The sequence below is a fragment of the Kitasatospora saccharophila genome (assembly GCF_039529925.1).
GTDB classification, from domain to species: Bacteria; Actinomycetota; Actinomycetes; order Streptomycetales; family Streptomycetaceae; genus Kitasatospora; species Kitasatospora saccharophila.
Map to the genome: position 1 here is coordinate 1 of NZ_BAAANS010000030.1, position 55,702 is coordinate 55,702.

The following is a 55,702-nucleotide window of genomic DNA, read 5'->3' on the forward strand; positions in this document are numbered from 1 at the left end:
CGCCCGCGCAGGAGCCCGCCGGGGCGCCGCAGCACCCGCCGGGCCCACCACGCCACGGCCGCGCCCCGCCCCGTCCGCGCCCGGACCGGCCCCGACCCGCACCGGCCCCGGGCCCGCGCCCGTTCCCGCCCACCGGCCCGTACGGCCGGACGCACCGCCCCGACCTGCGCTTTCTCCCCTGGCCCCGGTCTCCCCGGCGGTCGGCCGTCCCGATCCGGGAAACCACCCCCGCCCGGGAGCCTCCGGCTGCGAAACTTTCACGGCCCGCCGCCCTCCGGGGCCGCCCTCCCGCCCCGGACGGTGTCCGCCCGTCGCCTCCGGGGCCGGGACGGGCCCCCGTGGCAGGCTGTCACCGACCCCGCAGGAGGTACGCATGCCCGTCCGCCCCACGCTCGACGACGACCAGCGCCGCGCCCGGCTGGCCCGGCGGCACCGGCTCGCCCCCGGCACCGCCGCCGACCGCGCCGAGCAGGTGGTGGACGACCTGGTCGCCGTGCACGGCACCGACCCCGCCACGGTGTTCCTCGCCGTGGCGGCCCGGCTCACCGCCCCGGGCACCGCCGACACCGAACGCGCCCTGTACGCCGACGGGACGGTGTTGCGCCGCCACGGCATGCGCAAGACCCTCTTCGTCGTCCCCGCCGACCTCGCGCCCGCGCTGTACGCCTCCACCACCGCGAAGGCGGCCGCCGCCGAACGCACCCGCCTGCTCAAGGACTTCGCCGCCTCCGGCCGCGACGCCGCCTGGACGGCCGCCGCGGAAGCCGCCGTACTGGACGCCCTCTCCGGCGCGCCGGACGGCCTGACGGGCAGTCAACTCGGCGAACTCGTCCCGCAGTTGCGCGAAAGCATCGACTACGGCGTCGGCACCTCCTACCAGGCCGCCCAGCCCGTCGGAATGCGACTGCTGCGCCTGCTCGGTATGGAGGGCGCCATGGTCCGCCGCCGCCCGCTGGGCGGCTGGACCAGCAGCCGGCACCGCTGGGTGCCCGGGCCGCCCGTCCCCGCCGCCCCCAGTGCCGCCGAACGGGCCGCCGCCCAGGCCGAGTTGGCCGCCCGCTGGCTCGCCTCCTACGGCCCGGCCACCGAGGACGACCTGGCCTGGTGGACGGGCTGGGGCCGGCGCGAGGTGCGCGCCGCGCTGGCCGCGTGTGCGGTAACCGAGGTCGAACTCGCCGACGGCGGCACCGGGTTCGCCCTCCCTGACGACCTCGACCCGCTCCCCACCCCCGCACCCTGGGCGGCCCTGCTCCCCGCCCTCGACCCCACCGCGATGGGCTGGAAGCACCGCGACTGGTACCTCTCCCCCGAACACCGCCCCGAACTGGTCGACCGCTCCGGCAACCTCGGCCCCACCGTCTGGTGGAACGGCCGCGTCATCGGCGGCTGGGCCCAACGCCCCGACGGCGAGGTCGTCTTCGACCTGCTCGCCGACCCCGGCCACGAAGCCCGCCGAGCCGTCACCGCCAAGGCCGAAACCCTCCGAACCACCCTCGACGACACCCGCGTGACCCCCCGCTTCCGCACCCCGCTCGAACGCCGCCTGGCGGCCTGACGGGCCGACCGGGAAACCAGGGGGTCGGCAGGGCGGCCACCAGGGGCTCGGCAGGGCGCGCACCTGCTCCTGGCTCCGTTGCCGGCACGCAGCGGCACGAACCCCCGGCGGGCTCCGGCCACCGGCCACCGGCCACCGGCCACCGGCAGCATCGCGCCAGGGCGGTGACCTGCGCGGACGGTCGGGCCAATCGGGTGAAGCGGGGCGGGCGGGCGCTCCGGCGGCGGCTAGGATCACCGAGTCTGACGGGCCGTCAGATTCCTGCGGGTGCGGTGTCCGCCGCTCCCGCCGCCGCGCCGCCGGGCTGCGCCCTTCCCCCATGCGGGCGCATCCCCACCGGGCGGCGCGCGCGCTTCCTTTCCGGGCCCCTCCAGAAACGTTTCGCCCACGCATCACCTGCCTATCCTCAAGGACGTCCCCAGCATGAGCACCACCACGACCGTCACGGCTCCGACCGACGCGGAGTTGTTGCGGGCGGCGGCCGACCACGCCCGCCACCAGGACACCGCCGCCCTGCTGAGCGCCCTGCTGCCGGGCCTGGACGGCGTCGAGCTGCGCGCGCTCACCGACCGCTGCCGCTTCGCGCACACCGCGCTGCTGGTCTTCCCGCCGGACGCCGGGGCGCTGCGGGCGATGCTCGCCGGGGCCGGGCTGGCGCCGGAGGCGGCGGCGCGGCCGAGCACGGTGGTGCGGGAGCGGCTGGCCGTGCGGCACGGCCGGGACGCGGCGGAGCTGGAGGTGGGCATCCTGCGCCCGGCGGTGACCGGCGCGGACGGGGAGCAGCGGGTGGTGGAGGTGTTCGCGCTGACCGTCCCGCCGGGTTCGGGGCTGGCCGGGCTCGCCGCCCGCGAACGGGCGGCGCAGCACGAGGCGCACCTCGGCTTCGAGGTGCGGCAGCCGGATCCACTGCTGCTGCGCGGCCTGTGCGCGCTGCTGGCCCGGCACGGCGCCCGGCCGGACGGGGGCGGCTACAACCCGCACGAGGACGGGACGGTGCTGTACTTCACGGCGCCGGACGACTCGAAGGCGGGCTGTCCGCGGATCGAGCTGTACGCGCCGGGCGACCACCGGGAGTTGCTGGCCGAGCACCTGGCCCGGCACCGTACCGAGCAGCCCGCCGAGGTGCTGCTGCGGCAGTTGACCGGTGCGTGGACGACCCAGGCGCTGGGCGCCTTCGCCGAGTTGGGCGTCCCGGAGGCGATGGACGCGCGGGTGCCGCGCAGCGCCGAGCAGGTGGCGGCGGCGGTGGGCGCGGACCCGGAGACGCTGCGGTCGCTGCTGCGCTACCTGGCGATGCTGGGCACGGTGGTGCCGGACGGCGGCGGCTTCCGGCTGTCCCCGGCCGGGGAGTTGCTGCGGGCCGACGCGGCGGGTTCGCTGCGGCCGCTGTCGCTGCTCTACGCGGGGCCGTTCTACCGCTCGTTCGGCGGGCTGGCGGGGACGGTGCGGACCGGGGAGGCGGCCTTCGACCGGCTGTTCGGCGAGAACCACTTCGACCACTTCGCCCGCGATCCCGACCTGGCCGAGCTGTTCGACCGTTCGATGGCGGCGAGCACCCGGATGTTCGACCCGCTGCCGGGGCACCCGGTGGTCCGGGCGGCGGCGTCGGCGGGCGGGCCGCGTACGGTGGTCGATCTCGCGGGCGGCACCGGCGAGTTGCTGTCCCGGCTGCTGGCCGCGCACCCCGCGCTGCGCGGCGTCCTGCTGGAGCGCCCGCACGTCGTGGACGCGGCCCGGGAGTTCCTGGACGCGGCGGGCTGCGGCGACCGGGCGCGCTGCCTGGCGGGGACCTTCGCGGACGTGCCGCCGGGCGGGGACGTGTACCTGCTGTCGCGGGTGCTGCACGACTGGGACGACGCGCACTGCCGGGGGATCCTGCGCCACCTCGCCGCCGCGATGCCCCCGCACGCGGACCTGCTGGTGGTCGAGCGCCTGCTGCCGGAGGACGGCTCCCCGTCCCTGGCCACCGCCTGGGACCTGCACATGCGCTGCAACGTGGGCGGCCGCGAGCGCACCGCCGGGCAGTACGCGCGGCTGTTCGCGGACGCCGGGCTGGAGCTGCTGCGGCACGACCCGCTGCCGCTGGACGCCCGGGTGCTGCACGTGCGCAAGTCGCCCGCCGACCGGACCGGTTGACGCCCCGCCGCGCCCCGGGCCACGCCGTTCGGGCGGCCTGCCGGACGGCGCCGGTGCGGGGGGAGGCCGTCTCGGCCGGTCCGGCGCCGGCGGCGCAGGTGGATGGCGGTGGCGTTCTTCGGCCCGGGGTCCTGACCGGGCGGGTCCGGCCTCCCGCGGTTCGGCCGCGCGTGCGCCGGGTGCGTCCGGTCCGCGCAGCGTCGGACGACGTTGTCCGGGGGTCCGGTTCCGGGTCGCTCGCCCCGCCCGGGCCCGGCTCGGCCTAGCGTGAGTGGGAACGGCGTCGGAGGGAGCGGACGGTGTTCGAACGGTTCTCGCGGGCGGGGACGGGCAGTGCGAAGTGGGCGCGGGCGGGAGCGGGGCGGATCGCCATGGGGGTGGCCGACATGGACCTGCCGGGGCCCCCGGCGGTGGGGGCGGCGCTGCGGGTGCGGGCCGGGCACCCGGCGTTCGGCTACCCGGTGGCGGAGGACGCGGACCGGGTGCTGGTGGCCGACTGGTACCGGCGGCGGCACGGGGTGGAGGTGGACCCGCGCTGGGTGATGCTGCTGCCGTTCGCCCCGGGCACGGCGGTGCGGCTGCTGCTGGAGGCGGTGCGCCCGCTGCCCGGCCCGGCGGTGTGCGTGACCCCGGAGTGGGGCGGCTTCGCCCGGGTCTGCCGGGCGGCGGGGGTGGAGCTGCGGGAGCTGCCGCTGCTGCCCACCGGCGATCCGGCCGACCCGTACCGGCTGCCGCTGGCCGGCGTCGCCGCGTCCCGGCCGGGCCTGGTCATGCTGAGCAGCCCGCACAACCCGACCGGGCGGATCTGGTCGGCCGCCGACGTCCGGGCGCTGGCCGCGGCCGCCGCCCCGGGTCTGCTGGTCTCGGACGAGGTGCACGGCGACCTGCGGCACCCGGACGCGGAGGTGCCGCAGCCGGTCGCGGTGGCGGTGACCGGCGGGGCGGCGAACGTGGTGACGCTGGGTTCGGTCGGCAAGACCTTCAACGTCTCCGGGCTGCCCAGCTGCTTCGCCCTGGTGCCGGACGCGGGGCTGCGCGAGCGGCTGACGGCGGCGATGGCGGGCTTCGGGCTGTGGGAGGGGGGCCTGCTGGGCGCGGTCGCGCAGCGGGCGGCGCTGGCGGAGGGCGGCCCGTGGCTGGACGCCGTGCTGGCCCACCTGGTGCGGGCCCGGGAGCTGGCGGTGGCCGCGCTGGGCGGTGCGGTGCTGGCCCGTCCGCAGGCTTCGTACCTGCTGTGGCTGGACGGCGCGGGGCTCGGCACCCGGGCCGAGCTGCTCACCCGCCGTGACGTCGAGCTGGCGGACGGATCCGATTTCGGACCGGCCGGTTCCGGCTGCCTGCGGCTGAATTTCGCCCTGCCACTGGACCGGCTGCGCACCGCACTCACCCGCCTGACCTGCGAAATGTCGATCCGGGCGGCACCGAGGTTTGTCCCGGAGCAGACTGAGCAGGAACAACCGGGCTCAAGTCGCGAACCGAGGGATGGTGAAACCCGGTGACATCCGTACGTCCACAGCAGGCCGCCCCGGCCGCCGATCCGATACACAGCGTGACACTTCAGGCGGAGTTGACCGAGGCGACGGCCGAACGGCACCTGGGCGCCATCTGCTTCAAGATCGGCCCGCCCGCGCTGGTCGGGGTGGAGACGGAGTGGTTCGTCCACGACGTCCGATGTCCCGGCGCCCCGGTGGCTCCCGACCGGGTGGCGGCCGCACTGGCGGCGCTCCCCGACTCGGCCGACGGCCCGGTGCTCCCGGCCGGCTCGCGGCTGACGCGCGAACCCGGCGGGCAGGTCGAGCTCAGCTCCCCGCCCGCCGCCGACCCGACCGACTGCGCGGCCGGACTGAGCACCGACCAGGCGGTGCTGCGGGCGGCCCTGGCCGCCGAGGGCCTGCGGCTGACCGGCAGCGGCACCGACCCGATGGACCGCGAGCGGCGGATGCAGGCCACCCACCCGCGCTACCGGGCGATGGGGCGCTACTTCGACCGCGGCGGCCCCTGGGGCCGGATCATGATGACCGGCACCGCCTCCGTCCAGGTCTGCGTGGACGCCGGGACCGAGGCCGAGCACGCCGCGCGCTGGCGGCTCGCCCACGACCTGGGTCCGGTCCTGGTCGGCGCGTTCGCCAACTCCCCGCTGCTGGAAGGCCGTCCGACCGGCTGGAAGTCGACCCGGCAGCTGGTCTGGTCCCGGATGGACCCCTCCCGCACGCTGGCCCCGCCGCCGACCGCAGACCCGCGCACCGCCTGGACGCGGTACGTGCTGGACGCCGCGCTGCTGTGCGTGCGCCGCCCCGACGGGCTGCCCTGGGACGCCCCGGCCGGGCTGACCTTCCGCGAGTGGCTGCGCGGCGCGGGCGAGCGGCCCGCCGAGCTGGCCGACCTGGACTACCACCGCACCACGCTGTTCCCGCCGGTGCGCCCGCGCGGCCACCTGGAACTGCGGATGATCGACGCCCAGCCCGGCGAGGGCTGGCGGGTGCCGCTCGCCCTGGTCAGCGCGCTGATGGACGACCCGCGGGCCGCCGACGAGGCCCGCGCCGCCCTGGAGCGGCTCGGCCACGCGGGCAGCCGCGCCCCCCGCTCCGGCCTGTGGCGGCGCGCCGCCGCGCTCGGCATGGCCGATCCGGACCTGCGCCGCGCCGCGCTGCTGTGCTTCGCCGCCGCCGAACGCGCGCTGTCCCGCCAGGGGAGCCAACTGCACACCGCGCTGGTCGAGTTCGCCGAACGCTACCCGGCCCGTGGCCGCTGCCCGGCCGACGACCAGCTGGCCGCCCTGCGCACCGGTCCCGCCGCCGCTCTCCAGGAGGACGTCCCGTGCTGACCGCCGAACTCACCTTCCCCCGGCCGGAGGAGACCGCGTGCTGAACGCCGACCGCACCGACCCGGCCGTGCTGCGCGAGCTGATCGCCGGCGAACTGCTGGCCGCCCGGGAGCGCACCGCGCAGCTCACCGGGGCCGTGGACGACGCCGAACTGGTCGCCCAGCACTCCCCGTTGATGTCACCGCTGGTGTGGGACCTGGCGCACATCGGCAACCAGGAGGAGCTGTGGCTGCTGCGCAACGTCGGCGGCCGCGACCCGATGCACCCGGAGATCGACCCGCTGTACGACGCGTTCGAGCACCCACGGGCCGAGCGCCCCCGGCTGCCGCTGCTGCCGCCCGCCGAGGCCCGCGCCTACGCGCACGAGGTGCGCGGCCGGGTGCTGGACCTGCTGGCCGCCTCCCCGCTGGAGGGCGCGCCGCTGCTGGACGCCGGGTTCGCGTTCGGGATGATCGTCCAGCACGAGCAGCAGCACGACGAGACCATGCTGATCACCCACCAGCTGCGCACCGGACCGGCCGTGCTGGACGCCCCGCCGCCGCCCGCCGCCACCGGGGCCCCGCTCGCACCCGAAGTCCTGGTGCCCGCCGGGCCGTTCACCATGGGCACCGACACCGAGCCGTGGGCGCTGGACAACGAGCGCCCCGCCCACCGGGTCGAACTGCCCGCCTTCTGGCTGGACACCACGCCGGTCTCCAACGGCGCCTACCGCCGCTTCGTCGCCGACGGCGGCTACGACGAGCCGCGCTGGTGGACGCCCGCCGGCTGGGCGCACCGGACGTCCGCCGGCCTGGAGGCGCCGCTGTTCTGGCAGCGGGACGGCGAGCAGTGGCTGCGCCGCCGCTTCGGCCACCTGGAGCCGGTGCCGGACGAGGAGCCGGTGCTGCACGTGAGCTGGTACGAGGCCGACGCGTACGCCCGCTGGGCCGGGCGGCGGCTGCCGACCGAGGCCGAGTGGGAGAAGGCCGCCCGGCACGACCCGGTCTCCGGCCGCTCCCGGCGCTTCCCGTGGGGCGACGCCGCCCCCGGCCCCGAGCACGCCAACCTCGGCCAGCGGCACCTGCGACCGGCCCCGGTCGGCGCCTACCCCGAGGGCGAAGCACCCTGCGGCGCGCGGCAGTTGATCGGCGACGTGTGGGAGTGGACGTCCAGCGACTTCACCGGCTACCCGGGCTTCACGGCCTGGCCGTACCGGGAGTACTCGGAGGTGTTCTTCGGCCCCGAGTACAAGGTGCTGCGCGGCGGCTCCTTCGCGGTCGCCCCGGTCGTCTGCCGGGGCACCTTCCGCAACTGGGACTACCCGGTGCGGCGGCAGATCTTCTCCGGCTTCCGCACCGCCCGCGACGCCGAACCCAGGACGGGGGCCCGGGGCTGATGTGCCGCCACTTCGCCTACCTGGGGGGGCCGGTGCCGATCCGCTCGGTCCTGCTCGACCCGCCGTACGGGCTGCTGCGCCAGTCCTGGGCGCCCCGGCTGCAGCGCTACGGCACCGTCAACGCCGACGGCTACGGCGTCGGCTGGTACGCGGCCGGGGACGAACGCCCGGCCCGCTACCGGCGGGAGGGCCCGATCTGGGCCGACGGCGACCTGGTCGACCTGGCCCGGGTGGTCGGCTCGCACGCGGTGCTCGGCGCCGTCCGCTCCGCCACTCCCGGCTGCGCGGCCGGGGCGCAGGCCGCCGCCCCGTTCGCCGCCGGGCGCTGGCTGTTCAGCCACAACGGCGCACTGCCCGGCTGGCCGCGCGCCTTCGCCCCGCTGGCCGAACTGCTGCCCGCCACCGAGCTGTTGGAGCTGGAGACGCGCACCGACTCGGCCCTGCTGTGGGCGCTGGTGCTGAACCGGCTGCGGGCCGGCGCCGAACTCGGCCAGGCGCTCGCCGACGTCTGCCTGCTCGCCTCGGAGATCGCCGACGCCCGGATCAACCTGCTGGCCACCGACGGCAGTTCGGTCGCCGCCACCGCCTGGGGCGACACCCTGTTCCAGCGCCGGGACGCGGACGGCTCGCTGCTGGTCGCCTCCGAACCCTTCGACGACGGACCCGGCTGGTCCGAAGTCCCGGACCGCACCCTGCTGGTGGCCGACGCGGCCGGCAGCGCACTCACCCCGCTGGCCCCCGTCGGCCCGCGCATCCGAGAGGACGCCCCGCGATGACCGGATACCGGCTCACCCGCCTGCTGCCCCCCGACCACCTGCACCACGCGCTGCGCGCCGACGTCCGCGAAGGGCTGAGCGGCGAACCCAAACGGCTGCCGCCGAAGTGGTTCTACGACGCCCGCGGCTCCGAACTGTTCGAGGAGATCACCCGGCTGCCCGAGTACTACCCCACCCGGGCCGAACGCGAGATCCTCACCGCCCGCGCCGCCGACATCGCCACCACCACCCGGGCCCGCACCCTGGTCGAACTCGGCTCCGGCTCCTCGGAGAAGACCCGCCTGCTGCTGGACGCGCTGCGCGCCGCCGGCACCCTGGAGCGGTACGTCCCGGTGGACGTCAGCGAGAGCGCGCTCGAAGCCGCCGCGAAGGCCCTGACCGACGAGTACCCCGGCCTCGAAGTCTCCGCCGTGCTCTCCGACTTCACCAAGAGCCTCGGCCTGCCCGACGGCGGCGGCCCCCGCCTGGTGGTGTTCCTCGGCGGCACCCTCGGCAACCTGCTGCCCGCCGAACGCACCGCCTTCCTGACCGGCCTGCGCTCCCAACTCCTGCCCGGGGACTGGCTGCTGCTCGGCACCGACCTGGTCAAGGACCCCGCGGTGCTGGTCGCCGCGTACGACGACGCCGCGGGCGTCACCGCCGCCTTCAACCGCAACCTGCTGTCGGTGCTGAACCGGGAGCTGAACGCCGACTTCGAACCCGAGCAGTTCGAGCACGTCGCACTCTGGGACGCCGAGAACGAGTGGATCGAGATGCGACTGCGCTCCCTGCGCGCCCAGACCGTCAAGGTCGCCGAACTCGGCCTGCCCGTCCACTTCGAGGCCGGCGAGGAGCTGTACACCGAGGTCTCCGCGAAGTTCCGCCGCGAACGCGTCGAACGCGAACTCTTCGCGGCCGACCTGCGCCTGACCGACTGGTGGACGGACGACGGGGGCCGCTTCGGGCTCTCGCTCTCCCGCCCCTTCGAGGACGGCTCCGACTAGGAAGACGAGAACGGCGGGGCGCGAAATCAGGGGCCCGGGGAACGGCGGGTCGATGCTGCTGACGGCCGGAGCCCATCGAAGTGTCCGTGCTGCCGCGTGTGGTGAACAGAACCGGAAGCGGATGCGCTGGGCGGCAGTGAACCTCTCGCAGCACGGACTCGCCGTTCCCCGAGCCCCTGTCGGGCCTCTCTCTTCGCCGATTATTCGTTGGCGTGGTCGCTGCCACCGTCCGGAGAATGCCCGGGTGCAGACGAATGAGCAGCGGACGGCGACCGTCGTGGTCGAGTGGCGGGGCGGGATCCTGGGAGCGGTGGGCCCGTTCGTGACGGGGTCGCCGTACTGGGCGCAGGTCGGCGAGGTGGCGGAGGCCGCCTCGCGGGCGGCGGGGGTGCCGCTCGCGGTGCTGCGGCTGCTGTCGGTGGCGGGTGGCGAGGGCGGCCGGGGCGGCGAGGTGGTGTACCTGGCGGTGGCGTCCGAGCGTCCGACCGGTGTGCTGGCCCCGGCGGACGTCGAGGAGGCCGGGCACCCGCTGCGGCTGGGCTGGGCGTCGGCGGACGGGCTGGCGGCGGAATGGGCTTGGGCGGACGGCGAGTTGGCTTCGCTGGGTCGGGTCAGGACCGGCCCGGTGGAGCAGGTGCGGAGCTGGAACCTGTCGGCGCTGTCGCGGTTCCCGACGGCCGACGGCCCGGCCTGGTTGAAGAGCACGCCCCCGTTCGCGGTGCCGGAGGCGGCGGTGATCGCCCGGGCGGGGAAGGCCGATCCGGGGCTGGTGCCGCGGGTGCTGGCGGCGGACGGGCGGCGGGTGCTGCTCGCGGACGTGCCGGGCGCGGACTGCTGGGGCGTGCCCGAGGACGGCATGCTGAGCGCCGTCGACCGCTGGGCTGCCGTGCAGGCGGCGGTGGCGGCGGACGGCCCGGACGGGCTGGCGGACTGCTCGCCGGCCGCGCTGGCGGAGCGCTTCCCGGCGCTGCTGGAGCGGCTGCGCCCGGAGCTGTCGGAGCCGGAGTACGCGCAGGCCCGGGAGCTGGCCGCGTGGCTGCCCGAGCTGGCGGCCGGTCTCGACCGCTGCGGGCTGCCGTCGACGCTGGTGCACGGCGATTTCCACCCCGGCAACTGGCGCTACGACGGCGAGCGGCCGACCGTGCTGGACTTCTCGGACGCGGCCTGGGGCCACCCGGCCCTGGACGGACTGCGGCCGCAGCCGTTCCTCTCCCCCGAACGCTGGGCGGACGTGCGGGCCCGCTGGGTCGCGGCCTGGCGCGAACTCGCCCCGGACAGCCGGCCGGAGGAGGCCCTGGAGCTGGCCGCGCCACTGGTGCACGTGCACTTCGCGCTGCGCTACCAGGAGTTCCTGGACGGCATCGAACCCAGCGAGCACCCGTACCACGCGGGCGACCCGGCCGCCGAGGTGCGGCGGGCGCTGGGCGCGGCGCTGTTCCCGACCTGCGGGTCCGAGCCGCTGGGCGCGGGGCGGGAGTTGTACCAGGCACTGATGTGGATGGGTGGCGAGGGAACGACCCCGGCGCTGCTGGAGTCGTGGGCGCAGCGGGCACTGCCCGGGTACCCGGAGCGACTGGTGGCGGCGTCCGCGTTGGCGTCGTTCACGGAGCTGCCGCGGGAGGAGCAACGGGAGCTGGAGGAGGAGTTCTACGCACTGGGCCGGGTCGCGGACGCACTGGCCCTGGACATGCAGCCGCCGTACGGTGACGGGCCGGTGCGGGACGGGGCGCGACTGGCTCTGAGCCGTCAGGGGTACGCGGCGTTCTTCGCCCGGCTCGGGATGACGGAGGTCGGCGCGGCCGACGGCTTCGACCCGTTCCTGCACGAGATCGCCGAGCTGGTGCCGGCCGAGGACCCGGACGCGCCGATCGAGCTGCTGGACGTGCTGTGGCCGGGGCTGATGCTCGGCGAACTGCTGTTCACCCGCGCGGGCGTGCGGGTCCGGGCGGGCGCCCGGGTGGCCGAGCCTGGCTGGGCGGACGCCTCGCCGGTGTACTGGGCGCACCGGCGGCGTGGTCGGCCGACGGTCGACCTCGGGCAAGGCTGGGGGTCGAACTCGCAGTGGAGCACCAGCCACCGGATGGACTTCCGGACGGCGGACGGTGACCGGCTGAACGTCGTGCCGCGCCCCGAGCGGCTGTCGGAGGGCCGACTGCGGGAGGAGCTGTCCCGGACGGAGGCCGAGGAACTGCTGCGCCACCGCTGCCTGCTGCGCCGCCCGACCGGGTTGCCGGAGCTGGTCGTGGACTCGCAGGAGGCCGCGGACTTCTGGCCGTTCCACTGGACGCTGCCGGAGCCCGGGGCGCGCACCGCCGGCTGATCGCGGCTCAGGGCAGTACGCCGCCGGTGGCGAGGGCCACCCCGAAGGCGGCGATCAGCGCTCCGGCGGCGATCAGCGCCGCCGCTCCGGTGAGGGCGCCGAAGGTGGCGAGCGCGGCGACGTGGCGGGGCCGGTCGACGGCATCGGCGGGCAGGGCGTCCTCGGGGCGGCCGGGCGGGTAGCGGACCTCGACCCGGTCGCCGACGGCGCGCGGGGTGTCGCCGTCGTCCTCGACCCGGACGGGCAGCCGGTCGGCGGTGCGGAAGCCGAGGACGGCCCGGCGGTCGGTGTGGACCTGCCGGGTCTCGGCGTGCCGGTGGGTGCTGCGGTGGGTCTCCAGGACTTCGGCCTCGGCGGTGATCCCGTGGGCGCGCAGGCGGCGCAGCCGGGCGTCGTGGCGCAGCCGTTGGACGGCGAGGGCGGTGCCGAGGGCAGCGAGCAGCAGGCCCGCGCCGCCGGCCGCCGTGCCGGCCGCCGTGTTCGCCCAGTCCATCCGTCCCCCTTGCCGCCGGTTTCCGTACGGACGGACGTGCGGAGCTGGGCCGGTGGTTCCCACGGGGGCTCAGCGCAGGCGGCGGTAGCGCAGTTCGAGGCCGTCGAGGAGGGCGTCGAGGCCGGTGTCGAAGGCACCCTCGTCGACGGCGCGGCGGTGGTCGGCGAGGCGGTGGGCGTCGCCGAGGTGGGGGTAGTCGGCGGCGGGGTAGAGCGCGGCGTCGTCGGGGAAGCCGGCGGCGAAGGAGCCGAGCGCGGAGCCGGTGACGAAGTAGCGCATCAGGGCGCCGATCCGGGTGGCCTGGCCGCGCGGCCAGCCGGCTTCGACCAGGCAGCCGAAGACGGCGTCGGCGAGGCGCAGGGCGTGGGGGCGGCGGCCGGGGCCCTGGGCGAGGACCGGGACGAGGTGGGGGTGGGCGGCCAGGGCGGCGCGGTAGGAGCGGGCCCAGGCGTGCAGGGCGGTGCGCCAGTCGTCCGGCGCGTCGAACACGGTGAGGTCGACCTCGCCCATCACACTGTCGACGACGGCGTCGAGGAGTTCGTCCTTGGTGGCGAAGTGGTTGTACAGCGAGGGGCCGCTGACCGAGAGTTCGGCGGCGAGGCGGCGGGTGGAGAGCGCGGCCAGGCCCTCGGCGTCGACCAGGGCGAGGGCGGCGGCGATGATGCGGTCCCGGTTGAGCAGCGGGGTGCGGGGTCGGGCGATCTCCGCCTCCTGGGGCGCGGACTGGCTGGGTCCGGGTCATTGTCGCAGGTGGTCGGGGCGGTTCGGCGGGTGCTCTTCCGGGTGGGGCCGGAGCGGGTTACAGTCACCGTAAAACTTGCAGTGCTAGTTTATCGGCGGCGCAGGATCGCCGAGTACCTGCCGAGCGTTCGGGGTGTCGCCGCGTGGACCTGGAACTGACCGAGGAGCAGGCCGCCGTACGGGAGTTGGCGGCGTCCTTCACCGACCGGGAGATCGTGCCGTTCGCGGCCGGGTGGGACCGGGCGGAGTCCATCGACCTGGGCGTCGTCAAGAAGCTCGGCGACCTGGGCTTCCTCGGCCTGACCCTGCCGGAGCAGTACGGCGGCAGCGGCGGCGACCACCTGGCGTACTGCCTGGTGCTGGAGGAACTGGGACGCGGCGACTCCTCGGTGCGCGGCGTGGTGTCGGTCTCGCTGGGGCTGGTCGCCAAGTCGGTCAACGCGTTCGGCACCGAGCAGCAGAAGCGCGAGTGGCTGCCCCGGCTCTGCTCGGGCGAGGCGCTGGGCTGCTTCGCGCTGACCGAGCCCGGCACCGGCTCGGACGCGGCGAGCCTGACCACCCGGGCCGAGCGGGACGGCGACCACTGGCTGGTCTCCGGCAGCAAGATGTTCATCACCAACGGGACGTGGGCGGACGTCGCCCTGGTCTTCGCCCGCACCGGCGGACCCGGGCACCGCGGCATCACCGCCTTCCTGCTGCCCACCGACGCTCCCGGCTTCGAACGGCGGCTGGTGCACGGCAAGTTGGGGCTGCGCGGACAGGCCACCGCCGAGCTGTCCTTCGACCGGGTCCGGGTCCCGGACAGTGCGCGGCTGGGCGAGCTCGGCCAGGGCTTCACGGTGGCGATGGCCGCCCTCGCCAAGGGCCGGATGTCGGTCGCGGCGGGCTGCGTGGGCATCGCGCAGGCGTCGCTGGACGCGGCGGTGCGCTACGCCGGGGAGCGCGAGCAGTTCGGGAAGCCCATCGCCGCCCACCAGTTGGTGCAGGAGCTGCTCGCCGACATCGCCGTCGACGTGGACGCGGCCCGGCTGCTGACCTGGCGGGTCGCCGACCTGATCGACCGGGGCCGGCCGTTCGCCACCGAGTCCTCCGTCGCCAAGCTGTACGCCTCCGAGGCGGCGGTGCGCTGCGCCAACAACGCGCTGCAGGTGTTCGGCGGGTACGGCTTCATCGACGAGTACCCGGTCGGCAAGTACCTGCGCGACGCCCGGGTGATGACCCTGTACGAGGGCACCAGCCAGATCCACAAGCTGCTCATCGGACGCTCGCTGACCGGTGTCAACGCCTTCTGAACCACCCTTCCCGACCCACCGACAAGGAGCCCGACGAAGTGCTTCCGGTCTTCATCGCCGCCGCCCGCCGCACCCCGATCGGGCGGCTGCGCGGCGCGCTGTCCGCCGTCCGGCCCGACGACCTGTCGGCGGCCGTGCTGCGCGGACTGCTCGACGCGGTGCCCGCGCTGGACCCGGCGCGGATCGACGAGGTGTACTGGGGCGCCGCCAACCAGGCGGGCGAGGACAACCGCAACCTGGCCCGGATGGCCGTGCTGCTCGCCGGGCTGCCGGACAGCGTGCCGGGGGCGACCGTCAACCGGCTGTGCGCGTCCGGGATGGAGGCCGTCACCACGGCCGCCCGGGCGATCGGCTCCGGCGAGGCGGACGTGGTGGTGGCGGGCGGCTGCGAGTCGATGAGCCGCGCCCCGTTCGTACTGCCCCGCCCGGACGAGGCGCTGCCGCACCGGATGGAGACCTTCGACACCCGGCTCGGCTGGCGCCTGACCAATCCGCGGATGCGCGAACTGCACGGCGTGCTGTCGATGGGCGAGACCGCAGAGGAGGTCGCCGCCCGCTACCGCATCGGCCGCGAGGCGCAGGACGCGTTCGCCCTGCGCAGCCACCGACTGGCCGCCGCCGCCCGGGAGTCGGGGCACTTCGATGCCGAACTGCTGCCCGTCGCCCGCCCGGACGGGACGCTGGTGGACCGTGACGAGTCGATCCGGACCGACACCACCGCCGAGAAGCTGGCCGCCCTGAAGCCGGCGTTCCGCCCCGGCGGCACCGTCACGGCGGGCAACTCCTCGCCGATGAACGACGGCGCGGCCGCCCTGCTGCTGGTCAGCGAACGAGCGCTGGCGGAGCTGGAGTTGGAGCCGCTGGGCCGGTACGTGGCGGGCGCCTCGGCGGGCGTGCACCCCGACGTGATGGGGATCGGGCCGGTGCCGGCCACCCGGCGGGTGCTGGAGCGCTCCGGCTGGCGGACCGCCGACCTGGAGACCGCCGAGTTCAACGAAGCCTTCGCCGCCCAAGCCCTGGCCTCCGTCGGCGAGTTGGGCATCGACCCGGAGCTGGTCAACCCCTCCGGCGGGGCGATCGCACTGGGCCACCCGCTGGGCTGTTCGGGCGCCCGGATCCTCACCACCCTGCTGCACCGGATGCGCCGCACCGGCGCCCGGCGCGGCCTGGCCACCATGTGCGTGGGCGTCGGCCAGGGCTCGGCCGTCCTGCTCGAACGCGACTGAACTCCCCTCTCCCCCAATAGACATGACGGAACATCAGGAACGGAGTACGACAGTGGGCAGGTTCGACGGCAAGGTGGCGGTGGTGACCGGGGCCGCACAGGGCATCGGTGCGGCGACGGCCCGGCTGCTGGCCGCGGAGGGCGCGGCGGTCGCCGTGGTCGACCTCACGGTGGAGCGGGCGGCGGGCACCGTCGAGGAGATCGCGGCGGCGGGCGGCACCGCCCGGGCCTACGGGTGCGACGTGTCCGACTACGACGCGGTCGAGGCCGTGTTCACCGCCGTGGTCGAGGAGTTGGGCGGGGTGCACGTCCTGGTCAACAACGCCGGGATCACCCGTGACAACCTGTTCTTCAAGATGCCCAAGCAGGACTGGGACACCGTCCTCGCGGTCAACCTGACCAGCGCCTACAACTGCGCGCACGTCGCGCAGAAGTACTTCGTCGCGCAGAAGTACGGCAAGATCGTCTCGCTCAGCTCGCGCTCCGCCCTGGGCAACCGCGGCCAGGCCAACTACGCGGCGGCCAAGGCCGGGATCCAGGGCCTGACCGCCACCCTGGCCATCGAACTGGGCCCCTTCAACGTCAACGTCAACGCCGTCGCCCCCGGCTACGTCGTCACCTCGATGACCGCCGCCACCGCCGAACGCGTCGGCGCCACCCCCGAGGCCCACCAGGCCGAGGTCGCCGCCCGCACCCCGCTGCGCCGGGCCGGCCGCCCGGAGGAGATCGCCGCCGTGGTGGCCTTCCTGGCCAGCGAGGACGCCTCGTACGTCAGCGGCCAGACCCTGTACGTCAACGGCGGCGCCCGCTAGGCGCACCCGCTAGGCGCGGCGGCCCCCGAAGCCGGGGAGGGTGTCCAGGGCGCGGGAGCGCCGGGCGACGAGCTCGTCGTAGGTGCCGTCGCGCTCGGCCCAGCGGTGCCCGAGGACGCCCTTCACCAGGACCTCGCGCGGGGTGGGGTCCTGCGCGAGCAGGTCCATGACCTCGGTGGCGAAGTCGTCGAGCGGCAGCGCATGCGGGTTCACCCGCTCCTGGCCCGCCGTGGCGACGGCCGGCGGGACGAGTTCGACGACCCCGACGCCGGTGCCGTCGAGCTGCGCGCGCAGCGCTTCGGAGTAGGCGTGCACGGCGGCCTTCGACGCGGCGTAGCCGGGCATCGGCGGGAACGGCAGGAAGGCGATGCCGGAGGTGACGGTGACGAAGGTGCCGGCGCCCCGCCCGATCAGGTGCGGGGTGAAGGCGTCGACGACCCGGACGGTGCCGAGCAGGTTGGTGTCGATCGTCGTCGCCGTCGCCGCGAAGTGCGCGGGGTCGCGCAGGTCCTCCATGAGCATGACGCCCGCCGCGATCACCACGGTGTCCAGCCCGGGGTGGCGGGCCAGCACGGCGTCCCGGGCGGAGGCGACGGAGGCGCTGTCGGTGACGTCGACGGCGACCGTGCCGAAGCCCTCCTGCGCGAGTTCGGCGAGCGCCCGCGGGTCGCGGCCGCCGACGGCCACGGTGCTGCCCGCCGCGGCGAACCGCCGGGCCAGCTCCCGTCCGATGCCCGAGGTGCCGCCGACGACGAGGACGGTGCGGTCGGAGAGGTCCACGAGGTCCTCCCTTTCGTTCGGGCGCCGCCGCCGTGCGGGGCGGCGGCGCGGATCGTGAGGGCTGCCGTCCCTCCCGGAACGGCCCTCCCGCAGTCTCGGCCGCAGCCGCGGGGCACGGGAGGGCCCCCGTCCTCCCTGGTCCTGACAGGGCCCCCGTTCGGGCGCGCGCACCGCGTTACGGTGGACGGCATGAAGGACGACGGACCCGGCAACCGGCTCGGCAGCTACCTGCGGGCCCGGCGCGAGCTGGTCTCCCCGGCCCGGGCGGGGCTCCCGCCCGGCGGCAACCGCCGGGTGCCCGGCCTGCGCCGCGAGGAGGTCGCGCTGCTCGCCGGAATCAGCCCCGACTACTACCTGCGCCTGGAGCGGGGCCGCGACCGGAACCCGTCCGCGCAGGTCCTGGAGTCCCTCGCGCGCGTCCTGCACCTCGACGACGACGAGCGGACGTACCTGCTCGGCCTCACCGCCGCCCGCCCCCGGACCGCGCGCCGCAAGCGGCCCGAACACGTGCCGGCCCGGGTGCACCAACTGCTCGCCCACCTCACCGTCCCCGCGTTCGTCGAAGGGCGGGCGTTCGACGTCCTGGCCGCCAACCCGCTGGCGGTCGCGCTCTCCCCCCGGCTGCGCCCCGGCCTGAACCGGCTCCGCTCGCTGCTGCTCGACCCCGAGGAACGGGCCTTCCACCAGGACTGGGCCGGGGCCACCGCCGATTTCGTCGCCGCCCTGCGCGCCACCGTCGGGGACGACACCGACGACCCCCGGTTCGTCGAACTCGTCGGCGAACTCGCCCTCGCCAGCCCGCGCTTCCGCACCCTGTGGGCCCGCCACGACGTCCGCCCCCTCGGCGGGGGCAGCACCACGGTCCACCACCCCCTCGTCGGCGAACTGCGCCTGCACCGGGACAAACTCCCCGTCGACGACGTGATCCTCGTCGTCTACTACCCCGACAAGGACAGCGCGAGCGACGAGAAGCTGCGGCTCCTCGCCGCGCTCACCTGCACCGGGCCCGCCGACCCGGTCCCGGACGGGGCGGTGGACGGGCCGGCGGGTCCGGTGAACGGGCCGGCGGGTCCGGTGGACGGGCCGCTGCCGCGGACGCCCTGAGCGCGGGGGCTGCGACTGGGACTACGGCTACGGCTGCGAGTGCGGCGGGAACGGGGCCCGGCCGGCCGGAGGGCGTTCGTGCTCCGGCCGGAGGACCTCCGGGTAGTCGAGCCCGGTGGCGATCTGCGCCAGCGCGGTGGCCCGCCAGCCCGTCCAGTCGGCCTCCCGGTCCGGGGCCTCCCGGCCCGGGGCCCCGTGCTCGACCCGGTCCTCGGCGCGCAGTCGGACGGCGGTCAGTCCGGCGGCCGCCGCGCCGCTGAGCTCGCGGCCGCCGTCGCCGACGTACAGGCAGCGTTCGGGGGTGGTACCGAGCCGCCGCACCGCCTCCGCGTACAGCGCCGGGTCGGGTGTGCGGCGGCCCTCCCGGCAGGAGAACACCGCCGCGTCCACCCAGCGGGCCACCGGCACCAGCGCCCAGTCGTCGGCGAGTTCGGAGGAGCAGTCGCCGAGCACCCCGATCCGGACGCCGGAGCGGCGGATCGACTCCAGCACCCGCAGCGCGTCCGGGCGCGGCGCGAACAGTTCGCGCTGGGCGGCCAGTCGGGCCTCGCAGGCCAGCAGCAGGGCGACCTGGTCCGGCGCCTCCACCCCGCAGCGCGCCGCGAGTTCGGCGACCGTCTCGCGCAGCCCGCCGAGCGCGCCGACCGCCCGCTGCGGCCACGACTCGTCCCAGACCTGCCGCCACCGCCGCGGATCGATCCCCAGCGGCGCGGCACTGCGCGCGGCGTGCTCGTCCCGCACCCGGGACGGCACGGCGGGGGTGAGGGTCCCGAAGAAGTCGAACACCACGGCGTGGAAACGCGAGAATGGCATGCGGCGAAGCGTACCGCCGCCGGTGGCGCGGTCCGACCCGGAGAGGAACAGCAGCGGATGGGTGAACTGGGCACCGAGCACTGGGAGTTCGCGGACGACGGCACGGCGGCGACGGCGTCCGCCCTGCGCGGGCGGCTCGTCGCCGGGCCCGCCGAGCACTGGCTGCGCAGCTCGCTGGGACGGCAGTTGGCCGTGCTCTCGAACGGCGAGCGGGCCATGGTGGCGCTGCTCGACGGCCCCGGCGACCCGGGCGAGCACGCCACCGACCCGGACGCGGACCCCGCGGAGTGGAGCGACGGGTTCATCCTCGCCAACGGCCAGGCGGACGCCTACCCCGACCCGGACACCGTCCCGCTGGAACGGGCCCTCGCCGTCGCCGCCCACCTGCTCGCCCACGCCACCCCGCCCCCGGACGCCTCCTGGTCCGTCGACCGCTGAGCGGCCGGGGCGCCCGGCGGACCGGGGCTCAGCCCCGGGTGTCGGCGAGCTGGCGCAGGTAGCGTTCCGCGGCGCGGAGCTTGCGGTTGTCCGGGCCGGGGAGGTGGGCGCGGAGCTCGATGATGTCCGGGGCGATCCGGATCGCCTCGGCCGGGTCCTTGACGGCCCGCCAGCACGCCTCCGCGTTGGTGACCGCCCGCTGGGTCTCCGGGTGCTCGGGGCCGTCGGTCTGCAGCAGCGTCGTGGCGACCTGCCGGTAGAGCTCGGCCGCGACCGAGGGACGGCCGCCGACCCGGCAGACGTGCGCCCGGACCTGGCGGACCTGGAGCACGACGGAGGCCCGGGAACCGTACGCGCCGACGGCCTTCTCCTCCAGCGCGAGGGCCAGCGCCGAAGCGGTCTCGTGGTCGCCGGCCTCCGCGTTGCGGACGATGTCGCCGATCGCCTCCAGGTACTCGCTGGGCGGCGCCTGCTCGGCACCGCGCCGACCCGCGTCGGCCTCCCCCGCCTCGGCCTTCCCCGCTTCGGCCTTCTTGCCCAGCTCTACCAGCGGACCGGGCAGCAGGGCGGTGGCGGCGAGCGGGTCGTGCCGGGGGGCCGGTTCCGGCTCGGGGGCGCGTTCGACGAGCGGCACGGGGGCCGGCTTGTCCAGCGGGACGGTCGCGGCCGGAGGCGCGTCCGCCTCGGGCAGCGCCGCCTCGGAGGGCGCCGCCTCGGGCAGCTCCGCCTCGGGAAGTTCCACGCTCTCGGCGGCCTTGGCGAAGGTCACCGCGGGCGCGGCGGGCGCGGCGGGCGCGGCGGGAAGCGTGGGCGGCAGGATGAAGTCGGGCTCCTCCGCGAGCGTGGCGGCGGGCTCGGGCTCGGGCACCGCCAACGTGGCGGCCTCCTTGCCGAGTTCGACCCGGGGCTGGGCCGGCGGGGTCGGCGCGGGCTTGTCGAGCGGCACGCGCGGCGCGGTCGCGGACGGCGCGGCGACGGACGGGGCCGCGACGGACGGGGCGTCCGCGGGGACCATCGGTTCGCCCTTGATCAGCGAGACGATCATCTTGCGGCGCGGCGGGGTCGCCGGGACGCCCGCCTTGCGCAGCGAAACCAGGCCGCGCGGTGCCCAGTTGAGCGCGAGCTTGGGCCGGACGGGTTCGGCGGCGGGGGCGGGCGCGGGCACGGTGGCGGCCGCGGCCGCGACGGTCGCGGTGCGCGCCGCGTCGGGGCGGGCCTGGAGGGTGGCGGCGGGCTCGCCGCCGCCGATCTGCCGTGCGGTGTTGCGGAAGTAGGGCCGGTCGGCGGGGTGCGAGGCGATCACCACGGTGTCGGCCCGCAGCACCGAGTTGACCTGCTGGTGGACGAGTTCCGGGGTGAGGAACTGGTCGGCGCCGGGGCGGCCGCGGTGCAGCGTCTCGATCAGGCCGCGGGTGAAGGTGCCGAGCTGGTCGGGGTCGTGGTTGACGACGGCCCAGAGCGGGACACCCTCGGAGAGTTGCTGTCCCGCGGTGGCGGCGAGGGTGGGCCAGACCACCTGGTCGGCGCTCAGGTCGCCGATCACCAGGGTGTCCAACTCGCTTCCCCGGTGCCGGAGTTCGGTGGCGATGGCGGACCAGGGCAGGCTTTCGGAGCTCTTGTGCTCGCGCAGCGAGAGGTAGAGCTGTTCGCCGCGCCGGTCGGTGATCAGGTGGCCGCCGAGGTGGACGAGCAGCGGCCCGGGGTGGCGGGCGGCGGCGCGCAGGTGGGCGAGGACGGTCTGCGGGTCGCTGGCGCCGGGCAGGTGGACGGCGTCGACCTGGTCGGCGGAGAGCAGCACCTGCGGGGCGACTCCGGCCAGGGCGGCGGAGAGCACGGAGGCGTGGGCGCTGCCGCGGCCCCAGCGGCGGCCGCCGCCGTAGCCGCCCTCGATGACCAGGATGCGTCCGCGCAGGCCGCCGCCGATGCCGTGGGCGGCGGGCGCCGGGGCGGTTCCGGCGGCGGGGGGCGGGGCGTCGGCGGTGGTGGCGATCCGGAACGTGCCCGTCCAGCCGGTGCCGCCGGGCGGGGTGGCGGGCGGCGGCGGGAGGGCGGTGCCCCCGGCCGGGGTGGGCGGGGTGCCGGCGCGGCTGTCGGCGAGCACGGCCTCCGGGATGACCAGGTTGATGGAGGTCGCGAACGGGTCGGCGCCGGGCGGGAGTTCGACCGCCTGCTCGGGGGCCGCCGGGGTCGCGGGGAGCCTGAACGTCTCCTCCGGATCGGCCTCCGGCCCGCCCCCGGTCGTCGATGCCACGTCAGCCACCGTTCGGTCACCGCCCCCGTCCGCCGCCCGTGCGACGCCGTGCCTGTACGCCGTGGTGTCCCGCACCAGGCTCCGATCCCGGCCACGATACGTGGTCGGCGGTCGGACCGGCCAGGCCGGGTCCCACGAGGGTTGACGCCCGTTCGGACGGACGCCGTGGCTGTTCGGGCAGCCGCGACGACCGGCGGGGCGGCCGCGGCGACCGGCGGGACGGGCCCGGCGGGCGTTCAGCCGGATGCGGGTACCGGGCGGGGCGCGGCCGGCCGGGCGCAGGAGGAGAACGGCGGGCCGATCAGCCGGCCCAGCTCCACCGACGTCACCTCCGGCTGCGGGATCTCCCCCAGAGCCGGCACCCGTCCCGTGGTGCTGCCGGCTTCACCACCGATACGGGTGCTCTCGTGAATGACCCTCCGTGCACGGGTAGTTGTCGTGAGAGCATGCGCCTCCCTACCAGGGTGCGCCGACGACTCACAGGTGCCGCCGGGCAGTTGACGGTCACCGGGAGCACGGTGGCCAAGCACATCGACGACGTCCTCGCCGAACTCGACCTGCCCGACGCCGAGGCCGACCACCGCCGGGTGCCGGCGGTGCTGCGGTTCCTGGGGATCGGCGCCTGACCGCTCCCGCGCCGTTCGTCCCGGCCGGGTCGCCGCCGCGTCACGGGAGCGTCCCGGCTGCCGGAATCCCCTTGGCCCCGACGGCCACCACGGGCACACTCGTACGACTCCGGTGCCGATCGGCGGCCCCGGGAGACGGACGGAACGAGGGAAGACACCCCATGGCCGACACGGCGATGCTGGTGGCAGGACTGATCACCGGCCCGGCCGGGCTCGCCGTCCTGGGAGCCGGGATCCCCGGCGCGCTGCTGCGGGGGCGCCGCTGGGCCTCCGAGGGGCTGACCGCCGAGGCGCGCTGTCTGGAGACGTACGTGAAGAACCACCGGCACGAGGACCGTTCGACCTCCTCCCGTTGGGCGATCGTCGAGTACCGCACGCCCGACGGCAGCGCGCACCGCTCCCACCTGCTGGCCCGCGACCTGGTCGTGGGCGACGAACTGACGGTCCGCTACCGGCCCCGGAACCCGAAGAAGACGTTCCGCGCGGGCGAGTCCGTGGGGACGGTCGCCCTGGTGGTGGTCTGCGTGATCGTCGGGGCGGCCCTGCTCACGGCGGCCGCCATCACCCTGTCCAAGGGCCTGCAACCCGACCCGCCGGCCCTGGACCGCTGGGGGTACCCCGTCGGCTAGCACTTCTCACGCTGACGCTCAACGCGCCTCCCGCCGACGGCGGTTGCGCGCGAACAGCAGCACCCCGACGCCGACCAGCCCGCTCAGCGCCGTCCCCGCGACGACCGTGCCGACCCCGCCCGTCCCGGTCGCGGGCAGCCGCCCGCCGTGCGGGTGCGGCCGGGGCCGGTCGGTCGGCCCGGGGTGCGGTGTGGGAGGCGGCACGGGGCTGGGCGTGGGCTCCGGCGTCGGACTCGGGCTCGGCGAAGGCGAAGGCGTCGGGCTCGGGCTCGGCGACGGCGATGGCGACGGCGACGGGGTGACCACCTCGACCGGGACGTCCGGGCTGCGCGAGGCCCGCCACTCGTGCCCGGCCGGAGCGTACTCGGCGCGCAGCAGGTGGGTGCCCGCCGTCGGGTGCGGGTACGTCAGGACGGCCCGCCCGTCCGCATCCAGGGTCGCGGTGCCGACGGGGGTGCCGTCCGCGTACAGGGTGACGGTGCCGGGCGGGGTGCCCGCGACCGGGTCGGCGGCGGTGACCCGGATGTCGACGGGCAGGTCGACGCCCTCCCGGGGGGTGCCGCGCGGGACGAGGGTGGTGGCGGTGTCTGCGGCCCACTGGGCGTAGAGGGTGCGGTCGGCGTCCAGCGGGGTGTCGGGGCCGATCTCGACGTTCTGGCCGCTGCCGTCGGCGGCGGTGTTCCAGCCCTCGAAGGCGAAGCCCGCCCGGGTCGGCGGGGCGGGGACGGTGCGGGCCCCGGCGGCGAAGGAGGTGGCGAACACCCGGACGGCCTCGGTGGGGGCGCCGCCGTTGGCGTCGAAGGTGATCAGGAAGTTGTTCGGCAGTACGCCCAGCCGCTCCCACTGGACGTTGTCGGTGGGCAGCTGGATCGCGCCGTCGTTGACGACCGGTCCGTCGCCGGCGGCGCGCAGCGGCCCGCCGCCGGTGCGGGTTCCGGCGCCGCCGCTGTGCAGCGATCCGTCACCGGTGACGGTGACGCCCTGCGGGACGCGCAGCACGGCGCCGTCCGGGATGACCAGCATGGCGGGGGCGTTGACGGCCAGCGAGCCGAAGTCGGTGGCGAGCGCGCCTTGGCCGACGGCGGAGGAGTCGCGCGCGGCGCTGTTGCCGGCGGTGACGGTGCCGCCGTCCAGGACGACGCTGCCGCCCGCGCCCCGCACGCCGCCGCCGATGCCCGCGCCCCGGTCGGGGGAGGTGGCGGTGACGGTGGGATCGTCGCGGACGGTGACCGTGCCGCCGGCGCCCTCGGTGCCGCCGCCGATGCCCGCGCCGAGGCTGGAGCCGGTCGCGGTGACGTGCGCGGTGCCGGCGATCAGGACGGTGCCGCCCTCGCCGCCGACCGACGGGGTGCCGAGGGCGGCCTGTCCGCCGCCGATGCCCGCGCCGCGCAGGGTGCTGGTGGCGTTGACGGTGGCCGCCCCGTCGATGGTGATCTCGCCGCCGTTGCCGCCCCAGTAGCCGCCGCCGATGCCCGCGCCGCCGCTACTGCTCGCGGTGACGGTGGCGCTGCCGGTGATGCGGATGGTGCCGCCGGAGCTGTAGTCGCCGCCGCCGATGCCCGCGCCGTCGGTGGCCTTGGCGGTGACGGTGGCGCTGCCGCCGATCGTGACGCTGCCGCCGGCGCCGTGGTCGGCGCCGCCGATCGCGGCCGCGAACTGGCCTCCGGCGGCACTGACCCGGGCCTGGTCGGTGATGGTGACGGTGCCGCCGGCGAGGTGGTTCTGGTCGCCGCCGATGCCGGCCGCCGCGGGGCGCCGGGCGGTGGCGTTGACGACGGCCCGGCCCCGGACGACGAGGGTGGCGCCGTTCAGCGCGATACCCGCGCCGTCGGTGGGCGGGGGCGCGGCGGTGAAGGTGCCGGGGGCGGTGGTGGAATCGGTGACGGTGAGGGTGCTGCCCGCACCGAGCCCGACGGTGGCGGTGGTGAGGTCGTGGCCGTTCAGGTCGAGGACGAGCGCGGCCCCGTCGGCGAGTCGCAGGTCGACGGCCGCGCCCTGGGTGAGGTCCGCCCCGAGTTCGACCTGTCCGCCGACGCCCGCCGGGTTCGCGAACGCGGCGCTGAGCGTCGCCCAGTCCCCGGCGGAGGCCGCGAACGCGGGCTGCGGGAGGACCGCCCAGGTGGCGGCGACGGCGACGGCTGCGGCCAGGACGGCCCTGCTCGGGCCCGTGGAGTTGCGCATGTCCCAGAGTAGGCGGATGATCACGCTCCGTTTACGCACGGCCGTTGCCGACGGCGTGTCCCGAGCCCCTCCCCGTCCGCCGTCCCGGCCCCCGTCCGCCGTCCCCGTCCCCGTCCCCGTCGCCGTCGCCGTCGCCGTCCGTCGGGGCTGCCATCGTGCTGCGCATGGACGACGAGACGATCGAACTGCGCCCCTGCGACTTCTGCTCCCGCCCGGTGCCGGAGGATTCGCTCGACGAGCACGACTGCCCGGTGTGCGGCGATCGCCGCTCCCGGCCGTCCGACGGCTGACCGTCCGCCCCTCAGGGGTGCCCGTTCCCCGCCCGCAGGGCGGCGCCGAGCGGGGTGGGGCGGTAGTGGACGTGGCGGCCGTGGCGAGTGCGGTCCAGCAGGGCGGCGGCGTGCAGGGCGGTCAGGTGGCGGCTGACGGCGGCGGGGGTGACGGCGAGCCGGTGGGCGAGTTCGGTGGTGGTGGCGGGGCCGTCGTCGGCGAGCATCACCAGCAGGCGGGCGCGGGGCGGGCCGAGCAGCGCGGCCAGGGCCCGCGGGGCGGGCGGCGGCGGGCGTTCGGCGAGGGTGGCCAGGCCGCGGGAGGCGTAGACGACGTGCGGCGGGGCGTCCCGGTCGAGCATGGTGGAGACGCCGTCGGCGAAGCAGCTGGGGGTGAGCAGCAGCCGGCGGCCGTCGACGGGGATCTCGTCGGGGGCGAACGGCCAGGGGCCGCCGCGGCGGATGGTGAGGGTGTCGTCGGCCCAGGAGAGGCGTTCGCTGATGCCCCGGAACAGGGCGTCCGCGCCGCCCTCGGCGAGGGTGCGGGCCCGGTGCGCGAGGTCGGCGGCCAGCACGGTGCGGGCCCGGGGCCACCACTGCGGCAGCAGGCAGGTCTCCCAGTACGCCTCCAGGGCGTCGGCGAGGTCGGCGAGCAGCAGTGCGGGGTGGCGCAGGCCGTCGGCGAGGACGGGCGGGACGGGCTCGCCGAGCGGGTGGAAGGTCTGTTCGATGCCGGGGCGCAGCCGGGCCGGGTCGGTGGCGCGCAGGGCGGCGAGCTCCTCGCGCAGCGCGGGGGCGGGGACGGCGGGGCGCGGGGTGAGGAAGTCGGGGACCCAGTAGCGGCGGCGGGCGACCAGCGCGAGCAGCAGCGGGCGGGCCGCCAGTTGCTCGAAGGCGGGGCGCAGGCCCTCGAAGGCGGGGCGCAGCGCGGGGAAGCGGCGGGCGTGCGGGGTCCACATCCGCAGGCTGAGCACGGCCTCCTGGAGCGGCGAGTACGCGAAGGAGGTGGCGGCGAGGTCGGCGAGGCGGAGCCGGAAGCGGATCATTGACCGCCAGGGTAAATCCATTCCGGCCCCGGGCGGCGCCGGGTGTGCTGGGCGGCATGAACGTGAGCACCGCTTCCCCGCCCCTGGTCCGTCCGGCCTCCTCCTCCCCCGTGGTACGCCGACTGGCGGCGCTGCTGCTGGTCAACGCGGTCGGCAACGGCCTGTTCCTGACCGTGGGGACGCTCTGGTTCACCCGCGGCCTGGGCTTCTCGGCGGGGGTGGTGGGCGCGGCGCTGACGGCGGCGGGCCTGTGCGGGGTGCCGGCGGCGGTGCCGGTGGGGCGGCTGTGCGACCGGCTGGGCGCGAAACCGGTGCTGGCGGTGGTCCACGTGCTGCAGGCCGGGGCGACGGCGGTGTTCGCCTTCACCTCCTCGCTGTGGCTGTTCGTCCTGCTGGTGTGCGTGACGGGCGCGGCCTCCCGGGCCAACGGGGTGGCCCGCTCCACCCTGTACGCGCACGCGCTGCCCGCCGGGGCCCGGACCAGGGCGCTGGCCGTGCTGCGGGCGCTCAACAACGTCGGCATCGGGGCGGGCGCGGCGCTCGGCTCCCTGGTGCTGGCGCACGGCGGACGGGGCGCGCTGCGGACGGCGGTCTGCGCGAGCGCGGCCGCGTACCTGCTGGCGCTGCTGCCGCTGCGGGCCGTGCCGACCGGGGCCGCGCCCGCGCCGGACGCCGCCCGGGCGGTGGCGGCGCGCCCGCTGCGGGACCTGCCGTTCGTGGGGGTGGCGGTGCTGAACGCGGTGGTGAACACGCTGTACGTGGTGCTGGAGGTCGGCCTGCCGCTGTGGACGCTCGGCCACACCGCGGCCCGTCCGGCGGTGACGGGCTGGCTGCTGCTCACCAACACCGTGCTGGTCGCGCTGCTCCAGGTGCTCGCGACCCGCCGGGTGTCCGAACTCGCGGGCGCGGCAAGGTCGTTCCGGCTCGGCGGACTGCTGGTGGGCGCGGCCTGCCTGACCGTCGCGGGGGCCGCCGGACGGACGCCGGGGGTGGCGGTGGCGGTGCTGCTGGGAGCGGTGGTGCTGCTGACAGCCGGCGAAGTGCTGTCCCAGGCGGGCAGTTGGGCCCTCTCCTACGGCCTGGCCCCCGAACACGCCCACGGCGCCTACCAGGGCGTCCTGCACACCGGCGTCGCCCTCGGCCAGGCCCTCGCCCCCGCCGCCCTCACCGCCCTGGTCCTCCCCCACGGCACCACCGGCTGGGCCGCCCTCGCCGCGGTCTTCGCCTGCGCGGCCCTCACCCTCCCCCCGGTGGCCCGCCACGCGGCCCGCCGCAATGCGGATTTCGCCCGGGCGAGTTGACGAAAACCCCCGCCCCGAGAACCCCCAACACTTCACCGCACGCCCTCTCCTACCTCCCCCAACGCCCCGCCGCCGTCCCCAACTCCAACCCCGTCACCCCCGACTCCGCCCGCTCGCGGGCCAGTTCGCCCGCCAGGGTGTAGCGGGCCGCGGCCTGCGGGGAGCGGGCGGCGTGGGTGGTGATGGCGTCGACGAGGGCGGTGGACATGTCGAGGCGGGGGTGGTCGCGGTGGACGGCTGCGCCGTGGGCGTCGGTGAGGTGGGCGGTGTCGATGCCGAAGTCGGCGGTGACGCCGCGGCGGGTGAGCCGGGCGAGGGGGCCGCGGCGGTCGGGGATCCGGGCGGAGGAGTGCAGGGCGATCGCTTCCCAGACCTGGTCGACGGCGGTGGCGGGGTAGCCGTGCCGGGTGAGGAACTCGGCGGCGAGGTCGGCGCCTTCGAGTTCGAAGCGGTCCTGTCCGGGGGCGTCCGGGGAGGTGCCGAGGTCGTGCAGGAGGCAGGCGTGGAAGAGCAGGTCGTCGTCGTAGTCGGTGCCGGGGGTCAGCCGTTCGTGGTCGGCGAGCAGCCGGGCGAACAGGTAGCTGCGCACGCTGTGGTGGGCGACGGGCGGGCTGACGGCGGCCCGCAGGAGGTCGAGGGCGGCGGTGGCGACGGGGCCGGTGGGCAGGGCGGGGACGAGCGGGGCGGGTGTGTTCATGGCCCCGACCGTACGGCGGCCGGCCGGGCGCCCGGCAGTGGCACGGGTGCCGTCGACCGATAGGATCGTGCCGTGGAGTCCGTGTCGCGAACGCACCGGGTGGTGGTGCTGGCCCTGCCGGGCGTGCTGCCGCTGGACCTGGGCATTCCCCTTCAGGTGTTCGGGAGTTGGCCGGACGCGCCGTACGCGCTCGCGGTGTGCGCGGAGCGGCCGGGCCGGGTGCCGGTGCACGGCGGGCCCGAGCTGTACGTGCCGGACGGCCTGGAGTTGCTGGGCGGCGCGGACACCGTGGTGGTCCCGGGGTGTGCGGAGCCGTCGCCGCCCGGGCCGGAGGTGCTGGCGGCGCTGCGGGCGGCGGCCGGTCGGGGCGCCCGGGTGGTGTCGATCTGCACGGGCGCGTTCGTGCTGGCGGCGGCCGGGCTGCTGGACGGGCTGCGGGCGACCACGCACTGGCAGCACGCGGCGCGGCTGGCGGCGGCGCACCCGCGGGTGACGGTGGATCCGAAGGTGCTGTACGTGGACGAGGGCGCGGTGCTGACCTCGGCGGGCGTCGCGGCGGGGCTGGACCTGTGCCTGCACCTGGTGCGCCGCGACCACGGGACGCGGGTGGCCAACCAGCGGGCCCGGACGCTGGTGACGGCGCCGCAGCGGGAGGGCGGGCAGGCCCAGTACATCGACCTGCCGCCGTCGGCGGCGCCCGGCGCGGGTCTGGCCCGGCTGCACGAGTGGATCCTGGCCCATCTCCATCTGCCGCTCTCCGTCGACGAGTTGGCCCGCCGAGCCGGGGTGTCGCGGCGCACCCTGATCCGCCGTTTCCACGCGGGGACGGGGCTGCCGCCGATGCGCTGGCTGCTGGAGGCGCGGCTGGCCCGGGCCCGGGAGCTGCTGGAGTCGACGGACCTGACGGTGGAGGCGGTGGCGCACCGCTGCGGGCTGGGCACGCCGGGGAACGTCCGGGCGCTGTTCCGCGAGCACGTGGGCGTCCCGCCGAGCGCCTACCGGGCGACCTTCCGCCCACCGTCCTGAGCCGGGTCCTCAGCCCAGCGTGTTCTTGTGCACCGTGCCGCCCTTGACGATCAGCCGGAGGTTGCGGCCGGGGTCGGCGAGCACGGCGAGGTCGGTGGTGGGGTCGCCGTCGACGACCAGCAGGTCGGCCCAGGCGCCGGGGACGAGGACGCCGAGCGGGGCGTCGCGGTAGGGGTCGCGGCGGCCGGCGAGGCGGAACAGTTCGGCGTTGCCGGAGGTGGCGAGCTTGAGCACCGCGACGGGGTCGAGGTACTCGCCGAGGCGGACCAGCATCTCGTTCTGCCGGTGGGCGAGGGAGGGTTCGAGCAGCAGGTCGGTGCCGAAGGCGAGCCGGACGCCGTGCTTGAGCGCCCAGCGGAAGGTGGTGCCGACGCCGTCGCAGACCTGGCGGTTCTTGGCCCGGCTGTCGGGGTTGTCGAAGTGGTGGTCGTCCTCGGCGAAGGGCTGGGTGCTGAGCCAGACGCCGCGTTCGCCGAGCAGCCGGACGGTGGCCTCGTCGGCGAGGTGGCCGTGCTCGATGCAGCGCACGCCCGCGTCGACGGCGCGCCGGACGCCCTCGGAGGTGTAGACGTGCACGGTGACGTAGGTGCCCCAGTCGGCGGCGGCCCGGACGGCGGCCTCCAGTTCGGCGGAGGTGAACTGCAGGACGTCCAGCGGGTCGTAGGCGGAGGCGGCGCCGCCCCCGGCCATCAGCTTGATCTGCGCGGCGCCGCGCTTGAGCTGCTCGCGCACCGCGGCGAGGACGCGTTCGGGCCCGTCGGCGACCCGCATCAGGCCGACCTGCTCGGCCCGGGACGGCGGTCCGCCGAGTGCGGTGGGCGGGTCGTAGACCATGCCGAAGTCGCCGTGCCCGGAGGTCTGCGAGAGCGCGGCCTGGCTGGGGTAGATCCGCGGCCCGGGGAACAGTCCGGCGTCCAGGACGCGGCGCAGCGGGTCGGTGTCGCCCGCCAGGTCGCGGACGGTGGTGAAGCCGCGCATCAGCATGGCCCGGGCGGCGGCCAGTGCCTGGTAGTAGACCGCGCCGGTGGGGGCGAGCTGCAGCCCGGCCATCGTCCCGCCGATCAGCATCAGGTGGACGTGGGCGTCGGTCAGCCCGGGCATCAGGGTGCGGCCGCCGCCGTCGATCACCGTCCCGGCGGCCGGGCCCGCGGGCGCGGGGTGGCCGAGCACGACCTCCGCGATCCGGTCGCCCTCGGTGCGGAGGTGGCCGGGCACCGCCTCGTCCCCGATCCCGTCGAAGACCCGCACGTTGGTGATCAGCAGCCCGCCGGGAGCGGCGGTGGACGTGTCAGAAGCCATGCCCCCATGCTCGTCCGCCCGCCCGGGCCGCACCCGCCGGTTCGGCCGGACGTGGGCGCGCCGCACGGGGGTTCACCGGCCGGGATGCGGCCGGCGTTGGCGCACCGCCCTTCGTGCGTCGGTGCCCTCCGGGGCGGTTCAGTAGGTGACGGTGATCCGGCGGGCCGGGCCGTCGACGCGGACGCGGCCGCCGTAGGGGACGACCAGTTGCGGTTCGGTGTGGCCGAGGTCGACGTCGAGGACGGCCGTGGCGTCGGGGGCGTAGGTCTCCAGGGCGCGCAGGACGGCGGCGCGCTGCTCGGCGCGGTAGCGGGCGCGGCCCTCGGCGTCGTGCGGGTGCTCGAAGGTCCAGGCCATGGCGCGGCCGACCAGGACGGCGGGGAACTGCCGGAGCAGGCCGCGTTCGCCGAGGTTGCGGAGCATCCGGAACACCTCGGTGGCGCTGGGCAGTTCCTCGGAGGTCTCCAGGAACAGCACGCTGCCGGCGTGCTCCTCGGCGGGGCGCAGCCGGTCGGCGGCGGCCATCCAGTGCAGGATCTCCAGGTTGCCGCCCCAGCTGGTGCCCTCGACGACGCGGTCGGGGCGGTGCCAGTGCCAGCCGGTGGCGGGCTCGGCGGCGGGTTCGCGCGCGAAGGTGGCCGGGTCCTCCCAGCGGCCCAGGACGGTGCTGGTGTCGGCGGCCTCGGTGAGCTCGTACGTGCCGCCGGTGAAGAGCGCGGCGCGCAGCGAGGCGTCGGTGAGCGGGTGGACGGCGTGCGGGCGGCCGAGCTGGGTCATCAGGGCGGCGCCGTGGTAGCCGACGATGCCCTGGCGGTGCAGGAAGTCGAGCAGGTTGGTGTTGTCGCTGTAGCCGAAGAAGGGCTTGGGGTTGGCCCGGATCAGCGCGGCGTCCAGGTGCGGGACGACGGTGATCTGGTCGTCGCCGCCGAGGGTGGCCATCACGGCGGTGACGGTCGGGTCGGCGAACGCGGCGTGCAGGTCGGCGGCGCGCTCGGCGGGGGTGGCGTCGAGCTTGCGGGTGGTGGGGTACTCGACCGGTTCGAGGCCGTACTCCTCGCGCAGCCGGCGCAGTCCGAGTTCGTGCGGGAGCGGGAAGGCGCCCGGTCCGGCGAAGCCGGGGGAGACGATCGCGATCCGGTCGCCGGGCCGGGGCTTGGGCGGGTACGCGGGCTGGTCCGTCATGCCGGGATGCTAACGGCCCGGGCGGGCCGCACACGACCGGATGTGCGGAGCGGTTCAGGGGCGGACATCCAGCAGGGTCTTGCCGAGGGTGGCGCGGGCTTCGATGGCGCGGTGGGCGTCGGCGGCGTGCTCCAGCGGGAAGCGCCGGCCGATGACGGGGCGCAGCCGGCCGGCGGCGGCTTCGGCGAGGACGTGGGCGGTGGCGGCGCGGATGCGTTCGGGGGCGGGGCGCAGCTTGAGGACGGCGAGGTCGCGGGCGACGGCCTCCTCGGCCGGGAGGTCCGTCCAACTGCCGCTGGCCAGGCCGAAGCTGAGGATCCGACCGCCGTCGCGGAGCAGTCCGGCGGCGGACCGGCCGAGGGTGCCGCCGACGCCGTCGAGGACGAGGTCGACGGGGGCCGGGCCGTCGGTCCAGTCGGGCCGCAGGTAATCGGCGGTCTCGGCGGCGCCGAGTTCGGCGGCGAGGGCGAGCTTGCGGGGGCCGCCGGCCGCGGCGAGGACGCGGGCCCCGGCGGCGGTGGCGAGTTGGACCAGCAGGGTGCCGACGCCGCCGGCCGCGGCGGTGACCAGGACGCGCTCGCCCGGGGCGGGGGCGGCGGTCTCCAGCAGCAGGCGGGCGGTCCGGCCGTCGGCGAGCAGCGCGGTGGCGGAGTCCAGCGGGAGGCCGTCGGGGACGGCATGCAGGCCGTCGGCGGGGACGACGGCGAGTTCGGCGTAGCCGCCGCTGCCGCCGGTGGAGGAGACCACCCGCCGTCCGAGCCAGGCCGGGTCGGCGCCGGGGCCGAGGGCGGCGACGGTGCCGCCGACGCCGTTGCCGGGGACCATCGGGAGGGCGGCGGTGAACGGGCCGAGACCGGTGGCGCGGAACTGGGTCTCGACGAAGGTCAGGTTGGCGTGCGCGACCTCGATCAGCACCTGCCCCTCCCCCGGCACCGGGTCGGGGGCGGTCCCCGCCACCAGCACCTCGGGCCCGCCGAACTCCCGCAGCCACACCGCTCGCATCGCGCCTCCACCCGTTCGCGGGCCGGTCGTTCCGGCCCGGCACCCATCCTGGGACGTCAAGCGGACTTGAGGTCAAGCGGACCGTGCGGCGAGCCGGGTGCCACCGGCAGTGGGCGGATCCGGCGGCGGGCGGATCCGGCGGCGGGCGGATCCGGCGGCGGGCGGAGTGTCACCGGCGGGTGCCAGGATCCGGGCCGTGGACATGGACGGATTCTGGGCCCTGGTGGAGTCGAGCGCGGCGGGCGGCCCGGCCTGCGAGCGGGCCGAGCGGCTGACCGCGCGGCTGGCCGGGCTGCCGCTGCCCGAGGTGCTGGAGTTCCAGCTCCGCCTGGACGAGGCCCGCGCCCCGCTGGACACCCCGGGCACGCTGGCGGTGGCGGAGGTGGTGCTGCGCGGCTGGGTCAGCGACGACAGCCTGTGGTACTTCCACGTCTGGCTGGTCGGCCTGGGCCGCGCGGCCCACCACCTCGCCGTGCACGACCCGGACGCGCTGGCCGGCCACCCCGTCTTCCGGCAGCTGGCCGCGCGGCCGTACGAGCAGTGGGACGACCACGACTTCCCGGAGTGGGAAGCGCTGGACTACTGCGCCCACTACGCGTACGAGCAGCTCACCGGCCAGGAGGACGGCCTGGAGGAGGCACTGGAGGAGATCGGCCACGACAGCCCGTGCAACGCCGAGTTCGACGCCCCGGCGTGGACGCCGGAGCAGCGGGCCGCCCGACTGCCCCGGCTCACCGCGCTGTTCGCCGAAGCAATCTGACGCACCGTCAGCTCTGTTCCGCTCCGCCCAGGGTCCGCCCGATCGGTGCACGGGTGAACAGCCGTTCCTGCTCGGCGCGTTGGGACCGGTCCTCGGGGGCGAGGAAGCGGCGGGCGGCGATGCCCTCGGCCAGGCCGGGCGGGACAGCGGGTCGGAGCATGGTGGTGCCCGTCCCGCCCCCTGGCGTCCGGAGCCTTCAGTACCTCAGGTCGCCGGCCTGGTTCTGGGTCACGCCGCCGGCGAGGTACAGGTTCCCGTCCGAGTCCAGGATCGCGATGACCGTCTTGGTGCTGCCGTGGTAGGTGGTGAAGTAGAACTTGTTCTTCGTGCGGTCCACCTCCAGGTTGGTGTTGATGGACAGCTCGATGCTCTGGGGGCCGCTGACGAGCACGTCCTTCTTCGGCGTCCCCTCGTAGACCCGGTTCCCGGTCAGCTTGACGCGGCCGTGGTAGTCACCCTCGTCCCAGTCGCTGGCCACACCGAGGTCGATGTCGGGCATGGAGGTCCTCCCCCACGTTCTGCGGGAGCCGCCGTGGGCGCTCCCGCACTCCAGTGGAAACAAGATCAGGGCCGGGTGGGCGGTTTCCCGCCCGGCGTACCCGGAGGCAGGCCGGGCCGCGGGCCTAGTAGGTCAGGTTCGTCTGACCGGTGGTCAACTGGCCGGCGAGGCTCAGGTTGCCTTCGGAGTCCAGCACGGCGAGGAGCTTCTTGCTGTAGCCGTGGAACGTGGTGAAGTAGACCTTGTCGGCTTCCTGGCTGCTGTCCAGGTTCGTGTTGACCGAGAGCTCAATGCTCTCGGGGCCGCTGATGACCACGTCCTTCTTCGCCGGGTTCGGGTCGAGCCGGTTCTGCACCAGCTTGATCCGGCCGTTGTAGTCGCCGGTCTTCACATCCGACGCCACGCCGAGGTCGATGTCGGCCATGGAGGTCCTCCCCTACGATTCGCGGGAGCTGCCGTGGGCGCCCCCGCACTCCAGTGGAAACAGGGTCAGGGCCGGGTGGGCGGTCTCCTCCACCCGGTGGGGTGCGCGCACTCCGCCGGTGCGCGCGGGAGCGGCCGAGGCCGCGCCCCGGTCAGGTCAGGGGCCCCTGGTTGGTGAACACCTTGCCCGCGATGGACAGGTTGCCGAAGGAGTCCAGCACGGCGACGACCTTCTTCGTGGTGCCGTGGTGGGTGGTGAAGTAGATCTTGTCGACTTCGTGGTCGGCGGACAGGTTCGTGTTCATCGACAGCTCGATGCTCTCGGGGCCGCTGACGACCACGTCCTTCTTCGCCGGGTTCGACTGGCCCCGGCCCTGCGTCAGCTTGACGCGGCCGTGGGAGTCACCGCTGTCCCAGTCGGTCGCTACGCCGAGGTCGATGTCGGGCATGGAGACCCTCCCCTTTTCAGTCCTGCGCGGGTGGCCGTGAGCGCACCCTCGCTCCAGTTGAAGCAACTTCGGTTCCGGGCAACGCACTTGGCTCGGAAAGTGGAGTACCCCCGACCGCTTGAGGAGCCTATGCGGCAGAGGTGCGCGAGAACGGCACTTCCCCGGAGGGTGGCTGCTTTTGATCCGGGGCGGCTTGATCCATGCCGGCGGCTCCTCGGATGGCGCGGCGCAGCCATCCGCTACGAGAAGACCGTCGCCCCCTGCCCGGCCGGACTCCACAGCGCAGGCATCTTCACCTGATCCGCCCGCCGGCCCAGAAGAAAGACCCGGGGCCGGGAGGCGGGCGATCGCCTCGCGCTCGGTGATCAGCCGGCCCCCGCGCAGCGCGGCGGTGGCGCGGGCGGCGGTGGCCGGGCCGTGGTCGACCCGGACGTCGCGCAGGCCGGCCCGGACGAAGGCGTCCAGTGCGGCGTCGCTCACCGGCGGCCGCAGCGCCGGGCCGCTCGCCCGCCAACAGCTCTCCCTCGTCCAGGAGTTCGCTCCGGATGACGGCGGCGACCGGGCGCCGGATCGGCTCGCCCCGGGCGAAGACGAAGTGGGCGGCGGCCGGGTCGGCGGACTCCCCGGCCGGCAGACGGCCGCAGTGCGGTCCCGCCGCGTCGGGCTCCTGCTCGATCAACTCCCGGCGCAGTGCGGCGAGTCGGCCCAGCGGCCGATCGTCCGGGGCGGCGGGGAGGAGCGCGACCAGGTCGAGGTCGCTGCGCCCGTGCCGGTGGTCGCCGAGCGCCGGCGAGCCGCGCGTCCACCGCGCGCGCACCGGGGTGACGGCGGCCGGCCGGGCGGCGAACTCCGCCAGCGACGGTGCGGCCAGGGCGCGTTGGGCGGCACCGGCGGCAGCCGACCCGACCGCGGCCGGGCCCGGACAGGTCCGGACGGGTCCGGACGGGTCCGGACGGGTCATGGTGCCCGTCCTGACCCGGCCGGGCGGACGCGCCTGCGCCGCCGGGCGCCGCCGACGGCCTACCGTCGGAGCGGTCCGGTCGTCCGGCCGGGCGACCGTCCGGGAACGGAGGACCCTTCCGATGGCACAGAAGATCACCACTTTCCTGTGGTTCGACGACCAGGCCGAACAGGCCGCCGAGTTCTACGCCTCGGTGTTCGAGTACGGCCGGGTGACCGACGTGCAGCGCTACTCGGAGGCCGGGCCGGGCGAGCCGGGAAGCGTGATGCTGGTGTCCTTCGAACTGTTCGGGCAGGAGTTCCTGGCCCTGAACGGCGGCCCGCAGTTCCCCTTCACCGAGGCCGTCTCGCTGCAGGTGGACTGCGCCGACCAGGCCGAGGTGGACCGCTACTGGGACCTGCTGACCGCGGACGGCGGCGCGCCGGGCCCCTGCGGCTGGCTGAAGGACCGCTACGGCCTGTCCTGGCAGATCGTGCCCCGCCGGATGACCGAACTGCTCGCCGACCCGGACCCGGAGCGCGCCCGCCGGGCCACCGCCGCGATGCTGCAGATGGGCAAACTGGACGTCGCCGCCCTGGAGGCCGCCGCCGACGGCGGGTGACACCGCGCCGACCCCCGACCGCCGCCGCCCCGGGCGGGACGACGGCGGTCGGGGGTGCGGCCCGGTCGGCGGGCTGGGCGGGCGGGCTGGGCGGGCGGGCTCAGCTGCCGGTGAGCAGGTCGCGGAGCAGGGCCACGGTGTCCGGGTCCAGGTCGCGGCCGGTGCGGCGGCTGAGGGCGTCCAGGCGGTTGACCGAGCGGACGAGCTGGTCGCGGGCGCCGGCCGAGGCGTAGGCGTAGAACAGGTCGCGGTGCAGGAGTTCGACCTCGGGGGCGACGGCGAGGGCGCGGAAGATCGCGGCCTCGGCGGTGCGGTGGTCGCCGTACTGGAGGCGGCGGGCGGCGAGTTCGTGCGCGGTGTCGACGATCGCGGCCAGCATGTCCTGGCGTTCGGCCTCCGCCCAGGCGAAGGTCCCGGTCGGGGCCTCGGCGAACGGGGCGCCGCGGACCAGGGCGAGCGCGTGGGCCAGCGCGGCGTCGGCGGTGCTGGAGGTGGAGCGCATGCCGCGCCGGTACAGGCTGCGGAACTCGTCCCAGTCGCAACTGACCGTCGGCGCCAGGGTGTAGCTGTCGGCGGGCACCGCGCCCAGGTAGTCGCGGCCCTCCGGCGAGGTGCCCAACCAGCCTGCCAGCGCGGCGAGTTTGACCGGCAGCGGGTCGGCCAGGCGCTCGGCGGTGGCCTTCGGGTCGAGGTGCGCGGCGCCCGGGTGGATGTCCCGGTCGAGCGTGCCGTGCTCGGCGCCGGGGCGCAGCGCCAGGTACGCGGCGAGTTCGGTGAGCCGGGGGCGGCCCGCCGGGTCGACGCTGCCCGCCGCGCCGAGCACGTCGACCGGCCCGAGCACCCGGATCCGCGGCGCGGAGCGCAGGTGGTGGGCCTCCGGCGAACGCAGGATCGCCAGCAGGTCGTCGCTGTCGGTGCGGGCCGGGCCGCTCCCGGGCCGGACGGAGGGCCGGGCCGGGGAGCGCGGGTCGGGGGCGGCCGCCTGGTCGTGGACCGGCAGCGGCTCGGAGACCGGCGCCGCGGGCAGCGGTTCGGCCACCGCGGGCCGCTCGGCCGACTGCTCGACCGGCGCGGGGGCGGCGAGCTCGAAGGAACGGGTGCCGCCGTCCGCCACCGGCTCCGCCCCGGGCGTGAAATCGGGCGCGGACTCGGGCGCGGCGGTCGGCGGTTCGTCCCGCACCGGCGTGGACGGCGGCTGTGCGGGCAGGGCGGGCGCGGCGGGCAGCGCGGCGGCGACCCGGGGGTCGACCGGCGTCCCGTGCGGCGGCGTGGTGACCTTGCGGGCCTGGCCGTTGGCGGCGTGCCGCGGCTGGACGGGCGGGGCGGGCGGCGCGGGCGGGGCCGGCGGGGCGGGCACCGCGGGTGCGACCGGCGGCAGGGCGGCGGGCTGGACGGGCACCACCGGGACGACCGCGTACGGGTTGGTGGGCGCGGTCGGGACCAGCCCGGCGAACGGGCTGCTGCCGGTGGGGACCACCCGGGCCAGCAGCCGGGGTCCGGCCGCGGCGCCGTCGTCCGCGCGTTCCACCGCCGTGCCGGTGGCGGCGGGCTTGTCCAGGCTGGTCCGCGGCGGGGCGTCGGCCGTGGCCTGGTCGGTGCCGGTCGGGCCGCCGAGCAGGGCGATCAGCCGGGCGTCGAGCGAGCCGTCCGGGCGGGTGCCCGTCCGGTCCTCGTCCTCGTCCGGGCCGAAGCCCGCGCCGAACGGGGCGGGGACGGCTCCTATCGCGGCGCCGACGGCGGCCAGCGCGGGGACGGGCAGCGGGAGTTCGGCCTCCTCGTCCTCGGGGCCGTGGTGCGGTCCGTCGAGGGTCCACTCGGGGGCCGGGTGCTGGGTGAGGTCGCCGGAGACCCGGACGAGCTCGCCGAGCCGGTCGTACTGCTCGCGGCTGAGGCGCTGGAGCTCGACGCTCAGGTGCAGGCCGGGCAGCGGGGCGTGGCCGGTGGCGGGGAGCGTCCAGCGGGCGACCGGTCCGGCGCCGCGCTCGGGGGCGCGGGTGAGGACGGCCAGGCAGGTGCGCGGGCGGCCGTCGAGCAGGCGGCCGAGTTCGGCGGGGACGCCGCCGGCGGGCGGCTGCGCGGACAGCACGATCTCCGGCAGCCACGCCTCGTCCGCGCTGCCCCGGCTGCGGGCCTCGCGGGGGCTGCCGACGTTCGCGCCGATCAGGGTGGCGCGGGCCTTGGCGGTGCGCGGGCCGAGGGCGGCGAGCGCGGCCTCCAGGGTGGGGTGGTGGTGCACCCGGTCGGCGGCGGGGCCGGCCGGGGGCAGGTCGGCGGCGATGCCGACCAGGTGCAGGTGCAGGCGGTCGGCGAGCGGGCTGTGGGCGAGTTCGACGGCCAGCGCGCGCAGCACGTCCTCGGCGTCCTCGGGGTGCCCGGACAGGTGCACCAGCCGGACGGTCTCCAGGTCGGCCAGCACGGTGGAGCCGTCGGGGGTGGCGCCGAGGGTGACCAGCGCCGGGTACGGGGCCGCGTACTTGGCGGCCTGCCCGCTGGACAGCAGGTCGGTGGAGTCGGCCGGGCACCACCACACGTTCGGGGCGTGCGCGGCCCGGAACGGGGCGATCGGCACGGCCGGCGCAGCCAGGTGCAGTTCGACGGTGCCCGCGGTGGTGACCCGGGCGGCGACCAGCGCGGGCAGCCGCTTCTCGCCGCGCACGGTGTTGCGGCCCAGGGTGCGCAGGGCCCGGTTGAGCAGCTCCAGGCCGTGCTCGTCCTGCCGGGCCTTCAGCTCTGCCTCGAAGCGGCCGGTTTCGGCCGAGGGCAGCGCGATCCGGTGCCGGGGGCGGCGGGCCCGCTGCTGGTCGGTGCGGCGGCGGGCCACCAGGGTGATCAGCGCGGCGGCCATCAGCACGCCGAGGCCGGAGGCGGCCAGCGCCACCGTGTAGTCGCCGCCGGTCCGCGCCACGGGGTGCTGGTCGCGGACGGCGGGCAGTTGGTCGGCGGACGGCTGCCCGGTCTCCTGCCCGGCGGACGGCTGCCCGGCGGACGGCTGCGCGGCGGGCGCCGAGGCGGCGGGGCTCTGCTCGGCCGCGGGCGGGGTGGCCTGCGGGGCGGGGGTGGCCTCCGGCGTGCTCGGCGCGGGGGTCTGCGCGTCCGGCGTGCTCGGCGCGGGCGGCTGGGCCTCGGGGGCTGGCGGGGCCGGCGGGGTCTGCGGGGTCTGGGCGGCGCCGGGCACGGTGAGCACCATGCCGGGGGTGAGCACGTCCGGGTCGGTGAGCCGCTCGCCGTCGGGGGCGGTGGCGCCCTGGTTGGCCTGGAACAGCTCGGGCCAGCGGTCGCCGTCGCCCAACTCCCGCTGGGCGATGGAGGACAGCGAGTCGCCGGAGTGCACGGTGACGCTGCCGTGGGCGGGCGCGGCGGGCGCGGCGGGGGCGGCGGGCAGGGCGGGCGCGGCGGTGCTGTCGGCGACCACCGGGGTGCCCGCGTCGGACTTGGCGTCGGCGGGCATCAGCAGCCGCCAACCGGGCTGGATCGGCCGGTCGGCGTCGAAGCGGGTGCCCGAATCGTCCATCGGGCGGCCCGCGTTGAGCTTGGCGATCTCCGTCCAGCGTTCGCCGGAGCCGAGTTGGCGTTCGGCGATGGACCACAGGCTGTCGGCGGGCCGGGCGTCGCGGACGGTGTAGACCGGCTGCTGGGGGTCGGCGGCGGGCGCGGCCGCGGGCGCCCCGGCGGGCAGTGCGGCGTACGTCGGCGCGGCGTCCAACTGGGCGACGACGGACGGGCGCTGGGCGAGTTCGGGGGTGGCGGCGAAGGCCGATCCGGCGACCGGGAGCAGCGCCAGCACGGAGCCGACCAGGCCGGCCGCGATCCGCTGGCTCCAGCCGAACGCGGGGATCCGGCGGGCGACCCGGCCGCGCAGCTGGGCCGGGACCTCGACCAGGACGGAGAACAGGAAGCACAGCCAGCCGATCCAGCCGATGCCGACCAGCAGCCACAGGAACAGGCTGCCGTCGTCGGGGCTGGTGAGCGCGGCGAGCAGGTCGCCGTGGACGGGGTCGCCCGTCGCGGCGACGGCCAGCGTGCCGTAGCCGAGCAGGGCGGGCAGGCCGGCCAGCAGCAGGAGCAGCGCCAGCAGCGAGCCGAGCGCGGCGAGCAGCGAACCGCCCGCGCCCCTCCGGCCGCGGCGCTCGCGCCGCCCGGCGGCCACCGGTGCGGGCTGCCGGCCGGGCGCGGCGGTGTTCCCCGGGCGCCGCTCCCGGCGTCCCCTGCGGTGCTGGTCGTCGGCTCCGCGCGCGGCCATCAGCCGGTCTTCCCTTCCGTGATGCCGTGCAGCAGGGTGGCCTTGCCGTGGCCCTGCACGGAGAGTGTGGTGATGCCGACCACGCCGAGCAGCGAGGTCCGGTAGGTGGTTCTGGCGGTGACGCTGATCTCGCTCAGGTCGGGGTACTTGGGGAAATCCACGTCACCGGTGACGTGCTGGGAGGCCAGGTACGCCTGGGCGGCGGCCTCGGCCCGTGCCGCGTCGACCTGGTAGCCGCCGCCGGCCCGCAGCCGGTCGATGTCGAGTTGCTGGCCGGCCGCCCGGGCGGCTTCCTGGGCCACCGCGTCGGCCCGTTCCATCGCCCGCAGTTGGCCGCCGAAGTCGAGCACCAGGCCGACCACGGCGACGAGACTGGCGACGGTGATGGCGACCATGACCGAAATGCTGCCCCGGTCGCGGCAGTTCACGCCTCGTGCGTTCACGTTCCCTCCCCCCACGGTGAGTTGACAGTCCCTCAGTCGGTTTCCCGGTAGCGGTCCAGCACGGAGCTGAACGTGCCGGTGAGCGTCTTGCTGCCCGGCAGCCTGTCCAGCCCGGTCAGGTCGGCCAGCGGCACCTCGCAGGACACCTGGACGACGACGGTGGTCAGGGTCTCGCCGCCGACCGTCAGCGGGCGGTACTCCAGGTCCTGGAGCGAGAGGGTCTCGCACCGCACCTGCCGGACCGCCAGCGCCTGGGCGACCGCGTCCCGGGCGGCCTGCTGGGCGCCCTCCCGGCTGTGGGACAGCGAGGCGGCCCTGGCCCCGGCGCGGGCCGCGGCGTCGACCACCGCGCCGGTGGTCTGCAGGCGTCCGGCGGCGACCGCCATCAGCGCGAAGGTCAGTATCACCGGGACCAGGAGCGCGGCCTCGACGGCGAACGAGCCCCGGTCCCGGAGCCCGCGCCGCCGCCGACGCACGGGCGGTCGCCGCAGCGCTCCCCCGCCGTCCACCGCTCCGTCCACCGCCGCCCCGTCCACGACTCCGTCCACCGCTCCCCCGCCGCTCACGGCGCCACCGGCGGGACGAACTTCTCCCGGGGCGCGGTGGCCGTCTTGGTGACCGCCAGGTCGGCGAACGGCACCAGGGAGAGCGTCTTGACGGTGACGGACAGCTGGTACATGTCGGGGTCGCCGCCGGTCTGCTCGGGCGGCCGCGCCAGTTCGACCACGTTGCCGAGCCGGTCGACGAACTCGGTGGCCCGCTGCTCGCCCGCACCGGCCGGCGCGCCGTTGATCCGTCCGGCTTCCACGCCCTCCCGGGCGGCGGCCAGCGCGGCCTGTTCGGCGTACCACCACAGGCCGGCCTGCACCACCAGGAGGATCACGAACAGCACGGCCGGGAAGACGATGGCGAGGCTGATCGACATCGCCCCCCGGTCGGACCCGCGGGCGCGCGGGAGCCACCCGGCCGGTGCGGGCCGGGTGGCGGGCCGGTGCGGGCGGCGGATCACGGCGCGGTGCCGCCGGCGGGGACGTCCTTCTGGATGTTGCCCTGGACCTTCTGGCCCAGCTGGGTGATCGCGTAGACGACCGTCCCGGCGATGGCGACCAGCACGATCACCGCGAGGGCGAGTTCGATGCTGATCGCGCCGCGGTCGCCGGACTCGCGGGCGGCGCGCAGCTTGACGAGGCGGTACTCGACGGCGGGTCGGACGAGATGGAGCGGGAGCAGCGGCCGCAGGGCGGCCGCCACGGTGCGGATTCGGGCCATGGTGTGGTCTCCAGGACTTCGAGGGGAGGGACTCTGTGCGGGGTGCCGCGCTGGGCGGGTGGCGCTGTTCGTTCGCTGCTCGGTCGGGAGGTCGGGGGGGTCGGGAGGTCGGGAGGTCGGAGGGGGGGTGGGACGGGGGCCGGGGCGGTCGGATCGCGGGGCGGTCAGGTGGTGTTGAGCATCTGGTAGACCGCGGGGAAGGCGATCAGGACGGTCATCAGCAGGGTCAGGGCGGAGCCGGGGGCGACCATCCGTTCGCTGTCGGTGTTGGCCTTGGCGAGCTCCTCGGAGAGCAGTTCGCCGCGCAGGCTCTTGGCGCGGGCCCGCAGGGTGTCGTAGACGGCGGCGCCGTCCACGCCGGAGATCCGCATGATGTCGGCCACGTCCTGGAGCGGGGTGAGGCCCAACTCCCGGGCGAGCGCGTCGAGTCCGTCCCAGGGCGGGAGCCGGTCGGTGGCGGCCCGCTCCAGCGCGTCGCGGATCCGCCGGAACACGGTGCCGCGCCCGACCGAGGCGGCCCGGCGCAGCGCCTCGGCGGGCCCGCAGTCGGCGGCCCGCTCCAGCGCGACGAGTTCCAGGTACGCGGCGATGCCGTGCAGGTACTCGGTGCGGGCCTCCTTGGCCTCGCCGGCCACGATGCCGTCGGGGACGAACCAGAGCGCTCCGGCCAGCAACGGCCCGAGCAGCAGCGGAACGGCCGGCGACAGGCCGTCGCCGACCACGGCGGCCATCACCGTCAGGTAGCCGGGCAGTGCGAACCCGAGGACGGCGAACAGCAGTTTGTGCGCCATGAAGCGGGCCGGGCTGCGGCCGATCAGCGCGAGCGCCTGGTGCGGGATGCGCACCCCGGGGAGCCGCGCCGATCCCTCGCCGACCCGGTCGTACCAGGGCAGCGCGACGTCGGCGTCCTCGGCCCGACGGGGTTCGGGGACGCGGTGCAGCCGGTCCAGGGCCTGGCCCAGGTCCGGTGGCGCGGGCCGGAGTTCGGCCAGCAGCAGGGCCACGCCGCCGGCCGCGGCGCCGCCGGCGAGGACCGCCCAGGGGGAGATCACCTGGCCTCCTTCACGAGTGGGTCGTCCCCGGCCGCGGCGCCCCCGGCCGCAGCGCCGTCGGCACCGGCACCGGCGGCTCCGTCGGCGCCGGAGCCGGGCAGTCGGCCGGCCTTGGAGCGGCGGTCGACCTCCAGGACGCGGGGCAGCGGGGTGTGCCGGGCCAGCGAGCGCATCCAGCCGATCACCGCCACGAACGCCACCGCCACGACGGCCAGCACCAGTTGGCCGAGCACCGTCGAATAGGGCTCGGTGTAGCGGGGGTTGAGGCCGCCGATGACGATGACCAGCAGGATGATGCCGACCATCCAGCGGATCGTGGTGCGGTGCTTGGAGCGGTCCGCCTCGATGGCGCGCCGCTGCCGGACCTCCTCGCGCACCGACTCCGCCATGTCGGCCAGCGCCCGGGCCAGGCCGGGTCCGCTGTCCCCGGCCCGCAGCACGAGGGCGGCGAGCACCTTGTCGGCGGTGGCGTCGGCGACCTGGTCGCCGAAGGCGCGCAGCGCGTCCTCGGGGCGCCAGCGGGACTGCAGCCGGGCCGCCAGGTCGGAGATCTCGGTCTCCAGGGCGACCGGGGCGGTGCGCCGGCTGGTCATGATCGCCTGGTTCAGGCCGACGCCGAGCAGCAGCACGTCGGCGAGGCGCTGGGTCCACTCGGCGAGCGCCTCCAGCCGTTCGATCCGCCGGGTGTCGGAGCGGGTCGCGTCGAACAGCCAGGGCAGGCCGAACACGGCGGCCGGGACGAGCAGCGCGACCAGCGGGATGCCGGTGAACAGCCAGCCGCCGGGCGCGCCGATCAGGGCCAGCGCCAGCTGGGTGCGGCGCAGCCGGGCCATCCCGGGCGAGGCGGTGCCGGGCGCCCCGTACCAGAGGGTGTGCAGCCGGCCCTCCAGCGGGTTGTCCCGCTCCTCCTCGTCCAGGGGTCGCCCGCGCAGTCCGGCGGCCAGCGCGACCAGCCCGCCGGCCAGCGCCAGCCCGCACAGCACGTACAGCAGCAGCATCAGCGCATCCCCCCGATCCGCAGCGCCAGCGGCGCGCCCCACGTCCCGTACGGGGAGCCGAGCAGGCCCGCGTCGAATCCGGCCCGGCGCAGGTCGTCCAGGCAGTGCGGCGGGGTGACGGGCACCGCCCGGACCTCGCCGAGTTCCGGGCGCGGCCCGAAGACGGTGTTCAGCGCGGGGCGGCCGGACTCGCCGAGGCCGGCCACCTCCAGCACGTGCGAGACGAAGCGGTGCCGGCGGCCGCCGACCGCGGTCTCGTCGACCATGGTGACGTGCACGATGAAGTCGACGGCGTTGGCGGTGAGCCGGTAGGCGAGGGTGTCGGTCATGTGGGCGCCGTACTCCAGGCAGAGTTCGGCGATCCGGTCGACCACCATGTGCGGGCCGCGGGCGTGCAGGGTGCACATCGAGCCGCCCTCGCCGTTGGTCATCACCCGCAGCATCGGCACCACCTCGGCGGAGCGGACCTCACCGACGATGATCCGGGACAGCGTCATCCGGAGCGCCGCCGGGATCAGCTCGCCGATCGTCAACTCGCCAGCCAGGCGCCCGTCCACGCGTTCGCCGTTGCCCTCGCGGGCCTCCATCGGGACGACCTGCCGCAGGTGGCCCAGGGTGTGCAGCCACAGCTCGAACTCCGACTCCAGGGTGCCGACCCGTTCGTCCGGCGGGATCTCGGCGGCCATCGCGCGCAGCAGGCTGGTCTTGCCGACGCCCTGCGTCCCGGTGATCATCACGTTCTTCCGGGCCCGGATCGCGGCCGCCAGGAACGCCGCCAACGTGCCGTCCACCGTACCGAGTTGAACCAGGTCGCTGAGCGTGGCGCTGGCCACCCGGTGCCGGCGGATCGCCACGTACGGGCGGGGCGTGACCTCGGTCATCGCCTGCAGGCGCATCCCGCCCTCCAGCCGCAGCGCCAGCATCGGGCTGGCGGTGGACAGGCTGCGCTCGCCGCCGCCGTGCTGGCGCGCCAGGTCCTGGAGCAGCTCGACCAGTTCCTCGTCGGTGTCGGCCACCGGCGGCACCTGCCGCAGCGGTTGGTGCACCCGCGAGATCCACACGTCGTCGCACCCGTTGATCAGGATGTTCTCGATCTCCGGGTCGTCCAGGTACGGCTGCAGCCGCCCGGCCCGGAACAGCAGGTCGTACACAGCCTCGGCGAGCACCCGGTCCTGCTCCCGGGTCGGCGGGATCCCGTGGGTCTGCGCGTACGCGTCCGACCAGCGGGCCACCGCCTCCTCGATCAGCGCCCGCCCGCGCTGCCGCCGGGTCGCCCGGTCCGCCTCGCCGCCGGACGCCTGCGCCAGCCGCGACAGCTGCTGGTGCAGCTCCGCCGCGACCTGCCGCTTCAACTCCCGCGCCACCTGCGGATCCACCGCCGGACGCGCGCCGACCGCCGACAGCGCGGGCACCCCCGACGCCACCGGCCCGGTCCGCGCCTGCGGCTCCGCCGCCGTCGGCTTCCCCCAGGGCAGCCCGGCCGCGTCGGCCGAACCCCCCTGCACCACCTGTCCGTTCACCGGCGGCTGCGGAGGCAGCGGCCCCTGGTACGGGCTAGCGCGCACGCCACACCTCCTCACCCTCCGAACCGTCCTGCCCCTGCTGTCCCTGCTGCCCCTGCTGTCCCTGCTGTCCCGGGAACGGCGCGGGCACCGGCGGCTGCGGCACCGCGGGCGGCGCTATGTGCGGCGCGGCGTACGAGATCTGCGGCGCCTCCATCCGGACCGGCCACTCCCCCGTGAACTGCCCGCCCGCACCCGGCCCCTGCGGCGCCTGCTGCTGGTACGACTGCTGGTACGGGTACGGCTGTTGGTACTGCTGTTGGTACTGCTGCTGGTAGGGCGGTTGCTGCGGGTGGGACTGCGGCTGCGGCTGTTCCTGGAACTGCGGCTGGTGCGCGGGCCCGGCCACCGGTCCCGCCACGAACGGCGCCGCCTGCACCTGCTGCTGCGGCGGCACCGGCACCTGGCGCGACGGCTGCGGCTGCGGCTGTTCCTGGAACTGCGGCTGCACCGGCTGCGGTTGGGGCAGCGCCTGCTGGGGCGGGGCCTGCGCGACGGCCGGCGCGGGCTGCACGGCCGGCGCCGGCTGCACGGGTTCCGGGCCGCCGAGGCGTCGGCGGCGGGCGGCGGTGACGTCCTGGATCCGGTCGGCGGCGCTGCGCGCGGTGCGCATCAACTCGGAGCGGATGAACCGCCGGTCGGCGGTGTCGCCCCCGTCGGAGAGCACCCGGGCGGTGCGCGGCGCGTGGGTGAGCGCCCCGAGCACGGGCAGCTGGAACTGCCGGGAGACCTCGCTCTCGGGGTAGGGGCCCTCGGTGACCAGCAGCAGGCCGAGCCCGTCCGAGCCGGTGCCGTGGGTGTCGAGGTCCTCGCGCAGCGCGGCGATCCGGGGCCGGGCGGCGGAGAGCCCGCGCAGGGTGGTGCGGACGGTCACGGCCACCACGTCGGCCCGCCGGGGCAGCACCGCCATCGCCCCGTTCGCGCCGGAGCGCCCCAGGTCGAGCAGCACGTCGTAGCCCTGCGGTTCGAGCGCCCGCAGGGCCTCGACCAGGGGTTCCCAGGTGTAGGCGAGGCCGGGGGCCTGGGTGGGGTCGGTGAGGCCGGGCAGCAGCAGGCGGTCGCCGGTGCCCTGCGGGGAGACGTCGAGCAGCTGCTCCCAGAGCGTCTCGGCGAGCAGCCCGCGCCGGTCCGCGACGGCCAGGTTGCGCAGCCCGTACACGGCCTCGACCCGGCCCTCCAGCGCCCCGGCCAGCACCGCGCCGCCGTCCGGGTCGCACTCGACCAGCAGCACCCGGCGGCCCGGACCCAGCGGCCAGGACAACAGCAGCGCGAGCGCACTGCTGGTGGCCCCCGGCGCGCCCGTCCCGCCGAGCACGGCCACCACGGCCATCAGGACCCTCCGGCGGTTCGGGGCGCCAGGATCACCTGGAACTTGCCGCCCGCCACCCAGAGCGCGAGCCGCGGCCCGTCCGACGGGCCGACGGCGACGTCTATCACGGTGCTGCCGTCGGTGTCGGGCTTGCCCACCGCGGCGACCACCGCGGTCATCGTCTCGGGGGTGCGGGTGGTGGCGGCGTCGCCGCTGCCGCCGGGCGCGTTGACGATCAGGATCTGCAGGCCGGGCTGCAGCCTGGTCGCGGGCAGCTGGGAGCGCTTCGCGGAGACGCCGACGATCTGCTGCCCCGGCTGGGTCGCCGGGTCGCTGGTCAGGTCGGACTTGACCAGCAGCGCCCCGCGCTTGAGGTCGGTGGTGGCCCGCAGCCCCACGGTGCGCTGGAGGTCCTGGGCGTCCAGCGGGTGCAGCGCCGGATCCCCCGCGATGTGCGCCACCACCAGGTCCTCCGAGCCGATCACCTGCCCCATCGGCACGTCCCGGGCCAGCGCCAGCACCGCGATCCGCTGCCCGCTGCTGTTGTACAGCACCGCCCCGCCCAGCCCGCCGGCCGCGATCAGCGCAGCCGCCATCGCCAGCACGGCGGGACGCCGCCGCCGTGCGCCGAGTCGGCGCGGCGGGGTCGGCATGCTTCGGTTCTCCACCGCTCTGCGGCCTCTCACTCGTGATGGGACGTCAACTCTGCCGCCACCCGCCCACCGGCGGGCCCGGCCCGGTCAGTTCAGCACTTGGACCTCGTTGACCGGTACGCTCAGCACCGCCTCGGTGTAGGTGGGCCACCAGTCGAAGGCGGTCATGTCGATGGCGGTCCCGTCGGTGCTCTGCGCGCTCACGTGCCACTTCAGCGTCACGCTGAGGGTGAACGCCTTGTCCTTCATCCGCGCCGAGCTCTCGGTGAAGACGTGGCTGCAGGTCGGCTTCCCCTGCGTGCTGAACGGGTTCCCGGCGTCCTGGCAGGTGAAGTGCTGGACCTGCTCGCCCCCGGCCGGACCGTCGTCGACGTTCCAGACCACCTCCGCGAGGGTGACCGTGGTGGTCACCTTGAACCCCACGCCCTCCAGTGTCTCGCTCAACGGGCCCACCGTGTCCGGGCTCTGGTCGAACCACAGCCACACCGGCGAACCGACCACCGCGTCCTTGGCGGGGGCGCCGTGCAGGACCGGCTCGGCGACGGTGATCTTCTTCAGCGCGTCGTAGGCCACCTGGGCGGGTGTCTTGGGCGGCGGCTCACCGGGGGCCTGCGCGAGGAAGACCTGACCCGCAGCCTGGAAGTTGACCATGTCACCGGTCAGGTCGCACGCCTTCTGGTAGATCGCGCCGTCCTTGCTGGTGTGCCCGTCCCAGATCTCGTCCCCATCCACCGGTTGCGGGTCGACTGCCGAGTAGTAGCAGCCCTCCGAGAACCAACCCAGGTCGTCGCGCCAGCAGGCCACCTCCTTGCCCTTCCAGGTGCAGGTGGCGGTCTTTCCGTCACCGCTCCCCCCGGACGTCCCCCCGCCCGCGGTGGGGGTGCTGCCCGGCTCGTGGTGCTCGACGCAGATGGTCCGGTCTGCGCACGGTGCGGCGGGGTCGTCGTCGGCACTCGCCGCCGGAACCGCCGCGGCGGCCAATCCGAGCCCGATCAGTACACAAACAGCGGTGCGCCAGGCGGAGTTCAGCATGTCTTGCCCTCCTCGCGGGTGAACTCGGCGACCAGCCAACGGTTTCCGTATTTCTTGACCACGACGGTCGCCGGATAACGCGACAGCCGCGGTTGGGGATCCCTGATCTTCTTGGTGCCGGCGTCCGCCTGGTGCCAGCCGGACACGTCGAGACAGTCGTCGATCGTGGCGGTGGGCGGATTCGCCCGCTGATCAAGGCTTTTGAGGACGGGCGAGGTGACCGGTCGGCCGATCATGACGAGTTTGCTGTCGTGCAGCTGGGTGAGCGAGATCACGGTTTCGGTGAAAGCCGCCCCGGTCGCGTACTGGCGGAGCGGAGTTCCGTCCGAATTCGATCGCCCGAGCACGTCGACCTGGACGTCCCACCAGGACTGATAGGCCGTCACTGCCTCATTGCCCTCAAGCGCTTGGGCGCCTTCCTTCGGCGCCGGGCTGCCGGGCGGGGAGGTGTTCGCGGTGGCGGTGGAGGCCGCCGACGGAAGGCTTCCGGAGGGTGTTCCGAGCCGGTCCGCGGATCCCGCGCCGGAGGACGAACAGGCTGTCAGCAGGAATGGCAGAAGCAGCCCGCTGATCCCAACCGCCCCAGGGCGCACCAGAATTGAGCGCTGCCGCATAGCCCCACCTTGTTGCGGCCGGACCTGTGGTGGATCCGGACCGCGGATGTCGTCTGCCGTCCCCGGTGTCGTTCTTGGGTCGCTCGGAGGTCGATTCTTCGCCACCCCGCCCCGGCACGGCAACACCCGGGGCCTCCTGACCTTACGCGGAAGGCGGATCCGTTGGGGCACTTTCTCGCCACAGAACCGCCAAAAGTTCATCGGAAAACGGCAATCCGGCGAGCGCACCCCTCACAGCAGCCCGATTGCGCATCAGGAGTCTCCCCCCGTCCCGTGGCACCAGGAGTCTGGCTTCTCCCGCATTGGCCGGTTCTCCCCAGCCCAACTGCCCTTCCACGGCGGGCTGGAGGTCGAGCGGTCCGACGGCGGCGGGCGCGCCGGGCACGCCGTGTTCGAGGACCCGGCCGAGTGCCCAGCTGAACGAGCCCTCCGCGCCGGGCAGTACGCCGTCGCGGCCGCGCCGCCCCGCGCTCCAGCGGCCGATCCGGCCCCAGAGCGGGACGCGCGAGTGGCCGAGCAGTTCGCCCGCGCCGTCCTCGCGCTGGAGGGCGGCCCAGGTGTCGCGGTCGGCGACGGCGTCGACGATCAGCAGGGTCTCCTCCTGGGCGCCGTGCACCATCGCACTGGTGATCCAGTCCCAGGCGAGGCCGCGCCGGTAGGCGTTGTCGGGAGTGGAGCCGGCGGTGACCAGGGCGACCCGGCGGCCGCGCGGGTCGGCGACGAGTTGGCCGACCAGGCCGACCACCAGCCAGCGGGCGGGGCGCTGGGCGGCCTGCCGGACGGCGGTGAGCAGGGTGTTGGCGTCGGCGTCGGCCGGGGGGTGGGTGACGGTGCTGCCGCGGGTGCCGGCGTCGAAGGTGCGGCCGGGGAGGGCGTCGGCGAGGGTGCGGGCGCCGTCGGCGGCGCGGGCCGAGCCGCCGTGGCCGCGTTCGGGTCCGCCGTCCGCGCCGATCATCACCAGTTCGATGCCACCGCTCACCCGTACCGCCCCCTCCGCCTGTGCCGCCGCCGGCCCGCCTGGCCGCCCCGTCCGGGTCGGCCGGGACGGGGCGGGGCACCGCCCGAGGCCAAGGTATCGCCGCGGGGTGCCGGTGCGGGGCGGAATCGGCCCGATGAGCCCCAGCTCAGGGACCATGGGCCCTGTTCGGGGCGGTACCGGCGGGGGCACCATCGTCGGTATGGACCGTGACGACCGGGTGGAGACCCTCAGCGAGGCCGAGTGCCTGCGGCTGCTCGGCACCGTGCCGCTGGGGCGGGTGGTGTACACCGAGCACGCGCTTCCGGCGGTGCTCCCGGTGGCTTTCCGGGTGGCGGCGGACGGCCGGCTGATCCTGGCCCTGCGCACCGGCACCCGGGTGGCCCGGGCGCTGGACGGCACGGTGGCCGCGTTCCAGGTGGACGACTTCGACCGGGCGGGCCGCTGCGGCTGGAGCGTGCTGGTGCACGGCCGCGCCGAGGTGGTGCGCGACACGGGCGAGCGCGCCCTGCTGCACTCCGGCGGCCTGCGCCCGTGGATCCCGGACCCGGGGCCGGAGTACGTGGCGATCAGCCCGGAGCTGGTCTCCGGCCGCCGGATCCTCCCGGTCCTCCCCGAGGCCGCCCCGGACGCCCGACCCGGCGTCTCCCCCGCTCCCGTCCCCGCTCACGCTCCCGCCCTGCCGGGCCTGCGCCACGGCTGAGCCCGGCCCCGTCGCCTCCGGGCCCCGCTGACATGTGACCGGCGAGTAGGCATACTCTGCGGGTCGGCCCCGCCCCGGGCCGTCCCTGCCCCGACGCACCTGTGGAGCGCACCGTGACGACCTTCGCCTCGCTCGCCGACCTGACCGCCGCGGTCGGCACCGAACTCGGCACCAGCGAGTGGCACACCGTCGACCAGGCCCGGGTGAACCTGTTCGCCGAGGCGACCGGCGACCACCAGTGGATCCACGTCGACCCGGAGCGCGCCAAGGAGACGCCGTTCGGCGGGACGATCGTGCACGGCTACCTGACGCTCTCGCTGCTGCCGGTGCTCGCGAAGGAGTGCTACGGGGTGGAGGGCGTCGGGATGGCCCTGAACTACGGCTCGGACAAGGTGCGCTTCCCGGCCCCGCTACCGGTGGGCGCGGCGGTGCGGGCGACGGCGGTGCTGGTCTCGGCGGACGAAGTGTCGGGCGGCGTGCAGGCCGTGGTGCGGTTCACCATCGCCAGCGAGGCGAGCGCCAAGCCGCACTGCGTCGCGGAGACCATCACCCGCTTCTACCCGGCCGCCTGACCCGCCCCCTCCCGACCGCCCGGCCCGCCCTCCCGGCCCCAGGCCCACTCCACCGACGACGGCCCACTCCACCGACGACGGCCCGCTCCACCGACGACGGACCGCCCCGCACCCCGGGGCGGTCCGTTTCCGTTGCTCCGTGCGGACCATCGGGGCCACCCGTTCCGGCGCGCCACCGTCGCCTTGCCACTTTTCGTCCGCTTTGTGCGGGTAATGTCCCGGTCTGAGGTGTGCCGTCCGGCACCGGGGGTCCCCGGCTGCCCGGGTGTCGCGCTCCGGCCCGCCGCGGACACCGCGGGGCGCGCTGCGTCCCGCCGTCCTCCCGGTGCGCCGCCGTCCGGGTGTTCGACCGTGGAGGTGCCGTGTCCCGCCCCGTCTCCTGGCTGTTCCGCGCCGGCGAGCTGGCCGCCGAGGCCGGGCTAGCCCTGCGCGACGCGAAGCGCTCGTACCGGACGCTCCCCCGGGAGACCTGGCAGCGGATGCGCACGGACGCGTTCGGCGCCGACCCGTCGGGCTGGCGCCTGCACCGGGTCCGCAACTCGCCGCACTTCGTGGACGGGTCGTTCCGCAACCCGGTGGCCACCCGCCGCCTCGCGTACGCGCACACCCCGCTGGCCCTGATGCGCACCAAGCTCGCGGTCGACCCCAACCGCCGCTCCCCGGCCGCGGCCGTCCCGGTGCACCGGCTGCTGCCGATGGAGCTGGCCACCCCGCCCGCCTCCGGCCTGCGGCTGACCTGGCTGGGCCACGCCACCGTGCTGGCCGAGCTGGACGGGGTCCGGGTGCTGTTCGACCCGGTGTGGAGCGAGCGCTGCTCCCCGTTCCACTGGATCGGCCCCAAGCGGCTGCACCCGGTGCCGCTGCCGCTGGCCGAGCTCGGGCCGGTGGACGTGGTGGTGATCTCGCACGACCACTACGACCACCTGGACATGGCGACGGTGCGGACGCTGGCCGCCGGGGACGCGGTGTTCGCGGTGCCGCTGGGCGTCGGCGCGCACCTGGAGCACTGGGGGGTGTCGCCGCGCCGGATCGTCGACCTCGACTGGTGGGAGACCGCCGAGCTGGACGGCCTGCGGCTGACCGCCACCCCGGCCCGGCACTACTGCTCGCGCGGGCCCCGGCCCAGCGGCAAGTTCCTGTGGTCGTCCTGGGTCGTGGAGGGCAAGCGGCAGCGGATCTTCCACAGCGGCGACAGCGGCTACTTCCCCGGGTTCGCCGAGATCGGCCACCGCTTCGGGCCGTTCGACGCGACGATGATGCAGGTCGGCGCGTACTCCGAGCACTGGCCGGAGGTCCACCTGACGCCCGAGGAGGCGGTGCAGGCGCACCGGGACCTGGGCGGCGACGTGCTGCTGCCGGTGCACTGGGCCACCTTCGACCTGGCCCCGCACCCGTGGGAGGAGCCCGCCGAGCGCACCGTCGCCGCGGCCCAGGACGCCGGGGTCACCCTCGCGCTGCCCCGCCCGGGCCGCCCGTTCGAACCCGCCGACCCGCCCGTCGCCACCCCCTGGTGGCGCGCCGTCGCCGCGGCCCCCTCCGGCTCGGACCTCCTCCTCCCGCCCGGCCTCTCCACCGTTCCGGACACCCCCGCCGCCCTCACCGCCCCGACGCCCCGCCCCGACGCCCCGCTCGCCGGCGCCCGCCCCACCGCCGACCAGGCCCCCGGACAGACACCGGGCCAGGACGGCGAGGTCCCGCTGTTCTGACGGCCCCGCCCCCACGGCTCCGTTCCCACGGCCCCGTTCCCACGGCCCCGTTCCCACGGCCCCGTTCCCACGGCCCCGTTCCCACGGCCCCGTTCCCACGGCCCCGTTCCGACGGCTCTGCTCCGACGGCCCCCGCTGCTCGGGCCCTGAGGTCTCCGCCCCCGGCGCCCCTCAGGGCCCGAGCAGCTCCGCCAGGCCCTTCGCCTCCGCGACCGCCCGACTGCGGCCGCCTCCCGCCGCCAGCCGGGTCACCGCGGCGATCGCGCCGCGCGCCCCCGCCTCCCGGGCGCGGTCGGCCGCCGCGGCCAGGAGTTCCGCGCCGCCCCCGGGCAGCGGCCCCTCCAGCAGGACGGGCAGCAGGGCGGCCAGGACGTCCCAGGCCAGCCGGGGGGCTCCGGCGGCGGCGAGGGCGGTGAGGGTGCGGGCCAGGCGCTGGGGCTTGAGGTCGCCGTCGTGGACCAGGGCGGCGGCCTCCCGGCCCAGTGCCGCCGGGTCGATCGCCCGCTGGGCGGCGAGCGAGAGCAGCGCGTCGACGGCGGCGGTCCGTTCCCGTTCGCGTTGCGCGCCGCAGGCGCGTGCGAGGAGCAGGTGGACGCCGGGGCCGCAGGGCCCGGTGTTCTCGGCGAGCCGGAGCAGGACGTGCTCGCCGTCGAGGCCGGGGAGGAGGCGGACGGCGGTCTCCTCCCGGTGGTGCGGGAGGACGGCGGCGGCCCTGGTGTCGGGCCACCGCGGCCTGCCCCGGTGGTGCTCCGCCAGCGCCCGGCGGGTTCCGAGCAGCAGCCGGACCTCCTCCGGCACCGGCGCCCCGGCCGCCACCGCCAGCAGGGCCGCGCGTTCCGGGTCCGGGTCGGGCTGCTCACCGTGCCGGTGGCCGTCCGCCGCCGCCTCCTTGGGCACCACGGTGGTGGCCCGCCGGGGCAGTCCGCCGCCGCGCAGCCAGGCCGCCAACTGCCGCCCGGCGGGCGAGGTCAGCGCCTCCGCCCCCTCGCTGCCGTCACCGACGGTCCGCAGCAGCGCCTGCGCGAAGTCCACCGGCCCCGGCTGCACGCCGAGTTCCTCGTACCGAGCCAGCCGGGCCACCAACTCCCGCGCGTCCAGGGCGCCGTGGCACCAGCTCGGAGTGGCCAGCAGGAACGGCACCGCCCGCCCGGCGGCCTGCTGCCGGACTTCCTCGATCCGGGCGGCGAGCACCGCCCCGAACGGCCCGGCGTACGAGCGCCGCAGCTGTTCGGCCCAGTACGGTGACGGTTCCGCGCCGCCGGCCGCGACCGCCAGGGCGAGCCGGTGCAGCGAGTGGCGTTCCGGGCCGAGCGGGGCGAGGGCGGCGGCGAGGGCGTCCCGGTCCGTCCAAGCCTGGCGCACCAGGCCGTCGAGGAGGAGTTCGAAAGCCGGGGTCTTCTCGGGGGAGACCAGCAGCGGGACCACCTTCTCGGCCAGCTCCGCCGGGGTGGCGAGCGGTGCGGGCATCGGCACCGGCCGGGGCGGTTCCGGTAGCCGGTCCGCCACCACCACCTCGCCCGCCAACTCCACCTCCACGCCCAGCAATTCGGCCGCCAGCGCAGCATGCACCGGATCAAGCAGCAACGCCGCCACCCGCAACTCCGTCAGCAACTCCCCCTCCACCGCACGGACATGGCGCTTCACCACCTTCAACGCCTGCCCCTGCAGCTGCCGATCCGGATGCCCGAAACACCCCGCCACCGC

52 protein-coding genes (1 of these 52 cut by a window edge) are annotated in these 55,702 nt (G+C 76.1%); 23 read left to right on the forward strand and 29 right to left on the reverse strand.

Translation table 11 applies throughout. The features are described from left to right. Positions 1-373 precede the first annotated feature (373 nt). From ABD345_RS21890 to ABD345_RS21925, 8 genes are all read left to right on the forward strand, one after another. The gene (locus tag ABD345_RS21890; RefSeq protein ID WP_344554192.1) at positions 374-1,555 is read left to right on the forward strand and encodes a winged helix DNA-binding domain-containing protein; all 1,182 of its coding nucleotides are present in this window, start codon (positions 374-376) and stop codon (positions 1,553-1,555) included. A 423-nt stretch (positions 1,556-1,978) separates the two neighbouring features. Beyond that, positions 1,979-3,691, forward strand: a complete 1,713-nt coding sequence (locus ABD345_RS21895; RefSeq protein ID WP_344554193.1) for a methyltransferase — start codon at positions 1,979-1,981, stop codon at positions 3,689-3,691. Between the two features lie 299 nt (positions 3,692-3,990). Beyond that, positions 3,991-5,190 (forward strand): aminotransferase class I/II-fold pyridoxal phosphate-dependent enzyme, encoded by a 1,200-nt coding sequence (locus ABD345_RS21900; RefSeq protein ID WP_344554194.1) that lies wholly within the window; start codon positions 3,991-3,993, stop codon positions 5,188-5,190. 50 nt (positions 5,191-5,240) lie between these two features. Next, positions 5,241-6,515 (forward strand): ergothioneine biosynthesis glutamate--cysteine ligase EgtA, encoded by a 1,275-nt coding sequence (gene egtA, locus ABD345_RS21905; RefSeq protein ID WP_344554195.1) that lies wholly within the window; start codon positions 5,241-5,243, stop codon positions 6,513-6,515. 37 nt (positions 6,516-6,552) lie between these two features. Further along, positions 6,553-7,890 carry an ergothioneine biosynthesis protein EgtB gene (egtB, locus tag ABD345_RS21910; protein ID WP_344554197.1) on the forward strand — a complete coding sequence of 446 codons (1,338 nt, stop codon included), beginning with the start codon at positions 6,553-6,555 and terminating at the stop codon, positions 7,888-7,890. Further along, the gene (gene egtC / locus ABD345_RS21915; protein WP_344554199.1) at positions 7,890-8,666 is read left to right on the forward strand and encodes an ergothioneine biosynthesis protein EgtC; all 777 of its coding nucleotides are present in this window, start codon (positions 7,890-7,892) and stop codon (positions 8,664-8,666) included. The genes egtB and egtC overlap by 1 nt, the downstream gene beginning before the upstream one ends. Next, complete coding sequence (gene egtD, locus ABD345_RS21920; protein WP_344554200.1) at positions 8,663-9,649, forward strand: L-histidine N(alpha)-methyltransferase; 987 nt, start codon at positions 8,663-8,665, stop codon at positions 9,647-9,649. The genes egtC and egtD overlap by 4 nt, the downstream gene beginning before the upstream one ends. A 244-nt stretch (positions 9,650-9,893) precedes the next feature. Next, positions 9,894-11,969, forward strand: a complete 2,076-nt coding sequence (locus tag ABD345_RS21925) for a phosphotransferase (protein WP_344554201.1) — start codon at positions 9,894-9,896, stop codon at positions 11,967-11,969. 7 nt (positions 11,970-11,976) lie between these two features. On the opposite strand, the gene ABD345_RS21930 is transcribed toward ABD345_RS21925, so the two are convergent. Further along, positions 11,977-12,462, reverse strand: a complete 486-nt coding sequence (locus ABD345_RS21930; RefSeq protein ID WP_344554202.1) for a DUF3592 domain-containing protein — start codon at positions 12,460-12,462, stop codon at positions 11,977-11,979. Between the two features lie 69 nt (positions 12,463-12,531). Continuing rightward, positions 12,532-13,164 carry a TetR/AcrR family transcriptional regulator gene (locus ABD345_RS21935; RefSeq protein WP_344554312.1) on the reverse strand — a complete coding sequence of 211 codons (633 nt, stop codon included), beginning with the start codon at positions 13,162-13,164 and terminating at the stop codon, positions 12,532-12,534. Between the two features lie 182 nt (positions 13,165-13,346). Between ABD345_RS21935 and ABD345_RS21940 the strand changes: the two genes are divergently transcribed. Genes ABD345_RS21940 through fabG form a run of 3 tightly spaced genes read left to right on the forward strand, consistent with a single transcriptional unit; the run spans position 13,347 to position 16,532 of the window. After that, on the forward strand, positions 13,347-14,495 hold the full coding sequence (locus ABD345_RS21940) for an acyl-CoA dehydrogenase family protein (RefSeq protein WP_344554203.1): 1,149 nt from the start codon (positions 13,347-13,349) through the stop codon (positions 14,493-14,495). Positions 14,496-14,533: 38 nt separating this feature from the next. Further along, a complete protein-coding gene (locus ABD345_RS21945) occupies positions 14,534-15,721 on the forward strand; it encodes a thiolase family protein (protein WP_344554204.1) in 1,188 nt (395 codons plus the stop codon). A 52-nt stretch (positions 15,722-15,773) separates the two neighbouring features. Then, positions 15,774-16,532: a 3-oxoacyl-ACP reductase FabG gene (gene fabG, locus ABD345_RS21950; RefSeq protein ID WP_380275494.1), complete on the forward strand. Its 759-nt coding sequence runs from the start codon at positions 15,774-15,776 to the stop codon at positions 16,530-16,532. A 9-nt stretch (positions 16,533-16,541) separates the two neighbouring features. On the opposite strand, the gene ABD345_RS21955 is transcribed toward fabG, so the two are convergent. Continuing rightward, on the reverse strand, positions 16,542-17,312 hold the full coding sequence (locus ABD345_RS21955; RefSeq protein WP_344554207.1) for an SDR family oxidoreductase: 771 nt from the start codon (positions 17,310-17,312) through the stop codon (positions 16,542-16,544). 189 nt (positions 17,313-17,501) lie between these two features. Here ABD345_RS21955 and ABD345_RS21960 point away from each other — a divergent pair, with 189 nt between their 5' ends. Continuing rightward, complete coding sequence (locus ABD345_RS21960; protein ID WP_344554208.1) at positions 17,502-18,416, forward strand: helix-turn-helix domain-containing protein; 915 nt, start codon at positions 17,502-17,504, stop codon at positions 18,414-18,416. A gap of 27 nt (positions 18,417-18,443) precedes the next feature. Here the strand turns inward: ABD345_RS21960 and ABD345_RS21965 are convergent, their stop codons facing one another. Next, complete coding sequence (locus ABD345_RS21965; protein ID WP_344554209.1) at positions 18,444-19,229, reverse strand: HAD family hydrolase; 786 nt, start codon at positions 19,227-19,229, stop codon at positions 18,444-18,446. A gap of 57 nt (positions 19,230-19,286) precedes the next feature. On the opposite strand from ABD345_RS21965, the gene ABD345_RS21970 reads away from it, so the two are divergent. Continuing rightward, a complete protein-coding gene (locus tag ABD345_RS21970) occupies positions 19,287-19,667 on the forward strand; it encodes a ParD-like family protein (RefSeq protein WP_344554210.1) in 381 nt (126 codons plus the stop codon). Between the two features lie 28 nt (positions 19,668-19,695). On the opposite strand, the gene ABD345_RS21975 is transcribed toward ABD345_RS21970, so the two are convergent. After that, a complete protein-coding gene (locus ABD345_RS21975) occupies positions 19,696-21,918 on the reverse strand; it encodes a hypothetical protein (protein ID WP_344554211.1) in 2,223 nt (740 codons plus the stop codon). 446 nt (positions 21,919-22,364) lie between these two features. On the opposite strand from ABD345_RS21975, the gene ABD345_RS21980 reads away from it, so the two are divergent. Together ABD345_RS21980 and ABD345_RS21985 are read left to right on the forward strand one after the other, a co-directional pair. Further along, complete coding sequence (locus ABD345_RS21980; protein ID WP_425556858.1) at positions 22,365-22,544, forward strand: hypothetical protein; 180 nt, start codon at positions 22,365-22,367, stop codon at positions 22,542-22,544. Positions 22,545-22,705: 161 nt separating this feature from the next. Continuing rightward, a complete protein-coding gene (locus tag ABD345_RS21985; protein WP_344554213.1) occupies positions 22,706-23,173 on the forward strand; it encodes a DUF3592 domain-containing protein in 468 nt (155 codons plus the stop codon). Between the two features lie 18 nt (positions 23,174-23,191). Here ABD345_RS21985 and ABD345_RS21990 read toward each other — a convergent pair whose 3' ends face one another. Then, positions 23,192-25,354, reverse strand: coding sequence for an Ig-like domain repeat protein (locus ABD345_RS21990; RefSeq protein ID WP_344554215.1), 2,163 nt, complete (start codon positions 25,352-25,354; stop codon positions 23,192-23,194). A gap of 164 nt (positions 25,355-25,518) precedes the next feature. Here ABD345_RS21990 and ABD345_RS21995 point away from each other — a divergent pair, with 164 nt between their 5' ends. Next, positions 25,519-25,644 (forward strand): hypothetical protein, encoded by a 126-nt coding sequence (locus ABD345_RS21995; protein WP_344554216.1) that lies wholly within the window; start codon positions 25,519-25,521, stop codon positions 25,642-25,644. Between the two features lie 11 nt (positions 25,645-25,655). On the opposite strand, the gene ABD345_RS22000 is transcribed toward ABD345_RS21995, so the two are convergent. Beyond that, on the reverse strand, positions 25,656-26,669 hold the full coding sequence (locus ABD345_RS22000; RefSeq protein ID WP_344554217.1) for an ArsR family transcriptional regulator: 1,014 nt from the start codon (positions 26,667-26,669) through the stop codon (positions 25,656-25,658). Between the two features lie 56 nt (positions 26,670-26,725). Here ABD345_RS22000 and ABD345_RS22005 point away from each other — a divergent pair, with 56 nt between their 5' ends. Further along, the gene (locus tag ABD345_RS22005; RefSeq protein ID WP_344554219.1) at positions 26,726-27,970 is read left to right on the forward strand and encodes an MFS transporter; all 1,245 of its coding nucleotides are present in this window, start codon (positions 26,726-26,728) and stop codon (positions 27,968-27,970) included. Positions 27,971-28,019: 49 nt separating this feature from the next. Here the strand turns inward: ABD345_RS22005 and ABD345_RS22010 are convergent, their stop codons facing one another. After that, positions 28,020-28,667 carry an HD domain-containing protein gene (locus ABD345_RS22010; protein ID WP_344554220.1) on the reverse strand — a complete coding sequence of 216 codons (648 nt, stop codon included), beginning with the start codon at positions 28,665-28,667 and terminating at the stop codon, positions 28,020-28,022. 72 nt (positions 28,668-28,739) lie between these two features. On the opposite strand from ABD345_RS22010, the gene ABD345_RS22015 reads away from it, so the two are divergent. Continuing rightward, positions 28,740-29,693 carry a GlxA family transcriptional regulator gene (locus ABD345_RS22015; protein WP_344554221.1) on the forward strand — a complete coding sequence of 318 codons (954 nt, stop codon included), beginning with the start codon at positions 28,740-28,742 and terminating at the stop codon, positions 29,691-29,693. Positions 29,694-29,702: 9 nt separating this feature from the next. Here ABD345_RS22015 and ABD345_RS22020 read toward each other — a convergent pair whose 3' ends face one another. From ABD345_RS22020 to ABD345_RS22030, 3 genes are all read right to left on the reverse strand, one after another. Then, positions 29,703-30,992, reverse strand: coding sequence for a metal-dependent hydrolase family protein (locus tag ABD345_RS22020; RefSeq protein ID WP_344554222.1), 1,290 nt, complete (start codon positions 30,990-30,992; stop codon positions 29,703-29,705). Positions 30,993-31,130: 138 nt separating this feature from the next. Then, the gene (locus ABD345_RS22025) at positions 31,131-32,174 is read right to left on the reverse strand and encodes a S66 family peptidase (protein ID WP_344554223.1); all 1,044 of its coding nucleotides are present in this window, start codon (positions 32,172-32,174) and stop codon (positions 31,131-31,133) included. Between the two features lie 54 nt (positions 32,175-32,228). Further along, on the reverse strand, positions 32,229-33,176 hold the full coding sequence (locus tag ABD345_RS22030; protein ID WP_344554224.1) for a zinc-binding dehydrogenase: 948 nt from the start codon (positions 33,174-33,176) through the stop codon (positions 32,229-32,231). 202 nt (positions 33,177-33,378) lie between these two features. On the opposite strand from ABD345_RS22030, the gene ABD345_RS22035 reads away from it, so the two are divergent. Further along, positions 33,379-33,936 carry a DUF4240 domain-containing protein gene (locus ABD345_RS22035; protein ID WP_344554313.1) on the forward strand — a complete coding sequence of 186 codons (558 nt, stop codon included), beginning with the start codon at positions 33,379-33,381 and terminating at the stop codon, positions 33,934-33,936. A gap of 7 nt (positions 33,937-33,943) precedes the next feature. On the opposite strand, the gene ABD345_RS22040 is transcribed toward ABD345_RS22035, so the two are convergent. The 4 genes from ABD345_RS22040 to ABD345_RS22055 form a co-directional block, all read right to left on the reverse strand. Next, complete coding sequence (locus tag ABD345_RS22040; RefSeq protein ID WP_344554226.1) at positions 33,944-34,096, reverse strand: hypothetical protein; 153 nt, start codon at positions 34,094-34,096, stop codon at positions 33,944-33,946. Positions 34,097-34,132: 36 nt separating this feature from the next. Next, complete coding sequence (locus tag ABD345_RS22045; protein ID WP_344554227.1) at positions 34,133-34,435, reverse strand: DUF6342 family protein; 303 nt, start codon at positions 34,433-34,435, stop codon at positions 34,133-34,135. 124 nt (positions 34,436-34,559) lie between these two features. Continuing rightward, the gene (locus tag ABD345_RS22050; RefSeq protein WP_344554228.1) at positions 34,560-34,859 is read right to left on the reverse strand and encodes a DUF6342 family protein; all 300 of its coding nucleotides are present in this window, start codon (positions 34,857-34,859) and stop codon (positions 34,560-34,562) included. Between the two features lie 151 nt (positions 34,860-35,010). Continuing rightward, the gene (locus ABD345_RS22055; RefSeq protein ID WP_344554229.1) at positions 35,011-35,307 is read right to left on the reverse strand and encodes a DUF6342 family protein; all 297 of its coding nucleotides are present in this window, start codon (positions 35,305-35,307) and stop codon (positions 35,011-35,013) included. A gap of 1,082 nt (positions 35,308-36,389) precedes the next feature. Between ABD345_RS22055 and ABD345_RS22060 the strand changes: the two genes are divergently transcribed. Beyond that, on the forward strand, positions 36,390-36,869 hold the full coding sequence (locus tag ABD345_RS22060) for a VOC family protein (RefSeq protein ID WP_344554230.1): 480 nt from the start codon (positions 36,390-36,392) through the stop codon (positions 36,867-36,869). A gap of 100 nt (positions 36,870-36,969) precedes the next feature. On the opposite strand, the gene ABD345_RS22065 is transcribed toward ABD345_RS22060, so the two are convergent. The 13 genes from ABD345_RS22065 to ABD345_RS22125 all read right to left on the reverse strand — a co-directional run bounded on the left by ABD345_RS22065 (position 36,970) and on the right by ABD345_RS22125 (position 51,020). After that, entirely contained in the window at positions 36,970-41,109 is a 4,140-nt protein-coding gene (locus tag ABD345_RS22065) for a LysM peptidoglycan-binding domain-containing protein (RefSeq protein ID WP_344554232.1), read from the reverse strand. Further along, on the reverse strand, positions 41,109-41,567 hold the full coding sequence (locus ABD345_RS22070; protein WP_344554234.1) for a pilus assembly protein TadG-related protein: 459 nt from the start codon (positions 41,565-41,567) through the stop codon (positions 41,109-41,111). The genes ABD345_RS22065 and ABD345_RS22070 overlap by 1 nt, the downstream gene beginning before the upstream one ends. Positions 41,568-41,584: 17 nt before the next feature. Then, a complete protein-coding gene (locus ABD345_RS22075) occupies positions 41,585-42,100 on the reverse strand; it encodes a TadE/TadG family type IV pilus assembly protein (protein WP_344554235.1) in 516 nt (171 codons plus the stop codon). 14 nt (positions 42,101-42,114) lie between these two features. Beyond that, positions 42,115-42,477, reverse strand: coding sequence for a TadE/TadG family type IV pilus assembly protein (locus ABD345_RS22080; protein ID WP_344554236.1), 363 nt, complete (start codon positions 42,475-42,477; stop codon positions 42,115-42,117). 80 nt (positions 42,478-42,557) lie between these two features. Beyond that, the gene (locus ABD345_RS22085) at positions 42,558-42,821 is read right to left on the reverse strand and encodes a hypothetical protein (protein WP_176191250.1); all 264 of its coding nucleotides are present in this window, start codon (positions 42,819-42,821) and stop codon (positions 42,558-42,560) included. 164 nt (positions 42,822-42,985) lie between these two features. Next, positions 42,986-43,873: a hypothetical protein gene (locus ABD345_RS22090; RefSeq protein ID WP_344554238.1), complete on the reverse strand. Its 888-nt coding sequence runs from the start codon at positions 43,871-43,873 to the stop codon at positions 42,986-42,988. Further along, complete coding sequence (locus ABD345_RS22095) at positions 43,870-44,871, reverse strand: type II secretion system F family protein (RefSeq protein WP_344554239.1); 1,002 nt, start codon at positions 44,869-44,871, stop codon at positions 43,870-43,872. The genes ABD345_RS22090 and ABD345_RS22095 overlap by 4 nt, the downstream gene beginning before the upstream one ends. Beyond that, positions 44,871-46,436 (reverse strand): TadA family conjugal transfer-associated ATPase, encoded by a 1,566-nt coding sequence (locus ABD345_RS22100; protein ID WP_344554240.1) that lies wholly within the window; start codon positions 46,434-46,436, stop codon positions 44,871-44,873. The genes ABD345_RS22095 and ABD345_RS22100 overlap by 1 nt, the downstream gene beginning before the upstream one ends. Then, positions 46,426-47,763 carry a CpaE-like family protein gene (locus ABD345_RS22105; protein WP_344554242.1) on the reverse strand — a complete coding sequence of 446 codons (1,338 nt, stop codon included), beginning with the start codon at positions 47,761-47,763 and terminating at the stop codon, positions 46,426-46,428. Before ABD345_RS22105 ends, ABD345_RS22100 begins: the two co-directional genes overlap by 11 nt. Then, positions 47,763-48,395 (reverse strand): SAF domain-containing protein, encoded by a 633-nt coding sequence (locus ABD345_RS22110; RefSeq protein ID WP_344554243.1) that lies wholly within the window; start codon positions 48,393-48,395, stop codon positions 47,763-47,765. The genes ABD345_RS22105 and ABD345_RS22110 overlap by 1 nt, the downstream gene beginning before the upstream one ends. Before the next feature lie 87 nt (positions 48,396-48,482). Further along, complete coding sequence (locus tag ABD345_RS22115; protein WP_344554244.1) at positions 48,483-49,427, reverse strand: hypothetical protein; 945 nt, start codon at positions 49,425-49,427, stop codon at positions 48,483-48,485. Beyond that, positions 49,421-50,041 (reverse strand): hypothetical protein, encoded by a 621-nt coding sequence (locus ABD345_RS22120; RefSeq protein WP_344554245.1) that lies wholly within the window; start codon positions 50,039-50,041, stop codon positions 49,421-49,423. Before ABD345_RS22120 ends, ABD345_RS22115 begins: the two co-directional genes overlap by 7 nt. A 142-nt stretch (positions 50,042-50,183) precedes the next feature. After that, positions 50,184-51,020, reverse strand: a complete 837-nt coding sequence (locus ABD345_RS22125) for a hypothetical protein (protein WP_344554247.1) — start codon at positions 51,018-51,020, stop codon at positions 50,184-50,186. Between the two features lie 199 nt (positions 51,021-51,219). Here ABD345_RS22125 and ABD345_RS22130 point away from each other — a divergent pair, with 199 nt between their 5' ends. The 3 genes from ABD345_RS22130 (at position 51,220) to ABD345_RS22140 (ending at position 53,998) form a co-directional block, all read left to right on the forward strand. Continuing rightward, positions 51,220-51,720, forward strand: coding sequence for a pyridoxamine 5'-phosphate oxidase family protein (locus tag ABD345_RS22130; RefSeq protein ID WP_344554249.1), 501 nt, complete (start codon positions 51,220-51,222; stop codon positions 51,718-51,720). Between the two features lie 113 nt (positions 51,721-51,833). Beyond that, positions 51,834-52,292 carry a MaoC family dehydratase gene (locus tag ABD345_RS22135; RefSeq protein ID WP_344554250.1) on the forward strand — a complete coding sequence of 153 codons (459 nt, stop codon included), beginning with the start codon at positions 51,834-51,836 and terminating at the stop codon, positions 52,290-52,292. Between the two features lie 362 nt (positions 52,293-52,654). Beyond that, positions 52,655-53,998, forward strand: coding sequence for an MBL fold metallo-hydrolase (locus ABD345_RS22140; protein WP_380275458.1), 1,344 nt, complete (start codon positions 52,655-52,657; stop codon positions 53,996-53,998). 171 nt (positions 53,999-54,169) lie between these two features. On the opposite strand, the gene ABD345_RS22145 is transcribed toward ABD345_RS22140, so the two are convergent. Then, on the reverse strand, positions 54,170-55,702 hold the 3' portion of the coding sequence (locus ABD345_RS22145; protein WP_344554251.1) for a hypothetical protein. The gene runs 1,008 nt beyond the window's last position; 1,533 of the gene's 2,541 nt are visible here — the last part of the coding sequence; the start codon falls outside the window, past its right edge; the stop codon is at positions 54,170-54,172.

Excerpts from the sequence above, each read along its gene's own strand:
- ABD345_RS22045 (WP_344554227.1), bottom strand. The coding sequence starts at position 34,435 with ATGCCCGACATCGACCTCGGTGTGGCCAGCGACTGGGACGAGGGTGAC.
- ABD345_RS21980 (WP_425556858.1), top strand. The coding sequence starts at position 22,365 with ATGCGCCTCCCTACCAGGGTGCGCCGACGACTCACAGGTGCCGCCGGG.
- ABD345_RS21990 (WP_344554215.1), bottom strand. The coding sequence starts at position 25,354 with ATGCGCAACTCCACGGGCCCGAGCAGGGCCGTCCTGGCCGCAGCCGTC.
- ABD345_RS22115 (WP_344554244.1), bottom strand. The coding sequence starts at position 49,427 with ATGCTGAACTCCGCCTGGCGCACCGCTGTTTGTGTACTGATCGGGCTC.
- egtC (WP_344554199.1), top strand. The coding sequence starts at position 7,890 with ATGTGCCGCCACTTCGCCTACCTGGGGGGGCCGGTGCCGATCCGCTCG.
- ABD345_RS22110 (WP_344554243.1), bottom strand. The coding sequence starts at position 48,395 with ATGCCGACCCCGCCGCGCCGACTCGGCGCACGGCGGCGGCGTCCCGCC.
- ABD345_RS22010 (WP_344554220.1), bottom strand. The coding sequence starts at position 28,667 with ATGAACACACCCGCCCCGCTCGTCCCCGCCCTGCCCACCGGCCCCGTC.
- ABD345_RS22130 (WP_344554249.1), top strand. The coding sequence starts at position 51,220 with ATGGACCGTGACGACCGGGTGGAGACCCTCAGCGAGGCCGAGTGCCTG.
- ABD345_RS21965 (WP_344554209.1), bottom strand. The coding sequence starts at position 19,229 with ATGCCATTCTCGCGTTTCCACGCCGTGGTGTTCGACTTCTTCGGGACC.
- ABD345_RS22105 (WP_344554242.1), bottom strand. The coding sequence starts at position 47,763 with ATGGCCGTGGTGGCCGTGCTCGGCGGGACGGGCGCGCCGGGGGCCACC.
- ABD345_RS22030 (WP_344554224.1), bottom strand. The coding sequence starts at position 33,176 with ATGCGAGCGGTGTGGCTGCGGGAGTTCGGCGGGCCCGAGGTGCTGGTG.
- ABD345_RS21970 (WP_344554210.1), top strand. The coding sequence starts at position 19,287 with ATGGGTGAACTGGGCACCGAGCACTGGGAGTTCGCGGACGACGGCACG.
- ABD345_RS21895 (WP_344554193.1), top strand. The coding sequence starts at position 1,979 with ATGAGCACCACCACGACCGTCACGGCTCCGACCGACGCGGAGTTGTTG.
- ABD345_RS22080 (WP_344554236.1), bottom strand. The coding sequence starts at position 42,477 with ATGTCGATCAGCCTCGCCATCGTCTTCCCGGCCGTGCTGTTCGTGATC.
- ABD345_RS22095 (WP_344554239.1), bottom strand. The coding sequence starts at position 44,871 with ATGCTGCTGCTGTACGTGCTGTGCGGGCTGGCGCTGGCCGGCGGGCTG.
- ABD345_RS22060 (WP_344554230.1), top strand. The coding sequence starts at position 36,390 with ATGGCACAGAAGATCACCACTTTCCTGTGGTTCGACGACCAGGCCGAA.
- ABD345_RS21890 (WP_344554192.1), top strand. The coding sequence starts at position 374 with ATGCCCGTCCGCCCCACGCTCGACGACGACCAGCGCCGCGCCCGGCTG.
- ABD345_RS22025 (WP_344554223.1), bottom strand. The coding sequence starts at position 32,174 with ATGACGGACCAGCCCGCGTACCCGCCCAAGCCCCGGCCCGGCGACCGG.
- ABD345_RS22020 (WP_344554222.1), bottom strand. The coding sequence starts at position 30,992 with ATGGCTTCTGACACGTCCACCGCCGCTCCCGGCGGGCTGCTGATCACC.
- ABD345_RS22040 (WP_344554226.1), bottom strand. The coding sequence starts at position 34,096 with ATGCTCCGACCCGCTGTCCCGCCCGGCCTGGCCGAGGGCATCGCCGCC.
- ABD345_RS22065 (WP_344554232.1), bottom strand. The coding sequence starts at position 41,109 with ATGGCCGCGCGCGGAGCCGACGACCAGCACCGCAGGGGACGCCGGGAG.
- ABD345_RS22005 (WP_344554219.1), top strand. The coding sequence starts at position 26,726 with ATGAACGTGAGCACCGCTTCCCCGCCCCTGGTCCGTCCGGCCTCCTCC.
- ABD345_RS22035 (WP_344554313.1), top strand. The coding sequence starts at position 33,379 with ATGGACGGATTCTGGGCCCTGGTGGAGTCGAGCGCGGCGGGCGGCCCG.
- ABD345_RS21995 (WP_344554216.1), top strand. The coding sequence starts at position 25,519 with ATGGACGACGAGACGATCGAACTGCGCCCCTGCGACTTCTGCTCCCGC.
- ABD345_RS22120 (WP_344554245.1), bottom strand. The coding sequence starts at position 50,041 with ATGCGGCAGCGCTCAATTCTGGTGCGCCCTGGGGCGGTTGGGATCAGC.
- ABD345_RS21960 (WP_344554208.1), top strand. The coding sequence starts at position 17,502 with ATGAAGGACGACGGACCCGGCAACCGGCTCGGCAGCTACCTGCGGGCC.
- ABD345_RS22000 (WP_344554217.1), bottom strand. The coding sequence starts at position 26,669 with ATGATCCGCTTCCGGCTCCGCCTCGCCGACCTCGCCGCCACCTCCTTC.
- ABD345_RS22085 (WP_176191250.1), bottom strand. The coding sequence starts at position 42,821 with ATGGCCCGAATCCGCACCGTGGCGGCCGCCCTGCGGCCGCTGCTCCCG.
- ABD345_RS21985 (WP_344554213.1), top strand. The coding sequence starts at position 22,706 with ATGGCCGACACGGCGATGCTGGTGGCAGGACTGATCACCGGCCCGGCC.
- egtD (WP_344554200.1), top strand. The coding sequence starts at position 8,663 with ATGACCGGATACCGGCTCACCCGCCTGCTGCCCCCCGACCACCTGCAC.
- ABD345_RS22050 (WP_344554228.1), bottom strand. The coding sequence starts at position 34,859 with ATGGCCGACATCGACCTCGGCGTGGCGTCGGATGTGAAGACCGGCGAC.
- ABD345_RS21930 (WP_344554202.1), bottom strand. The coding sequence starts at position 12,462 with ATGGACTGGGCGAACACGGCGGCCGGCACGGCGGCCGGCGGCGCGGGC.
- ABD345_RS22055 (WP_344554229.1), bottom strand. The coding sequence starts at position 35,307 with ATGCCCGACATCGACCTCGGCGTAGCGACCGACTGGGACAGCGGTGAC.